Consider the following 45,459-nt stretch of genomic DNA (forward strand, 5'->3'; position numbering starts at 1 on the left):
GGGCGGCGAGCCCCGCCGGATGACGTACGCCGAGGTCGGGCGCATGTCCGCCCGGCTCGCCCACGCCCTGCGCGACGAGTGCGGTGTCACCGGCGACGAGCGGGTCGCCACCTTCATGTGGAACAACGCCGAGCACCTGGTGGCGTACTTCGCGGTGCCGAGCATGGGTGCCGTGCTGCACACGCTCAACATCCGGCTCTTCCCGGACCAGGTCGCCTACATCGCCAACCACGCCGAGGACCGGGTGGTGCTTGTCGACTCGACGCTCGTCCCGCTGCTGGCCCGGGTGATCGGCGAGATGACCACGGTGCGGCACGTGGTGGTGGTCGGCGGCGGTGACGCGGGCCCGCTGACGGCGGCGGCCGGTGACCGGATCGCCGTGCACCACTGGGACGCCCTGCTGGCCGACCGCCCCGACGCCTTCGACTGGCCGGAGGTGGACGAGCGCGACGCCGCGGCCCTCTGCTACACCTCGGGGACCACGGGCAACCCGAAGGGCGTGGCCTACTCGCACCGCTCGATCTACCTGCACTCGCTCCAGGTCTGCATGCCGGAGGGGTTCGGCCTCGGGCCGACCGACCGGGAGCTGGCCATCGTGCCGATGTTCCACGCGATGTCGTGGGGGCTGCCGTACGCGGCCTTCCTCTCCGGGGCGTCGCTGATCATGCCGGACCGGTTCCTCCAGGCCGGGCCGATCGCAGAGATGATCGCCGCCGAGCGGCCCACCCTGGCCGGCGCGGTGCCGACCATCTGGACCGACCTGCTGGCCCACCTGGACGCCCACGACGTGGACAGCTCCTCGCTCCGGGAGGTGATCGTCGGCGGGTCGGCCTGCCCGCCGGCGCTGATGCACGCGTTCGCCGACCGGCACGGCATCGACGTCATCCACGCCTGGGGGATGACCGAGATGTCCCCGCTGGGCTCGGTCTCCCGGCCGCCGGCCGGCGCGACCGGCGAGGAGGCCTGGCGCTACCGCTACACGCAGGGTCGGGTGCCGGCGGGCGTCGAGGCCCGGATCGTCGGCCCGCTGGGCGAGCCGCTGCCCGCCGACGGCACGGCGGTCGGCGAGCTGGAGGTCCGTGGGCCGTGGGTGACCGCCCGGTACGTCGGCGACGAGGTGCCCGACGAGGAGAAGTTCCGCGACGGCTGGCTGCGTACCGGTGACGTCGGCACCCTCTCGCCGGACGGCTACATCGCCCTGACGGACCGCGCCAAGGACGTCATCAAGTCCGGCGGCGAGTGGATCTCCTCGGTCGAGCTGGAGAACGCCCTGATGGCCCACCCGGCGGTGCTGGAGGCGTGCGTGGTCGGGGTGCCCGACGAGCGCTGGGGCGAGCGGCCACTGGCCACCGTGGTGCTCCGCGAGGGGGCGTCGGCGACCGTCGAGGAGCTGCGGGAGTTCCTGGCCGGGTCGGTGGCCCGCTGGCAGCTGCCGGAACGCTGGGCCGTCATCGACGCGGTGCCGAAGACCAGCGTCGGCAAGTTCGACAAGAAGGTGGTGCGTTCCCGGTACGCCGGGGGCGAGCTGACTGTCCGGGAGCTGACGGCCCCGTAACGGTTTCAGGCGCACCGTCGCCTGTCGGGGTGGGGGCCAACTCCTGAGGTGTCCCTCCCCAGGGGCGGCCCCGGCGTTCGCACCGCGCCGGGGCCGCCCGTTCCATGCGGGTTGACCCGCACTGTCATTCTTGCGAAAGTTGTTCGCCTCTGTCCCGGTGACGGGGAAACTCGCCCAGCTCAACCGGGGTTCCGGGCGACCGTGGCCCGGCCCGCCGGGCGCGTCACCGACCCCCGCTGGTGGCGATCAGCACCTTTCCGACCACCGAGTTCTCCACCGCCCGGTGCGCCGCCACGGCCGCCGAGAGCGGGTGGTGGTGCAGCGGCAGGCCCGCGTCCTCGCCGACCCGGATCCCGCCCTGCGCCGCGGCGGCGGCCACGTCCACCACCGCCTGGGCCTTGGCCGCCTTCGGCTCGGTGTAGACGAGCACGAACTGCCAGCGCGCGTTCGGTGCCATCAACGGCCGGATCGGCAGGGTCACCTCGTCCCCGCCGTCGTCGGCGTACACGCAGACCGCGCCGCCGCGCCGGAGCAGCTGCACGTCGACGGCGGCGTTTCGGGCCGCGGAGACCTCGACGATGGTGTGCACCCCGTCGGGCGCGATCTTGCGGACCTCCTCGACCACGTCCTGCTCCCGGTAGTTGACCACGAAGGACGCGCCGGCCGCCGCCGCCAACTGCGCCTTCTCCGGGCTGCTGACCGTCGCGACCACGCATGCGTCCGCCCACCGGGCGAGCTGGACGGCCGCGTTGCCCACCGCGCCCGCCCCGCCCTGCACGAGCACCGTGTGGTCGCTGAGTGCGCCCGGGTGCAGCCGGTCCGGCGTGTACTCGCCGGCCGTCAGGCAGCGGTGCGCGGTGAGGAACGGGATGCCCAGGCAGGCCCCCAGCTCGAAGGAGGCGTCGCCGAGCGGCACCGCCTGCCGGACCGGCACCACCGTGTACTCGGCGGCGGTGCCCCAGGGCCGCTGCCACGCGGCCTCCCACAACCAGACCCGCTCGCCGATCAACTCCTGGTCGACGCCCTCGCCGACCGCCTCGATCACCCCCGCGCCGTCCTGCCCCGGGATCTGCCAGCCCGCCGGCAGCTTCCCCTGCGAGCGGGACTTCCAGTCCGTCGGGTTCACCCCGGAGAACGCCACCCGCACCAGGACCTCGCCGGGGCCGGGCTCCGGCACCGGCCGGTCGACCAGTTGCAGCACCGAGGCGTCACCGGTGCGCTCGTACACGATCGCCTTCATCCCCGTCTCCTCACCCGGCGGCCCCCGGCCGGGGCTTCGTCGGCTGCGGTACCCGGCGAACCCCCACCCATGCCGCCCGGAGCAGCCCGAGCGAGTGAGCACCCCCGGTGATCAGGACGTGATGGGCGCTACCGGGCGGTCTTGTGGTCCATGACGTCCTGATCGCCGCCTAGTCGAGCGCGGAGACCGTTTCCGGGGTCAGGCCGCCGATCGAGGCCAGCACCACGGCGGCGAGCCGCTCCGCGTCCGGATCCAGCGGGTACGCGCCGTGCGGCACCGCCACCACCGTCATCCCGGCGGCGGCCGCGGACCGTACGCCGTTGGACGAGTCCTCCACGGCGACGCAGCGGGCCGGGTCGACGCCCAGCCGCTCGGCGACCGCCAGGTAGACGTCCGGCGCCGGCTTGCCGCGCTTGGTCTCCTCGGTCGAGAGAGTGGCGCCGAACGCGTCGGTCAGCCCCGTCGCGGCCAAGGCCGCCGCGATCAGCCGCGTCGGCGACGAACTGGCCAGCCCCAGCGGCCACCGCCCGGCCAGCCGGCGCACCACCCCGTCGGCCCCGTCGATCAGCGGTACGCGGGCCGCGTACCGCCGGGTCATCTCCTCGACGACGTCGGCGGCGACCTGCTCGGCACTCCGGTCGACGCCCAGCTCCCCGCTCAGGTAGCGGGCCCACTCCGCGGTGCTCATGCCCATCAGCCGGCGCTGCGTGTCGGCCTGCCAGGTCCCGCCGTGCGCCGCCACGTACGCCCGCCGGACCTCCTCCCAGACCGGCTCGGAGTCCACGATCACGCCGTCCAGGTCGAAGACCACCGCATCCGCCACGTGCCCATCCTGCCCGAAGGGCCGTACGCGGATCCGGCCGGCGGTCAGGTCCGTAGCGCGGGCAGGCCGATCGGGTTGCTCGACGGGATGACGGTGTGCGCGGCGCGGGCGATCGGTTCGAGCAGCTCCCGCAGCCGGTCGGTGCGTTCCGGGCCCAGCGCCCGCCACGGGCGGGCGGCGGCGGCATCGGTGGCGTCCTCGATCGCCTGGAACCGGGCCCGGCCGTCCCCGGTGGGTTCGCCGTCGGGGGTCAGCCAGCCCCGCCCGACCAGGCGTGCGCGGGCGTCGGCCCACTGCTCCTCGGTCCATCCCCGCCCGAGCAGCTGCGCCGGGGAGATGTCGACCGCGATCCGCCAGGCCAGCGTCTCCACCGGGTCGAGATCGGCCGCGACCAGCGCCGCGATGTGCCCGTCACCGCGCTGCTCCCGCAGCGTCGTGGCGGCCTGCCAGAGCCGGGCCAGCGGGTATTCGCCGCGCGGCAGGGCGGCGTTGGCGGCGCCGAGCACCCGGCCGGCGGGCTCCGCCTCGGTGGCGGCGGCCTCCAGCAACTCGGCGGCCTCGACCAGGTGCGACTCGGGCAGCTCGTAGGTCAGCTCGGCCAGCGCCTGCACCGCGCCGGTGAGCCGCGCCCGCAGCGCCTCCTGCGGGGTGGCCAGCCGCCAGACGGCCGGCAGCGCCCGGGCCACCGTGTGTGGGGCGAAGTTGAAGAACGCCGCGACCACGGGCGCGGGCTCGGTGGGCCCGAGCGGCGCGGCCCGGCCGGCGAAGTAGCCGCGCCAGAAGCCCCGCAGCCCGGCCGCCTCGAAGGCGGCCCGGGCGCGGGGATGGAAGTAGGTGACCGCGTGGACCGGCTCGTAGTGCGTCCACATCACCCGGGCCGCCCGCCCCGCGTCGTCCAGCGCTGTCACGTGCACCTCCCCGTCCGGTATGGCACCCGGACGGCCGGGCCGTCCGGGTGACGCTGAACCTACTGCGGGTGGGTGACAGGCCGGAACCCCCGTGTGGGCTACCCCATCAACGGCGGACGACATCCCGGGCGAATCGCCCGGTAAACCGAGGTCACTGGGCCGCGAGCACGTCCACCACGAAGCGCAGCGGACCGGCCGGGCGACCGCCGGCGGCGTCGTTGCCGTACGCCAGCTCGGCCGGGAGGTCGAGCTGCACACGGCTGCCGACGGTCACCCCGACGAGGCCCTGGTCCCAACCCGGGATGACCTGGCCGACGCCGATCGCGAAGGACGCCGGCTGGCCGCTGTTCCACGACGAGTCGAACTCCTTGCCGTCCTTGTAGAACACGCCGACGTAGTTCGTGGTGATCGTCTGGCCCTTCTTCACCGCCGGGCCGGTGCCCTTGATCAGCGGGGTCACGACGAGCTTCTTCAGCTCGCCCTCGCCGGCGGCGACGGTCGGCTTGCTGCCCAGCGCCGGGTCCGCACCGGCCGGGAGCTGCGGAGCGGGCGGCGTCTGGGCGCCCGGGGCGCTGGCGGACGGGCCGGCCGAGGAGGCGGTGCTCGTCTGGTCCTCGTCGCCGTCGCTGTTGCGCCCGATCGTCACGAAGACGGTGATCAGCACCGCGACCACGGCGACACCGGCGAGCCCACCGGCCCAGGCCTGCCGGCGACGCTTCGCCTCGGCCGCCTTCTGGGCCGCCAACTGGGCGGCCAGCCGCCGCTCCGACTTCTGGGCTCGGTTCTGCGTACGCTCGCTCACGGCGTCGACTCCCTGCTGCGAAGGTGTGGCCGGCATCGGAGTGCCGGGGGGAAAGCCGACGCACACGGTACCCGCCCGGCCGCCCACCGCGCCCCCTCGACCACCGCCCCTGCGGTAAGGAAGGGCACCTTACTAACGTTTTCGGTAGCGGAAGGGCCCCCTGCCAACGCGGTAACGGAGTCGGAGAACACAGCCCGTGCGGGAGACGGGTACGCGTACGAATGGGGTTCAGGCGGTCTTGCGGGCCGTCTTCTTCGGGGCGGCCTTCCCGGCGGCCGGCTTCTTCTCACCCTCGGCGGCCTTCTTCGGCGCCGCCTTCTTCGCAGCCGTCTTCTTGGCCGGGGCCTTCTTCTCGGCGGCCTTCTTGGCCGGCGCCTTCGCCGGCTTCTTCTCGGCGGCCTTCTTCTGCGCCGAACGGGCCGAAGAGATAGGGGTGGGCTCCCCGCCCCCGCCGGCCGGCGCCTCACCACGGGCGGCCCGGGCCCGGTCCACGGACGCCCGCAGCGCCGCCATCAGGTCCACCGCCGCGGGCGGGGCCTCCTCGACCTCCTCCGGCTGGACCACCTCGCGGCCCTCCACCTTGGCGTCGATGACCTCCTGGAGCGCCGTCCGGTAGTCGTCGGTGAACGCGTCCGGCTCGAACTCGCCGGCCATCGAGTCGATCAGCGAACTGGCCATCGCCAGCTCCGGCGCGCGGACCTTCAGGTCCTCGTCGAGGAAACCGAAGTCGGGGGTACGGATCTCGTCCGGCCAGAGCATCGTGTTGAGCAGCAGCACGCCCTCACGGACCCGCAGCGTGGCGAGCTGTTCCCGCTGGCGCAGTGCCACCTTGACGATCGCCACCCGCTCCGAGTCGGCGAGCGCGTCGCGCAGCAGCACGTACGGCTTGGTGGCAGTGCCCTCGGGCTCCAGGAAGTACGCCTTGTTGTAGAGGATCGGGTCGACCTGCTCGGCCGGGACGAACTCCAGCACGTCGATCGCGCGCGAGCTGGACAGCGGCAGCTCGGCGAAGTCCTCGTCGGTGAGGATCACCATCTCGCCGCCGCCGATGTCGTAGCCCTTGGCGATGTCGTCGTAGCTGACCTCCTCGCCGCAGACCTGGCAGGTGCGCTTGTAGCGGATGCGGCCGCCGTCCTCCCGGTGCACCTGGTGGAAGCGGATGTCCTTCTCCTCGGTGGCCGAGTAGAGCTTGACCCCGATCGAGACGAGGCCGAACGAGACGGCTCCCTTCCAGATGGCCCGCATCCCCGTGCTCCTCTCGCCGGTGAAACCAGGATCGCAAATGATCGAAGGCCACGCGAGCGCTTCCGTGCGCAAGTACAGTCGGAAGGTGCCCGGCGCGCCGCTCAAGCCGATGCTCGCGATGACCGGGCCGCTCCCGGCGGGTGCCGGCTGGGCCTACGAGTTCAAGTGGGACGGTGTCCGCGCGCTCGCCGACATCTCCGGCGGCCGGCAGCACATGTACGCCCGCAGCGGCGTGGAGATCACCGTCGCGTACCCGGAACTGGCCCCCCTGTCCGGGCAGGTGGGCGACGCGCTGCTCGACGGCGAGGTGGTGCTGCTCGGCGAGACCGGGCAGCCCTCGTTCACCGCGCTGGCCGAGCGGATGCACGTCCGCGACCGGAACAAGGCGGCCCGGCTGGCCGCGGCCATGCCTGTGACGTACATGATCTTCGATCTGCTCCGGCTCGACGGCGAGGACCTGACCGGCTGGCCGTACGCCCGCCGACGGGAGACCCTCGACGGCCTGGCGCTCGGCGGCGCGCGGTGGGCGGTGCCGCCGGTCTTCGGCGACGGCCCGGCCACCTACGAGGCCGCCGGCGAGCACGGCCTGGAGGGGGTGATGGCCAAGCGGGTCGGGTCGGTCTACCGGCCGGGCGTGCGCTCGCCGGACTGGGTGAAGGTCAAGCTGGAGGTCACCGGCGACTTCGTGGTCGGCGGCTGGCGGCCCGGGGCGCGCAGGATCGGCGGCCTGCTGGTCGGGGTGCCGCGCCCGGACGGGCGGCTCACCTACCGGGGGCGGGTCGGCGGCGGCATCGGCGCGGCCATCGAGCGGGAACTGCTCCGCGAGCTGGAGCCGCTGCGGACCGGCGCGGCGCCGTTCGCCGGTGACGTGCCGCGCGAAGATGCCCGCGGTGCGATCTGGGTAACCCCCATGGTCGTGGTGGAGGTGAAGTACGGCCAGCGCACGCCGGACGGCCGGCTGCGGTTTCCCCGGGTGCTCCGGCTGCGCCCGGACAAGCCTGCCGAGGAGGTCGACGATGCCGGCTGAGCGTTTCCGGGTGGACGTCGAGGGACGCGCGCTGGACCTGTCCAACCTGGACAAGGTGCTCTATCCCGAGGCCGGCTTCACCAAGGGCGAGGTGATCGACTACTACACCCGGATCGCCCCGGTGCTCCTGCCGCACCTGGCCGACCGCCCGCTGACCCGGATCCGCTTCCCCAACGGGGTCACCGGCGGCTCCTTCTTCGAGAAGAACGCCCCCGCCGCCACCCCCGGCTGGGTACGCACCGAGACGCTGCCCGCGCCCGGGTCGAGCAAGGGCCGCGAGACCATCGACTACGTGGTGGCCGACGACCTGCCCACCCTCGTCTGGCTGGCCAACCTCGCCGCCCTGGAGTTGCACACGCCGCAGTGGAAGGTCGGCGGGCACCCGGACATGATGGTCGTCGACCTCGACCCCGGGTCACCGGCGACCCTGCGCCAGTGCTGCCAGGTGGCGCTGCTGCTGCGCGACCGGCTGGCCGACGACGGCATCTCCTCTTATCCCAAGACCTCGGGGAAGAAGGGCATGCAGCTCTGCTGCCCGGTCGCCGGCACCCAGTCCGCCGATCTCGTCTCCGACTACGCCAAGCGGATCGCGCAGGAACTGGAGCAGGCACACCCGAAGCTGGTCGTGTCGAAGATGGCGAAGAACCTGCGGCCGGGCAAGATCTTCATCGACTGGAGCCAGAACAACGCGGCCAAGACGACGGTGTCCCCGTACTCGCTGCGGGCCCAGTCCGTGCCGTCCGTCTCCACCCCGCTGACCTGGGACGAGGTCGAGGCGGGCGCGGCGGGGAAGCGGCCGGCGTCGAAGCCGTACACGGCCGGCGAGGTGCTGAAGCGGGTGGAGAAGCAGGGGGACCTGCTCGCCCCGCTGCTCGACGGCGGCCCTGAACTGCCAACCGGCTGAGACTGATTCTTGGACAGGTTCCGTTCGTACCTGACGAGACTTGTCCAAGATCTGCGCGGCAGCAGGCACAGGGCGGCGGTGGACAGCCGGCTTGTCGGCCGTTGAGTAGGGTGGCCGCAGCCTGCCGAGGAGTACGACATGAACCCGACCGAAGCCCTCGTCCGGGATCCACTGGCCGCAGAGGTGGACCGACCCCTGCTCACCTACCTCGACGACGCGACCGGCGAGCGGGTCGACCTGACCGCGACGGAGCTGGGTGGCTGGGCGGCGCGGGCCGCCGGGCTGCTGCGCGAGGGCTGCGGGCTCGGCGTCGGCGACCGGGCGGCGGTGCTGCTCCCGGCGCACTGGCAGACCGCCGCCGTGCTGCTGGGCGCCTGGTCGGCCGGGGTGGCCGTGTCCTTCCGCCCCCGGGCGACCGCCGGCCTGCCGTCGCTCGAACCGGGCGCCGACCGGCCGTACGACGCGCTCTTCGTCAGCGCGCAGCGGCTGGACGACTGGCTGGAGGACGTGCCCGAGGCGCGGCACCGCTACGTGCTCTCCCTCGGCGCCGCGCCGCGCGGGGAGCGGCCCCTGGGCTACCTGGACTGGCTCGCCGAGGTCGGCCGGCACGCCGACGCGCTGCCCGCGGCCACCCCGCTGACCAGCGCCGACGCGGCCAGCCCGGACGGCACGAGCTACCGCGAGTGGGGCAGCGTCGCGCTGGCCGTGGCGGAGCGGCTCGACCTGAAGGCCGGCGACCGGCTGCTGGTCGACGTCGCCGAGCACGAGCAGCCCGTGTACTGGCTGCTGGCGCCGCTGGCCGTCGGCGCGTCCGTGGTGCTCTGCGCCAACCTCGACCCGGCGACCCTGGACGCCCGGGTCGCCGCCGAGCAGGTCACCCGGGTGCTCTGACACCCTCGCCGGTGGCTGGGACGGCCCGACGCGGCCCCTGAACGGCCCGAGCGTCTTCCAACAGCGCTTCCCGGCCCCCTGCCGTTACACCGATGCCGGCCCCTTTACCCAGGTCTTTTGCCGGTGCGGCCGGCGTGGTCTCATACCGGGAAGACGACGCCATTGACCTTGTTCGTGGCAACCCCGCGTCGACTCCGCACCGTCTCCATTCCTCGAAAGGTGCACCGATGCACAGGAGACCGATCTTCCAACTGGCAGTCCTCACCGTCACCGCCGCGACCTTCCTGGCGTCCGGTGGCGCCCACGGCGCGGTGGCATCGCCCGCGACCGTCTCCCCGGGCGCCGCCGAGTGTGAGCCGGACGCCCACGAGCACAGCGTGGCCCGGGTCGCCGAGGGCGCCACCGCGCACGAGCCGGAGCTGTACTCCAAGAACGAGGCGAACGCCTACGGCGTCATCAAGGACGCCCCGCGCCTGCCCAACGGCAGCGTCACCGTGCCCACCGTGTTCCACATGATCTCCGACCACCCGCTCAGCGCGGCGGAGACGGCCCGGTGGAACACCATGATCGCGGCGCAGGTCGAGGTGCTCAACGACTCGTTCTCCGGCCGTACGGCCGCGGCCGCCTCCGACACGCCGTTCCGGTTCGACCACGTCGACACCACGTGGACGGTGAACAGCGACTGGTACACGGTCGTGCCCGGCAAGAACGAGCGGGACATGAAGAAGGCGCTGCACACCGGCGACTCGCGCACCCTCAACGTGTACGCGGCGAACATCGGCGACGGCCTGCTCGGCTGGGCGTACTTCCCGAAGGGCTACAACAACGGCCGGGACTACATCGACGGCGTGGTGCTGCTCGACGAGTCGATGCCGGGCGGCACGGCGGGCAAGTACGCCCTCGGTGACACGCTGACGCACGAGGTCGGGCACTGGCTGATGCTGGAGCACACCTTCGCGCACGGCTGCTCCGCGGCCGGCGACTTCGTCGCGGACACCCCGCGCGAGGCGGCGCCGCAGTTCAACTGCCCCGTGGGCGCGGACACCTGCACCGCACCCGGGCTGGACCCGATCCACAACTTCATGGACTACACGCAGGACTCCTGCATGAACATGTTCACCCCCGGGCAGGCCGACCGGATGAGTGACGCCTGGGTCGCGTTCCGGGCCGGCGGCGCCGGCTGAGAGTCAGATTTCCGGAGGGTCGACGGGCTGCTGCTGGCGGTCCGTCGACCCTTCCGTATCCGGGGCGGCCGGGACCCGGTCGAAGGTGACCGTCACCTGTCGGCGTAGTGGTAGCGGCAGGCGATGATCTCGACATCACCTTCCGTGATCCGGTAGACCAGCCGGTGTTCGCGATCGATCCGCCGCGACCAGAAGCCGGACAGCTCCCCTCGGAGGGGTTCCGGTTTTCCGATGCCCTCGTACCCGTTGCGGAGGACGTCCGCGATCAGATCGTTGATGCGTTTGACCAGCTTGCGGTCGGTGTGACTGAGGTACTGGTTCCATGCCGTCGGCGTGAAGACCAGCCTCACGCGACGTCCCGGACATCAGCGGGATCGATCAGCTTCCGTTCGACGGCAGCACCCTGATCGAGTTCCGCGATCGAACGGCGCAGCGCTGCGGCGTTGCTCGGGTTGCGCAGGAGATACTCGGTCTCCTTCATCGCCTCGTACTCCGCGAGCGGCACGATGACCACCGGCTCGTGACCCGACCGGGTCACCACCACCTCTTCGGCGTCGTTGATGACGCTGTCGAGTTCGGCGGCCAGGTTCTGGCGTAGCTGAGTGAAGTTCACGGTCCGCATGATCGCCCCCCATTGCAAGTACAGAAAATTGTACCTCTGCCGCAGCCGTGGTGGCCATCGTCGCTTCTTCAGCCTCGGGCGAGCCGCGGCGCGCGCCGCGAGCGCGGCCGGTGTGGTCGACCGCCAGCGCGCACCGCCGCCGCCGGGCAGGGGTCGGTCGCAGAAGACCCAGTGGCGTGCGCCCTGCTGATCTTTCTCGTTCAAGGCTTCGGGCACCCGGTGGCAGTCCTTGCTGCTCATCACCGCACGAAACACTCTTGAGATGCCGCGATTGATTGACTAGGTTCGATTGATAGTCGTGCTCAGGGACCGGCTTCGGAGCCAGGAGAGTGACCCCATCGCATACATAGATCTAGGCGTGGACGAGGCCGAGCTTCCCGGCATCCGTGGGCCGCTGCGCTTCCGGCCGGAGACCGGCCAACCGTTGCTTGAGCTGGTCGAGGTGCTGCTGCGCGGACCGCACCCGCTCGCCCCCGGGGAACGGGAACTGATCGCCGCGTACGTCTCCGGCCGCAACGAGTGCACCTACTGCTGCTCGGCGCACTCGGCGTACGCGGCGGCGCAACTCGACGAGGGGATGACCCTGGTCGACCAGGTGCGCGCCGACCCGGACAACGCCCCGATCTCCGCGAAGCTGCGCGCCCTGCTGCACATCGCCGGGGCCGTCCAGGTCAGCGGACGTGAGGTCACGCCCGAACTGGTCGCGACCGCCCGTGCCGAGGGCGCCACCGACCTGGAGATCCACGACACGGTGCTCATAGCGGCGGCCTTCTGCATGTTCAACCGGTACGTCGACGGCCTCGGCACCCAGCCGGCGACCGCCCCGGGGTGGTACGCGCAGGCGTCCGAGCGCATCGTCAGCGCCGGCTACCGCCGGGTCGTCTGACGAAGTTTCATCCGCTGGTCGAATGGGGGGCACGACGTCATGGCGCACATCGACCTGGGCGTGGACGAGAACGAGTTTCCCGGTGTCCGGGGCCTGATGAAGTACCGACCGGTGACCGGCAAGCCGATGATGGAACTGGCCGAGACCCTGCTGCGCGGGCCGCTCAGCCTGCCGATGGCGGACCGCGAGCTGATCGCCGCGTACGTCTCCGGACTGAACGAGTGCACCTTCTGCTGCTCGGCGCACTCGGCGTTCGCCGCCGCCCTGCTCGACGAGGGAATGAGCCTGGTCGACCAGGTGCGCGCCGACCTGGACAGCGCCCCGGTCAGCGCCAGGCTGCGCGCCCTGCTGCACATCGCCGGGGCCGTGCAGCGCAGTGGACGTGAGGTCACGCCCGAACTGGTCGCGACCGCCCGTGCCGAGGGCGCCACCGACGAGGAGATCCACGACACGGTGCTGATCGCGGCGGCCTTCTGCATGGTCAACCGGTATGTCGACGGCCTCGGCACGTTCGCCCCGAGTGATCCGAAGTACTACGACGAGGCGGCCCGGCGGGTCATCGACGCCGGCTACCGCAACATGGTCTGACCCTGATTCTCCGACGTGAGTCAGTCGACCGTCGGCAGCTTGGGGCCGAGGATGTCGTCCGCGTCGACGATCGTGTACGCGTACCCCTGCTCCGCCAGGAAGCGCTGCCGGTGCGCCGCGTACTCCGTGTCGATGGTGTCGCGGGAGACGACCGTGTAGAAGTGCGCCTGCCGGCCGTCGGCCTTGGGGCGCAGCACCCGGCCCAGCCGCTGTGCCTCCTCCTGCCGTGACCCGAACGTGCCGGAGACCTGGATCGCCACGGCCGCCTCGGGCAGGTCGATGGAGAAGTTGCCGACCTTCGAGATGACCAGGGTGCGTACCTCACCGGAGCGGAACGCGTCGAAGAGCCGCTCGCGTTCCTTGTTGGTGGTCGAGCCCTGCACGATGGGCGCGTCGAGGTATTCCCCGAGCTGGTGCAGCTGGTCGATGTAGCCGCCGATGACGAGGACCTGGTCGTCCGGGTGCCGGTCGACAAGCGCCTTCACCACGGGCAGCTTGGTGCGGGCGGTGGCCGCCATCCGGTAGCGCTCCTCGGCCTCCGCCGTCGCGTACGACATCCGCTCCGCGTCGGTGAGCGTCACGCGTACCTCGGTGCACTGGGCGGGGGCGATCCAGCCCTGCGACTCGATGTCCTTCCACGGCGCGTCGTACCGCTTCGGGCCGATCAGGCTGAACACGTCGCCCTCGCGGCCGTCCTCGCGTACCAGGGTCGCCGTGAGGCCCAGCCGGCGGCGGGCCTGGAGGTCCGCGGTGAAGCGGAAGATCGGCGCGGGCAGCAGGTGCACCTCGTCGTAGACGACCAGGCCCCAGTCGCGGGCCCCGAAGAGGTCCAGGTGGGTGAAGGCGCCCTTCTTGCGCGAGGTGAGCACCTGGTACGTGGCGATGGTGACCGGGCGGATCTCCTTGCGCTCGCCCGAGTACTCGCCGATCTCCTCCTCGGTCAGCGACGTGCGGGCGATCAGCTCGCGCTTCCACTGCCGGCCGGCGACCGTGTTCGTGACGAGGATCAGCGTGGTCGCCTTCGCCTCGGCCATCGCCGCCGCCCCGACGAGTGTCTTGCCGGCGCCGCAGGGCAGCACCACGACGCCCGACCCGCCGGCCCAGAACGCCTCCACGGCCTCCCGCTGGTACGACCGCAGCGTCCACGGCTTCCGGCCGTCCCTGCCGGCCTCGGCCAGCTCGATCGGGTGGGCCTCGCCGTCGACGTAGCCGGCCAGGTCCTCCGCCGGCCAACCCAGCTTGAGCAGCGCCTGCTTGAGCCGGCCGCGCTCGGAGGGGTGCACCGCGATCGTGTCGTCGTCGAGCTTCGCGCCGAGCATCCCGGCGAGCTTCTTGCTCTTGGCGACCTCGATCAGCACCAGCCGGTCCAGCGCCCGCAGCACCAGGCCGTGCGCCGGGTCGTTGGCGAGTTGGAGCCGGCCGTACCGGTCCATCGTCTCGGCCACGTCGACCAGCAGCGCGTGCGGCACCGGGTAGCGGGAGTACTTGATCAGCGCGTCCACCACGCTCTCGGCGTCGTGCCCGGCGGCGCGCGCGTTCCACAGCCCGAGCGGCGTCAGCCGGTAGGTGTGCACGTGCTCGGGGGAGCGCTCCAGCTCGGCGAACGGCGCGATGGCCATCCGGCATGCCTGCGCGTCGGGGTGGTCGATCTCCAGCAGCAGGGTCTTGTCCGACTGCACGATCAGGGGTCCACCGCTCACGCCAGTGCCTCTCCTCCGACTCGGGTCGCCGGCTGTTCGGGAGGCGACTGACCCGCCCCAGGCCGACCCACCAGTCTTGCACGCACGGGGAGGACGGCGGAAAAATCTGGACACGGGGCGCAACCGGAGCCGTACTCGCAACGTCTAGCAGAGTGACACGCGTCAGGGAGGCGTCATGAAACACGTCCGGACCACCACCCGGCTCGTAGCCCTGGCCGTGGTCACGCTGGTCGGCGCCGGTGCGTGCGCGTTCGATCCGCAGGCCGACGGCGGCGGGGGCGGGGGACCCGTCCCGGTCGGGGCTGCGGACAGGACAACGGGGGCGAGCGGTGCGCCCGGGCCCGACCAGCGGGCGCGGCCCAGCAGGGCACCGCAGAAGCCGAAGCCGAAGGCCAGTTCCACGCCGAAGCCGAGCACGCCGAAGCCGTCGCGCACCGCGGCGAAGCCCACCGGGTCGCCGTCCGCCGCCGGCTGCCCGCAGGGCGAGCACCAGCGCGAGGTGGAGACCCACCTCGCCCGGCTGGGCGGGTTCGGCTCGGTGACCGTGGACGGCCGGCAGTCCGCCGCCGACTGCGCCGCCATCAAGAAGTTCCAGAAGCGGTACGACATCCGCCCCGCCCACGGTCGGGCCGGGCCCACCACCTTCGACGTGGCGAAGCGACTGGCCACCACCGACACCCGGCGCTGCGGGGCCGGCTCGGGCACCACCTTCTGCATCGACCTGACCCGGCAGACCACCTGGGTCATGCGCAACGGCAAGGTGCTGGTGAAGCCGACCGTCACCCGGACGGGTATGCCCGGTTACCGCACCCCGGCCGGCACGTTCAAGATCAACTATCGCAACGTGAAGGAGTGGTCCGACCCGTACGAGGTCTGGCTGCCCTACTGGCAGCACTTCACCCAGGGGATGGGCTACCACCAGACCACCACCTACCTGCACAACAAGTCGATCGGCTCGCACGGCTGCATCAACCTGCTCCCCGGCGACGCCGTCCGCTTCTGGGAGTTGGGCAAGGTGGGCAGCAAGGTCGTGCTGTTCGGCCGCCGCCCCGGCACCTGAGCCGTCCGGCGTCCGGGTCGCCTGCGTGGCCTGCGTCGCACAAGTCGTCCGATCCGGGCCTTGTCCCCTGTCACTCCCGCCACGGGAGTGACACGCTGGACGTCAGACGTCGAACCGGACGGGGAGGCTCGGAGATGACGGTCGACCGTGAAGTGGCCCCGGAACACAGTCCCGAACGCGACCGGTCGCCCGCCGGGGAGGTCTCCACCGCCACCGTCGTCGCGTACGCGGCCGCCGCCGTGGTGCTCGTCGGTTGGTTCCTCTTCGGCTGGCTGGTGCTCCGACAGGGCTTCGTCGACTCGGTCGGCGAGTCGGCCGGCGCCGGGTTCGCGCTGCTGCTGGTCATCTCGGTCGTCGGGACGGTACGCCGCAGCCGGCGCTGACCCGGCCCGCTCAGTCCTTCAGCGCCGCCGCCGTGATCCGGTGCAGGGCGAAGGTGTGCAGCATCTCCGTCCGTTCGTCCTCGGCGCGCAGGTAACCGGCGCCGATCGAGACCGGCCGGACGAGCCGGGACGCGGTCGCCCCGTGCGCGTCGACGTAGCCGACCCAGACCAGCGCCTTGTCCCGGATCGCCTGCTGGAGCACGGCGAGGGCGTCGCTGTGGGTGTGCACCGGCGCCGGACCGCTGCGCCCGGCGCCACCCCGGACCACCGCCGGCGCGCGCCGGGCGGCCCGGGCCGCCGCGTCACCCCGCCGGATCTGCTCCACCACCCCGCGCAGGCGGGGCATGGACAGCCTCGGTGCGGCCAGCGGGTCGAGGGTCCGGGTGGTCACCGGCACCCGCGCCGGAGCCCGCCGGGTCTTCGACCGGGCGAGCACCGCCACCCCGCTCGCGTCCTCCGGCACCGGGGCGTACCCGGCGTCGCGCAGCGCCGTCAACATCCGGCCCACCTGGCACGGCGTCGACAGCACCGTCGGGGCCAGCCGGCGCAGCGCCAGCGACTCCAGCCGCCGGTCGGCGAGCACCTCGGTCAGCAGCGCCTCGTCGTCGCTGCGCACGTACGCCCCGGCGGAGCCGACCCGCAACCCACCGTGCTTACGGGCCACGTCGTCCACGAGGTAGGTCAGCCCCTGCGGGACGGGGGTACGGGACCGCCGCCGGAACAGGGCGTGCAGTTCGTCGGCGGAGAAACCGGCGTCCAGGGCCCGGCGCACGCTGGCCGTGGTGACCCGGTGGACGCTGGCCCCACCGGCCGACTCGGGCTCGGCCACCACCTCCAACTCGGCGGCGAGGGCCGGGTCGGCCGGTCCGGGCACCACGACGGTCAGGTCGGCCTGCACGAGGAAGTGGTCGACCGGGGCGGGCAGCAGGGCGTCCAGCGCGCGTACGGCACTTGTCGCGTCGTCGCTCTCGGCGTCGATCCGCAGGCCGAGCGGGTCGTCCCCGCCCCGCTCGTCGGCCGCCGTCACGTCGGCGAGCAGCAGCCGCCCGTACGAGGTGAGCGCCCCCAGCCCGGTGACGCCCAGCGCGGCCGCCTCGGTCAGCACGTCGCGGTGCGCGCTCTCCCGCCCCCGGGCCCGCCTCGGCGCCCGCCAGTCGAGCAGTTCCAGCACCTCCTCGGGGGTGGGCCCGGTGGCCGGCTCCAGGTCGGCGAGCACCCCGAGCACCGCCCGCCGGGCGGCCGGCGCGCCGGCCCGTTCCGCCTCGGCGGAGAGCACCGTGATCGGCCTGTCCCGGTCGTCGCGCTGCCCGACCAGCCCGACCTGCCGGGTCATCGTCAGCCAGGCCCGGGCGAACTGCTCCCAGCGCTGCGCCAGCGACCCGGCCCGCCACACCTCGTACCCGGCGGTGGGCAGGACCTGCTGGTCGGCCCCGTACCGGGTGGTGGTGGCCCCCGGCAGGTCCAGCTCGCCGATCAGCCCGGCCGCGTACGCCGCCTCCAGCAGCAGGGCGGCGGCCGGCTCGTCCACCCCGATCGACCGGGCCAGCCGGCGCAGGTCACGGACGCCGAGACCGCCGGAGCGGAGCACCGGCACGGGTTCGGCGGCGAGCTGCTCCAGCAGCGCCTCGGCGCGGCGTACCACCTCCATGGTCTGCCCGGCCCCGGCGGAGTCGGCGGCTTTCGGCTCACGCGGCGCGGTGGCCACCGGCGGCGGCCCGGCGCGCAGCGGGCCGAGCGGGCCGCTGTCCCGGCGCAGCAGCAGGCCGACCTCCCGGGGCAGCTCGACGGTGCCGGTGGCGCCGGCCTTGCTCGGGCCGGAGACGAGTACCAGCAGGCGGTGGTCGACCAGCCAGCGCACGGGCGAGCCGGTGGGCGCACCGCCGTTGGTCGGGTCGGGGGGAAGGTCGTCCTCCGCGCCGACCGGCGGTGCCTGCAACGCGCCCGCCGGCACGCTGCCGACGGGCGGGCCGGCCGCCAGCCGGTCCAGGATCGCCCGGGCCGAGGGCGGCGCGGCCAGCAGCGTCCGCCGCAGCTTCGCCGGGTCCGCGCAGAGCGCCGCCGCCCGCGGGTCCAGCTCCTCCGCCGGCCGGCCCAGCCCCGCGGGGTACGGGGACACCTCGTCGACGCCGGCCGCCACGTGCAGGTCGTGCTCGGGGCCGTGCAGCAGGAAGAGCGCGCGCAGCCGGTCCACCGCGGCGCGGACGGCGGTGGGGGCGGGTGGCTGCGGGCCGGCGGTGGCCATGGCGAGCACGGCCTCGGTGGAGGTGGTCCGCTCGACCGGGTGCCGGGTCAGCCGGGCGGCGTCCAGCACCAGCAGGGTGAACTGGTCCAGCCCGTCGAGCGCGCGGGCCACCGAGACCCGGGACTGGGCCCGGACGGCGAGCGCGGAGATGTCGGCGGGCACGGGTACGACGAGGTCCGGCCGCAGTTGGAGGAGGGCGGCGAGCGACTCGTCGGGCAGCGAGCGCAGGCGGTCGGCGAGTGAGGTGGTCATCGTCGTTCCACGCTAGCCCGGGCGGGGGGTCCTCCGCCCCTCGGACGTCCGGCTGGATCGGGGCGAGCGGGTACGTTCTCCGGATGGCAGTGCTCACGGTCGGCTTCGACCTCGACATGACCCTGGTCGACTCGCGTCCCGGCATCGCCGACACCTTCCGGGCGTTGACCGCGCGGACGGGGGTGCACGTCGACGCCGAGGCCGCCGTGTCGCGGCTCGGCCCGCCGCTGCGTACCGAGATCGCCCACTGGTTCCCGTCCGAGCAGGTCGACGCGGCCGTGCGGACGTACCGCGAGCTGTACCCGGCGTACGCGATCACGCCCAGCCTCCCGCTCCCCGGCGCCGCCGCCGCGATCGACGCGGTACGCGAACGCGGCGGGCGGGTGCTGGTGGTCACCGCCAAGCTGGGCCGCCTGGCCCGGCTGCACCTCGACCACCTCGGGCTGACGGTCGACGAGGTGGCCGGCGACCTGTTCGCGGAGGGGAAGGCGACCGCGCTGCGGAGGCACGGCGCGACCCACTACGTCGGCGACCACGTGGCCGACATGGTGGCCGCCGGGGCGGCGGGGGTGCCCGGCATCGGGGTCGCCACGGGCCCCTGTCAGGCCGACGAACTGCGGGCCGCCGGGGCGGAACTGGTGCTGGACGATCTCACCGGATTCCCGGCGGCGCTGGACGGCATGATCCGGCTAGCCTTGGAGCAGTAGTCGTCTCAAGCGAAGCAGGGGTTCTCAGGTGCCGACGGGTCGAGTGAAGTGGTATGACGCGGCCAAGGGATACGGTTTCGTCACCAGTGACGAGGGTGGCGACGTGTTCCTGCCCAAGGGCGCGCTACCGGCGGGTGTCACCGACCTCAAGGGTGGCCAGCGGGTCGACTTCAGCGTGGTCGACAGCCGCCGGGGCGCGCAGGCGATGGGGGTCAAGCTGCTCGACGCCCCGCCCTCGATGTCGGAGCTGCGCCGCCGGCCGGCGGAGGAGCTGCACGGCCTCGTCGAGGACATGATCAAGGTGCTGGAGGCGAAGGTCCAGCCGGACCTGCGCCGGGGCCGCTTCCCGGACCGCAAGACCGCCCAGAAGATCGCTCAGCTGGTCCACGCGGTCGCCAACGAGCTGGAGGTCTGAGGCACCAGCCCGGCGTCGGCGGCCCGGCCGAGCAGCGCCTCCACGGCGGCGAACCCCGCGTCCCCCAGATCCGCGGTGAACTCGTTGACGTAGAGGCCGATGTGCCGGTCCACGACGTCGGGCTCCATCTCCTGGGCGTGCGCCAGCACGTACTCCCGGCTGGCGGCCGGGTCGGCCCAGGCCCGGCGGACCGACTCGCGGACCCACCCGGCTGCGGCCTCCGGGTCGACCGCGCCGCGTCGGGCCAGGATGGCGCCGAGGGGGATGGGCAGGCCGGTGTCGGCCTCCCACCACTCGCCGAGGTCGACCAGGGCGGCCAGGCCGTGGCGCGGGTAGGTGAACCGGGCCTCGTGGATGACCAGGCCGGCGTCGTACCGGCCGGCGGCGACCCCCGGCATGATCTCGTGGAACGGCACGACCTCGATCCGCGCCGGGGGCCGCTCGGCCGCCCAGAGCCGGAAGAGCAGGTACGCCGTGGTCCGGTCACCGGGCACCGCCACCGTGGCGCCGGTCAGGTCGGGGCGGTCGGTGTGGCCGGGCCGGTCGGTGCCGTCGTGACTGTTTCCGCGGGTCAGCACCAGCGGGCCGCAGCCACGGCCGAGGGCGCCCCCGCAGGGCAGCAGGTGGTAGTCCTCCAGCAGCCAGGGCAGCGCCGCGTAGCTCACCTTGACCAGGTCGAACGCCCCGCGCTCGGCAGCCGTGTTGGTGACGTCCACGTCGGCGTACGTGACGTCGACCGGCGGGGCGCCGGGCACGAGACCGTGCACCAGGGCGTGGAAGACGAACGTGTCGTTGGGGCAGGGCGAGATCGCCAGCGAGAGCGCCACGCTCCCACGGTATCCCCGCCCCCGGCGGCACGTCGTGGCCCGGCCCCGCGATGTGACCTGTTCCGGTGGCACAGGGGTGTCGGGCCGGTCAGCGGCCCCCACGGCTGGCAGGCAGGTGGGGGTGTCGGGCCGGACAACGGCCTCCGCGGCTGGCTGGCAGGCAGGCGGTAAGTGTCACCGCGCGCTGTCGAGCTGCCCGCATGGATGGGGCAGGCGCCGGCGTCGGGCCAGAGCGAGGAGCCCTCGTCCATCCATGCCGGCACGTCGCACGCCTGACAGAGGACCTGGCCTCAGCCACGCCCCGTCGAACCAAATGAGCCGGGCCGGGCCGAGCCGAGCCGAGCCGAGCCGAGCTGGGCCGGGCCGGGCCGAGCCGAATCGAACCGTGCCGGGCCGGGCCGAGCTGGGCTGGGCTGGGCCGAGCTGGGCCGAGCTGGGCCGAGCTGGGCCAGGCCGGGCCGAGCCGAGCCGGGCCGAGCCGAGCCGAGCCGAACAGGGCCGAGCCGAACAGGGCCGAGCCGGGCCGCTCCGTCCAGTCGCTCCGTCGAGCCGAGTCGGTGCGGCCGACGAGCGGATCGCGTGGGCGGACTGCTATGCGCTGACCGGGCCGGGCATGTCCCTGCGGCCGGTGCTCGACGTGCTGGGCCGGTGGTGGTCGCACAGATGGGGCAGCTCGACAGTGCCGTGGCGGTGACCGCCCACCCCGCCGGAGGCCGGTTATCCACAGGTTTTTCCACAGGGCTGGATGCCGGTGTTGAAGGTCGCGTGGTCGAGCGGAACCATCGGGGAATGAGCGAGCGGACCGGCCCGGGCGGGCCGATCGGGCCGACTGGGCCGACCAGGCCGGTAGCGGCGGTGGGAGCGGTGGGGCCGATCGATGTGGGGACGGTGCTGCGGGCGTTGCGGCGTGCGGCGGACCTGAGCCAGCGGGAGCTGGCGCAGCGTGCGGGTGTGCCCAAGAGCACCGTGGCGCGGATCGAATCCGACCCACGGGCCGATCCACGGTGGCGGACGGTGGAGCGACTGGTCCTCGCCGCCGGTGGCGAGTTGGGGGTGGGGATCCGGGGTGGCGCTGACCAGGGCGGGTGGCCGGAGGCCTCGGGCGGTCCGGGGATCGTCGCGGTGCCGCCGGTTCCGCACGAGGGGCGGCGCGATGAGGGCGGCCGTCGCTACCCGGCGCATCTCGACGCCCGCGAGGTCCGGACGCTGAAGGACTGGCCGGGTGCGTGGTGGGGGCACTGGTACGTTCCTGCGGAGCAGTGGCCGGCACGGGTCCCGGCGATGACGTACGACGTCGATCGCCGCCGTCGCGACGAACGGCGGGTGCGGGAGCGGGTCCGTGCCGCCGTGCGATGCCGGCGGGCGGGCGAGGGAGTGCCGGACGGGTGCTGGCGGCTCGTGGCCGAGCTGCCCGGTGGCGAACTGGTCGGTGAACTGCGCGCGCACGAACGGAGCGAGGACCTGCTACTCGGCGACGACCTGGGCGACCGGCGGGAGATGGTGCTGGACGGCGTCGTCGTCGCGCCCCAGTTGCGCTTCCTGGGCATCGGCCGCCGGCTGCTTCGGCTCCTCGGTGACGAGATGGACCGGGTGGGCATCCGGACGGCGCACGCGGTCGCGGGGATCGGCGGTGTCGGGTTCCTCCTCGCCTGCGGTTATCGCCTGGAGGCGAGCCGCCCGGCCGCGCTGCGCCTGGACCGGCCGGCTGGCGGTCGGGCGGCCGGCTGATCGTGGCGGGCTGATCGTGGCGGGCTGAGCGGGGTCGGTCAGGTCAGGGCGGCAGCGGCGGCGGTCAGGGCGACGAACGCCTCGCGCATGCGCCAGGCACCGCGGTCGCGGGGGCCGATGGGGTTGGAGACGGTCCGCAGTTCGACGAACGGGACGCCGGCCTGCGCGGCGGCGACGGCGACGGCGTACCCCTCCATGGCCTCGGCGACCGCGTCCGGGTGGCGCCGGCGCAGGGCGGCGGTGCTGGCGGCGGTGCCGGTCACCGTGCTGACGGTCAGCACCGGGCCGACCGTGGCCGCCGGTAGCCCGGCCCGCAACGCGGCCAGCAGCCCCGGGTCGGCGGGGAGGACGATGCCGCCGCCGAGCCACTCCGGGGGCATGCCCAGCTCGTCCACCGGGAGGAAACCCGCCGGTGACTCGGCGCCCAGGTCGGCGGCGACCGCCACGGTGCCCAGCACCGTGGCACCCACCTCCACCCGGCCGGCGAATCCGCCCGCCACGCCCGCGCTGACCACGCCGCGGTAGGGCCGGCCGGCCGCCTCGGCGAGCACCAACAGCCGGGCGGTGGTGGCGGCGGCCGCCGCCGGCCCGACCCCCACTGGAAGCACCGTCGTCGACGGGTCCGAGATGCCGGCGCGGACCGCCTCGGCCTCGGCGGGCACCGCCGTGACCACCAGCAGACCGGTCACGACAGGGGCCCCTGCGGTTCCCGCCGCGTCTCGTCGTCGCTCCCGCCGGGTCTTCCGACGGCCGACGACGGGCGGTAGATGTGGTATCCCGGCGGGGCCAGAGCGGGATCGTCCAGCGGTGCGCCGCCCTGCGCCGGCGCGGGCGACGTGGGCGCGACGTCGGTCTCCGGGCCGTCTCCGGCCGCGTCGGCCGCGCCCGCCTTGTCGGGCTCGTCGGGCTCGTCGGTCAGCGCGTCGTCGGCCAGTTCGTCGTCGGCCAGCGGGCGGCCGACCAGCCGCTCGGCGCGCAGGCGGCCGGCCACCACCACGCCGCGGGCGGCGGCCAACACGCCGACCCCGGCGGCGACGGCGATCCCGATCCGGCCGTCGAAGGGTACGAGGCCCAGCCCGCCGCCGGCGACGAACGCGAGCATCAGCACCGTCTCGGAGTGGGCGAACGAGCTGGCCCGCAGCCGCTCCGGGATGCGTTCCTGGATCGACGCGTCCACGGCGAGCTTGGCGATGCCGCTGGCCAGCGCGGCCACCAGGCAGAGCAGGGCGACCATCGGCAGCGAGAACATCACCGTGGTGAGAATCCCCACCCCGCCCACGATGATCATGCCGCTGGACTGGAGCGCAGCGGGCCGGTGGATGCGCAGCCGGGTGCCGATGGCGGTGGCGAGGAAGGTGCCCACGGCCAGCGCCGCGCCGACGAGGCCCAGTGCCCCCTCGTCGCCAAGGTCCCGGCCGAAGACGACGGTGGTCAGGTCGCCGGCCTTGATCGCGAAGGCCAGGAAGAGCAGCAGGAACCCGTACACCCCGCGTAGCGTCGCGGCGCCGATCAGGGTGGCGATCACGAGCCGGCCGGCGGGCCGTCCCCGGCCCAGCGGGCGTTCGCCGTTGCGTCGCCCCAGCGCCCGCAGCGGCCGGGGCACCCGCTCCGGTGGCTCGGAGTCGGCCTTGGGCGGCAACCGCAGGGAGATCACCATGCCGACGATGAAGATGATCGAGGCCACCCGGAGCGGCCACTGCGGCCCGAACCAGAAGGCGGCCAGGCCGATCGGGGCGACCAGGGCGCCGGCCACGGTGCCGTAGACGCTGGCCCGGGCACCGACCTGGGAGAGCCCGAGCCCCTCCGGCAGCAGCCGTGGAACGGCCGCGGAGCGGGCCACCCCGTACGCGCGGGAGAGCGCCAGCACGCCGAAGGCCGCCGGATAGAGGCCGAAGCCGTGGATGTAGTCGGAGATCAGCCAGGCCAGGAAGGCGCGGCCGAGCATGGTGGCGGCCAGGGCGTAGCGGCGGCCGTGGCGGAAGTGGTCGAGCAGCGGCCCCACCACCGGGGCGAGCATGGCGAACGGCACCATGGTCACCAGCAGGTAGAGGGCGACCTTGCTGCGGGCCTCGCCGAGCGGCACGTTGAAGAAGATCGTCCCGGCCAGGCCGATGGCGATCAGCGTGTCCCCGGCGCAGGAGAGCGCGTGCAGGTCGAAGAGGCGGATCATGCCGACCTCGCCCCCGGCGCCCCGGGAACGGGCCCGGCCCGCCCGGCGGGTCATCCAGCGCCCGCTGCTGACCGAGCCGCGGAACAACAGACGGGTGGCCCGGATGCCGGTGCCGACGGTCCGCCCGAGGACGGACCGCCCGGAGCGGGAGAACAGCGGCATGTCCACCATCCTCACCCATCAGATCCGTCCGTGCCGTACCACTGTCCCAGAACGTCGTCGGCGGGTGCCTGTCGATCAGCCGTACGCATGGGGAACAATGGTCTGGTGACCAGGCCCGCCTCCGCCCGTGCCGCTCGTCTCGACCAGGTCTGCGCCGCCGCCGTCGAGGTGGCGCGTGACGCCATCACCGAGGTCGACGCCTCGGACATCGGTGACCACCTCCAGGCTGTCGCGGAGGGTGACCGACTCGTCACGCACTACTTCGAGTGCCGGCTCGCCGGCTACCGGGGTTGGCGCTGGGCGGTCACGGTCACCCGGGTGCCGCGCAGCCGGCACGTCACCATCTGCGAGACGGTGCTGCTGCCCGGCTCGGACGCGCTGCTCGCGCCCGGCTGGCTGCCGTGGCAGGAGCGGCTCAAGCCGGGCGACCTCGGCCCCGGCGACCTGCTGCCCACCCCGCCGGACGACGACCGGCTCCAGCCCGGCTATCTGCTCTCCGACGACCCGGCGGTCGAGGACACCGCCTGGGAACTCGGCCTCGGCCGGGCCCGGGTGCTCTCCCGGGAGGGCCGCAGCGAGGCCGCCCAGCGCTGGTACGACGGCGACCACGGCCCGTCCGCCGCGATCTCGGTTGCCGCCCCCGCCGCCGCTCGCTGCGGGACGTGCGGCTTCTACCTGCCGCTCGCCGGTGCCCTGCGGCAGTCCTTCGGGGCCTGCGGCAACTTCTACGCCCCCGACGACGGCCGGGTGGTCAGCACCGACCACGGCTGCGGAGCGCACTCGGAGACCCTGATCGAGTCGCCGGAGACCCCGGTCGACGAGATGCCGACGGTCTACGACGACAGCGCGGTGGAGCCGATGGCGGTCAGCCGGGCTCCCGGTTCCGTTGAGGCCACCGAGCCGCCGGAGCCGTACGGCCACCCCTGACAGATGTAAGGAAGGGCACCTTCCTATCGCGTACGCGATAGGAAGGTGCCCTTCCTTACATCCCAGCGCGGCGGCGGCGTCGGTTGGCGTCGTGTCGCATCATCACGGCGAGACCGGGGAAACCCCACAGGAAACCGGCCAGGCAGGTCCACAGCCAGTCCTGGTGATCGTGTGCGGTCAGCCAGTCACGGAAGAAGATCAGCAGCACCAGCCCGGCGAGTGCCCAGGCCGCCATCCCGGCGAGGGCGAACGGCACCATCGGCGGGTCGAGCGGCTCGGGCCGCGGGGGCTGCTCCTTCGGCACGCGGCAAGCGTACGCGATCAACTTTTCCTGCTGGCCGGTGATCTGCGACGATGCGCGCGACCAACGGAAGATCACCTGCGAGGAACTGATGGCAGTAGCGCCGCCCGAGAACGGCACACCACCCGATCCGGCTCATCCGAAGAACGGTTTCGACCGGTTCTTCGAGGTCTCCGCCCGTGGCTCGACGATGAGCCGCGAGGTACGTGGTGGCCTGGCGACCTTCTTCACGATGGCGTACATCGTGGTGCTCAACCCGCTCATCATCGGTGGTGCCGTCGACGGCGACGGCCAGAAGCTCCCCATTCCCGCCCTCGCGGCGGCGACCGCCCTGGTCGCCGGCCTGATGACCATCCTGATGGGTGTCGTCGGCCGGTTCCCGCTGGCGCTCGCCGCCGGCCTCGGCGTCAACGCGCTGGTCGCGTACGAGATCGCCCCGGAGATGACCTGGGCGGACGCGATGGGCCTCGTGGTGATCGAGGGTGTGATCATCGCGGTGCTGGTGCTGACCGGCCTGCGTACGGCGGTGTTCCGCTCGGTGCCGACGCAGATGAAGACGGCGATCGGCGTCGGCATCGGCCTCTTCCTGACCATCATCGGGCTGGTCGACGCCGGCTTTGTCCGCCGGGTGCCGGACTCGGCGAACACCACGGTCCCCGTCGGGCTGGGCTTCGACGGCACCCTCGGCAGCTGGCCGATGCTGGTCTTCGTGGTCGGTCTGCTGTTGACCGTGGTGCTGCTGGTGCGCCGGGTCAAGGGCGCGATCCTGATCGGCATCCTCGGCTCCACCGCGCTGGCGATCGTCGTCGAGGCGGTGGCGAACGTCGGGCCGTCCTTCGTCAACGGCCAGTCGAACCCGAAGGGGTGGTCCCTCAACGTCCCCGAGCTGCCGAAGACCTGGGTCGACGTGCCGGACCTGTCGCTGCTCGGCAACTTCAACGTGTTCGACTCGTGGAGCAAGGCCGGCTGGCTCGTCGTCCTGATGTTCGTCTTCACCCTGCTGATCACGGACTTCTTCGACACCATGGGCACGATGGTCGCGGTCGGCCAGGAGGGGAACATGCTCGACGAGCGGGGCACCCCGCCGCGGGCGAAGGAGATCCTGCTGGTCGACTCGATCGCGGCGGCGGCCGGCGGTGCGGCGAGCACGTCGAGCAACACCTCGTACATCGAGAGCGCCGCCGGTGTGGCGGAGGGCGCCCGGACCGGCGTGGCCAACCTGGTCACCGGCGCGCTGTTCCTGCTGGCGATGTTCCTGGCGCCGCTGGTCGTGGTGGTGCCGTTCGAGGCGGCCTCGACCGCGCTGGTGGTGGTCGGCTTCCTGATGATGACCGCGGTGCGGACGATCGACTGGACCGACTACGAGATCGCCATCCCGGCGTTCCTGACGATCGCGCTGATGCCCTTCACCTACTCGATCTCCAACGGCATCGGCGCCGGCCTGATCTCGTACGTGGTGGTGAAGCTCGCCAAGGGCAAGGCCCGGGAGATCCACCCGCTGCTGTACGGCGTGGCCGCCCTCTTCGTGCTCTACTTCCTGCGTGGGCCGATCGAGTCCGTGTTGCACTGAACACCCTCCGCTCCGGGCCGTTGACCGAATCGGACACCGGCCCGGAGCAGGGCGAATCTCCTCGTGAGCCTGGTCATATCGCAGCTCATTCGCCAGGCTAATTAGTTAGGCTAACTATCGTGACGGAGCGGACGGTGACGGCGGAACGCGTGCCACCGGCGCAGCTCGCACCACAGCTGCGTGATGCGATCACCCGGCTCAACCGGCGGGTCCGACAGGCCCGGCCGGTGGGCGACCTTACGGTCACCCAGCTCTCCGCGCTCACCAGCCTCCGGCTGGCGGGTGCGCTGACGCCTCGGGAACTGGCCGACGTGGAACGGGTGCAGCCACCCACGATGACCAAGATCGTCGCGAAGCTGGAGGAGCGCGGCCTCGTGCAGCGCACCCCCCATCCGACCGACGGCCGGCAGGTCATCCTGGCGGCGACCGAGGGGGGACGGGCGGTGCTCGAACAGTTCGAGCGCGTCCGTGACGAGTGGCTGGCCCACCGGCTGGCGGAGCTGACCGAAGACCAACGGGACACTCTCCGGCAGGCGGCCGAGATCCTGCAGCAGCTCGCCCGCGCCTGACCCGCGCCTTGTGCCACCGCGCCGTCCGCTGTCGATGACGCGTACGACCGCGAGGAGGCGCACCAAGAGTGCAGGCGAAGCTGAGCACGATGTTCCAGTCCCTACAGGTCCGCAACTACCGGCTCTTCGCGTCCGGGCAGCTGATCAAGCTGATCGGCGTCTGGATGATGTTCATCGCCCAGGACTGGCTCGTCCTCGAACTCTCCGACAACTCCGCCACCGCGCTCGGCGTGGTCACCGCGCTCCAGTTCACCCCGGTGCTGCTGCTCACCCTCATCTCCGGGCGGCTCGCCGACCGCTACGACAAGCGGATGCTGCTCTTCGTCGCGAACGCCTTCTGGACCGTGCTGGCGCTCGGCATGAGCCTGCTGGTGACGACCGGTGTCGTGCAGTTGTGGCACGTCTTCGCGTTCGCGGCGCTGCTCGGTGTCGCCAACGCCGTGGAGACACCGGTCCGGCAGGCGTTCGTCTCCGAGCTGATCGAGACGCGGCTGCTGCCGAACGCGCTCTCGTTGAACGCCGCCGTGTTCAACTCCGCCCGGATCGTCGGGCCGGCCATCGCCGGTCTCGCCATCGCCGCCTTCGACGTCGGGCCGGTCTTCCTGTTCACCGCGCTCAGCTCGATCGCCCCGCTGGTCACCGTGGTGAAGATGCGTACCGCCGAGCTGTACCGGGAGGCGCTGCCGCCGCGTGACGAGCGGGCGTCGGCCAAGGTGGTCGACGGTCTGCGCTACGTCTGGCGCCGGCCCGACCTGCTGCTGCCCATGGTGGTGACGTCGGTGATCGCCATGGGGCTGTTCAACTTCCAGCTCACCCTCGCCGCGCTGGCCAAGACCGTGTTCCACACCGGCGCGGCCTCGTTCGGGCTGTTCAGCACCGCGCTGGCGGTCGGCGCGCTGGTCGGGGCCCTCGCCGGCACCGGGCGGCGCAGCCGCCCGTCGGTCTGGCTGGTACTCGGCGCGGCCGTCGCCTGCGCCAGCTTCGGCACGCTGGTCGGGCTCGCCCCGGCGTACTGGATGGTGGTCGCGCTGCTGCTGCCGACCGGGTTCTTCATGGTGTTCTTCGCGCAGGCGGCCAACCAGCGGGTCCAGCTCGGCACCGACGCCGCCTTCCGCGGCCGGGTGATGGCCCTGTGGGTGCTGGTCTTCCTCGGCACCAACCCGGTCGGGGCGCCCCTCATCGGCTGGGTCGCCGAGACCTACGGCGCCGGCGCCAGCATCTGGATCGGCGGGCTGATCTCGCTGGCCACCGCCCTGATCGCGCTCACCTGGCAGCTCCGCCGCGCCGGCGCCCGGCTGCGCTTCCGCGTCCTGCCGATGCCGCGCTTCTACGTCACCTCCGCCGACTGCTGAACGCCCCCGCCATCCGGGATGGGCCGGTCTGTCCCATCCCGGATGGCGGAGATGGCACGAAATCGGTAGCGATCACGGGCGCAGGCCCTTAGCGTCGATATGTGGAGCTCGGGCGCGCGGTGCTGCTGGTCCTGGCCTTCGTCGCCGTAGCCAGCCTGCCGGCGGCCATCGCCGCGTTGTTCTGCGCCGACGAGATCATCGACCGGGTCGCCTGCGGTTATGCCGAGTGGCGTGAGCGCCGGCAGGAGCGCCGCACGATCGTCCAACTGGACCGGGCGGTCGAGGCCGACACGTTGACCCGCGACATCGACCTCTCCGCCCTCGACCGGCCCGACCGGCGACCGCTGGAAGAGCTTGCCGCCGACCTGCGTCGCCTGCGCGTCCAGCGGGTCGGCTTCGACGGCCGCCAGCCCGTCTGGCACGGCACGGTCCTCCAGGCGTACGACGACCGGCTCCGGCGCGCCTGCCAGGCGCTCGGGATCACCGAGCACCTGACCGAGCTGGAGGGCATCGACCGGGAGCTGGAACGGGTCCGCGTGGAGGGTGTGCTGCACGCCGCCGGGCTGACCCTGCCCGCCGCCCGGGCGAGTCACCGGCAGCGCCACCGCTGAGGGTGGGGCAGCGTGCGGCTCTTCGTCGCGGTCTACCCGCCGCCCGAGGCGGTCGGCCACCTCGGTGAGCAGGTCGCCCGGCTGCGGGTCGGCGCGGCGGCCGCCGCCGGGATCAACGTCCGGCTCGCCGACCCGGCCAACGCGCACGTCACCCTGGCCTTCCTCGGCGACGTCGAGGCGGACCGGCTGGTCGACGTGGAGAGCGCGCTGGGCCTCGCCGCCGAGTGGTCGCGGGACGGCCGCCAGGCGGCGCCACGACTGCGGCTCGCCGGTGGCGGGAGCTTCGGCCAGGGCCGGTTCACCGTGCTCTGGGTCGACCTGCGGGGCGAGGTGGAGCCTGTCCTGGTGCTCGCCCGGTTGATCCGTTCCCGGCTGCGACACGCCCGTCTGCCGTACGACGAGAAACCGTTCCGCGCGCACCTGACCGTCGCCCGGCCCGGTGACCGCGTGTCACCGGTCGACGTGGCGGCCGACGTGGCGGCCCTCGACGGATACGAGGGACCGGAGTGGCCGGCGGCCGAGCTGGTCCTCGTCCGCAGCCACCCCGGTCCCCGTCCCAGCTACGACCGGCTGGCCGCCTGGCCGCTCTGACCCTCGCCGGTCACCAGGCCCATGCCTCGGGGCCGGGACCCCCGGCGCCGATGGGCGGGAAGAGCTCGTCGAGGCGGGCGAGAGTGTCCGCGTCGAGGGTGACCGTCAGCGCGCCCAGGGACCGGTCGAGCTGCTCGGCGGTGCGCGGACCGATGATCGGGGCGGTCACGCCCGGCCGGGACAACAGCCAGCCGAGCGCCACGTCAGCGGGGTCGTGACCCAGGTCGGCGCAGAGCTTCTCGTACGCCTCGATGGTCGGCCGGTGCGCGGCGAGCGCGTCGGCGGAGCGGCCGCTGGCGCCGCGCGCGGCCCCGCCCTCGGCCATCTTCCGCAGCACCCCGGCCAGCAGCCCGCCGTGCAGCGGCGACCAGGGGATGATGCCCAGGCCGTGGTGCTGCGCGGCCGGCACCACCTCCAGTTCGACGTGTCGGGTCATCAGGTTGTAGATGCACTGCTCGGAGACGAGGCCGAGGAAGTGGCGCCTGGCCGCCGCCTCCTGCGCCACGGAGATGTGCCAACCGGCGAAGTTGGACGATCCGACGTAGAGCACCTTGCCCTGGGCGACCAGGGTCTCCATGGCCTGCCAGATCTCCTCCCACGGGGTGGCCCGGGAGACGTGGTGCATCTGGTAGAGGTCGATGGTGTCGGTCTGGAGCCGGCGCAGCGAATCCTCGCAGGCCCGGACGATGTGCCGGGCGGAGAGGCCCTGCTCGTTGGGCCACTCGCCCATCTTGCCGTAGACCTTGGTGGCCAGGACGACCTTCTCCCGCCGGCCGCCGCCCTGGGCGAACCACCGGCCGATGATCTGCTCGGTGATCCCCTCGCCGGTCTGCCAACCGTAGACGTTTGCGGTGTCGAAGAAGTTGATCCCGTGTTCGAGGGCCCGGTCCATGATCGCGAAGCTGTCCGGCTCGGTGGTCTGCGGGCCGAAGTTCATCGTGCCGAGGCAGAGGCGGCTGACCGACAGGCCGGTGCGGCCAAGGTTCGTGTACTCCATCAGGCCACCCTGCCACGGTCGCGCCTCGCGTGCCGCGCCTCGCCAACGGTGCCGGCCGTGGCTGGCTATGGCTGGCTGTCGTGGCGAGCCGCGGCTCGGGTGCAATGCGGTGGCCGACCGTGGCTCAGGTGGGGTGCCGTGGTCGGCTCCGGCGACGATCGATCGTCGCCGGAGCCGGGGCGGTCAGGAGGACTCGCGGGCCGCCGGGCCGCTGCCGAAGAGCACGTCGTCCCAGCTCGGCAGGCGCTTGCGCGGCTTGCCGCCGGCCTCGGTCGAGTCGGTGGCCGCAGCCGCCGGAGCACCCGTGCGCCGGGGCCGCAGCACCGCCAGCGACGGCACGGCCGGCACTTCCTTGGGCGCGTCGGAGTCGTCGTCGAACGCGGAACCCTGACCGCCGCCGAGCAACGCGGCCGCCCCGCCGGCGACCGGCCGCTGCCGGGGCGCGTCCTGCCCGGCCAGGGCAGCCGGGGAACGCGGCTCGAGCCCACGGCCCGACGTCGAGCCGAGCGGACGGTCGAGGGAGGCGAGCAGGGCGTCCCGCCCGGCCCGGATCGGGTCACGCCCGGGACGGCTGTGCTCGGCCGGCGCCGGCAGACCGTGCCCGCCCCGACTCGGCTCACCGCGCGACGGGCCGGGCAGCGCGTGCCCGCCCCGCTCCGGCGCCGGCTCCTGGCCGAGGATCGGCGTGGGGCGCTCGGCGCAGAGGTACTGCGCCATGTCGTCGTGCGGGGCGACAGTCTGCCGGGTCTTGTCGAGATCCCAGATCGCCTGCGCGGTCGCCTTGCCCGACGGCCAGGTCGCCACGATCCGCCAGGTGCCGTCGTCGCGCCGCCATGCGTCCCAGGAGATCTTCTCGGTGTCGATCCCGTGCTGGGCCAGCCGGCCGTTGACCACCTCGGCGAGGGGGGTCGGCTTCTCGGCGCCCTTGAGCCGGGTGCGCCGGGCGTGCTGGGCGAGCATGGCCCGTTCCTGGAGCACCGGGCCGGCGTAGCGCAGCACCCGGTCGACCGGCACCCCGGCGATCCGGGCGACGTCCTCGGCGGACTCACCGGAGCGGATCCGGGCCTGGATGTCCCGCGGAGAGAGGGAGGGGATCGGGTCGGCGGTGGTCTGGGCCACCGCGAGCGGCGGGGCACCGGGCTCGGCGTGCAGCGCCCCGGTGATGCGCTCGTCGATGGGCAGGGCGAGCAGCCGACCGACCTCGTCGGCGAGCACCATGGCCTGGCCGTCCTCGGAGAGGGCGACGAAGCGTACTGGGCGCATAGCGTTGCCTCCGTCCCGCTTCGCTGGCCGTCACGCCACGAGCCGGCCACCCGGGCGTCTCGCACCACCGTACGCGCATCTTGCCGCAGGTGGGGGACGCGACACCCGCATGTCGCGACTGAGCTGCGACGATGATCACGGTCGGTGGCCGTCGGGCGTGCCGGCGGCCACCGACCGTGATCGACGATCAGAGCCGCTCGACGACGTAGTCGATCGACGCGGTGAGCGCCTCGACGTCGGCCGGCTCGATGGCGGGGAAGAGCGCCACCCGCAACTGGTTGCGGCCCAGCTTCCGGTAGGGCTCGGTGTCCAGGATCCCGTTGGCGCGCAGCGCCTTGGCGATCGCGGTGGCGTCGACCCCGTCGGCGAAGTCGATCGTGGCGACCACGTTGGAGCGCAGCGCCGGGTCGGTCACGAACGGCGTCGCCACCTCGGAGCGCTCCGCCCAGCCGTAGACCGCGGCGGCGCTCTCGGCCGTGCGCTTGGCCGCCCAGGCCAGCCCGCCCTGGGAGTTCATCCAGTCGGTCTGCTCCGCGGCCAGGAAGATCGTGGCCAGGGCCGGGGTGTTGTAGGTCTGTTCCAGCCGCGAGTTGTCGATCGCGGTGACCAGGTCGAGGAAGGCCGGAATGTAGCGGCCGGACGCCTTGATCTCGCCGGCCCGGTCGAGCGCGGCCGGGGACATCAGGGCCAGCCAGAGGCCGCCGTCGGAGCCGAAGCACTTCTGCGGGGCGAAGTAGTAGACGTCGGTCTCGCCGACGTTGACGTCCAGGCCGCCCGCGCCGGAGGTGGCGTCGACCAGCAGCAGCGAGCCGGGGTCGGCGCCGGTCACCCGGCTGATCGGCACCGCGACGCCCGTCGAGGTCTCGTTGTGCGGGGTGGCGTAGACGTCCACCCCGGCCTCGGCGGTCAGGGTCGGGGCGGTGCCGGCCTCCGACTTGCGGATGGTGGGCTCACCGAGGAACGGGGCGTCCTTGACGGACTTGGCGAACTTCGCGCCGAACTCGCCGAAGCTGGCGAACTGCGCCCGATCACGGACCAGGCCGAACGTCGCGACCTCCCAGAAGGCGGTGGTGCCGCCGTTGCCCAGCACCACCTCGTAGCCCTCGGGCAGGGAGAAGAAGTCGGCGATGCCACGGCGCAGCCGGGCCACCTCGTCGCGGACGGTCTTCTGCCGGTGCGAGGTGCCCAGGTAGCTGGTCGCCACGTCGGCGAGGGCGGAGACCGCCGCCGGACGGACCTTGGACGGCCCGCAGCCGAACCTCCCGTCGGCGGGCTTGAGGTCGTCGGGAATCCGGATGGTCGGTGCGTCAGCCACGGTTTTCGAGATCCTTCCGCATGGGCGAGGGCGGGCCCGGTAGTTCAGGAGGGCGCGGATCGACGGCGGACGCGCGCTCGGGCGCACGGCGCGGCCGGGACCCGGGCCCGGTCCGGCGACACTGCCGGCCCCCATCCTCCCACCCGCCGTGGCCGGCCCGACCCCCGGTCCCACCAGCGACATTGAGGTGTGCACCACAACCCGGGGCGGGGTGCCGGAACCCGGGCCGGGGTGCCGGCCATACGTCGTGCGGGTGTCGCGGCCGGCTGACCGCGCGGCCGTGCCGACCGTGCCGGCCTGTCCCGGCCTGTCCCGGCCTGTCCTGGCGGTGGCGCTGCCATGACGGGTCTGCCTGCCGCTGGCGAGCCGGTTGCCCGTGCGGCCGCCGGGCGTGGTGGGGGTGTCGCGCGCGGCCGTCGGGGGCGGGCGGTGGGGTGTCGCGGGCGCTGTCGAGCTGCCCCGTTCATAGGACCGGTAGGACCCGTCCAGCGGATGGGGTGGTAGCTGCCGCGCTGGGGCGGTCGGAGTCGGGGTGTCGGTGGCGCGGTGGTCATGGCAGGGCTGTCGACGGGCGGCGGTGCGGTGGCGCGGTGGTCGTGGCGGGGCCGTCGGGGCGGTGGGGCGCGGTGGTCATAGCAGGGCTGTCGACGGGCGGTGGCGCGGTGGTCGTGGCAGGGGCCCTCGGCGAGGCGGTGGGGCGCGGTGGTCGTGGCAGGGCTTGGCGGTGGGGCGTGGTGCGTGGTGCCCCATCTGTGCGGGCAGTTCGACAGCGAGTCACGACCAAACCGGCAAGCGGCCACCGGTAAGCCCATTAGTGAACGCGCCGACCAGCCGACCAACCAGCAAGCCGACAGCCGACGAGCCGACAGCCGACGAGCCGACAGCCGACGAGCCGACAGCCGACGAGCCGACAGCCGACGAGCCGGCCAGCCGGGTCGTCTCGCGCGGTCGCATCGCACGCGATCGCACCGCCGCGCTGTAGCCGGGAAAGCCGGGGAAAGCCGGAAAAACCGGGGAAAGCCGACCGGCGTGCCGATAAGGGCGCCGCGCGGAGAGGAGAGGCCCCCTTCCGGTACGCGAAGCGTCAGGAGAGGGCCTCTCCGTACCTCTCAGACGCCGTGCGGGATGGCGTCCCAGCCCTCGACGTCGCTGGGCTTGCGGGTGCCCGGGCCGACGTAGCGGGCCGACGGGCGGACCAGCCGCTGGAGCTTCTTCTGCTCCAGGATGTGCGCGCTCCAGCCGCCCATCCGGGCGCAGGTGAACATGGAGGTGAACATGTGTGCCGGCACCTCGGCGAAGTCCAGCACCACGGCCGACCAGAACTCGACGTTGGTGGCGAGCACCCGGTCCGGCCGGCGGGCCTGGAGCTCGGCCAGGGCTGCCTTCTCCAGCGCCTCGGCGATCTCGAAGCGCGGCGCGCCCAGCTCCTTGGCGGTGCGGCGGAGCACCCGGGCGCGCGGATCCTCGGCCCGGTAGACCCGGTGGCCGAAGCCCATCAGCCGCTCGCCCCGGTCGAGGACGCCCTTGACGTAGCCCTCGGCGTCGCCGCTGCGCTCGACTGCTTCCAGCATGCTGAGTACGCGGGACGGGGCGCCGCCGTGCAGCGGGCCGGAGAGGGCGCCGATGCCGGAGGAGATGCAGGCGGCGGCGTCAGCGCCGGTGGAGGCGACGATCCGGGCGGTGAAGGTGGAGGCGTTCAGGCCGTGCTCGGCGGCCGAGATGAAGTAGGCGTCGACCGCCTTGACGTGCCGCGGGTCCGGTTCGCCCCGCCAACGCTTCATGAAGCGCTCGACGATGGTGGACGCCTTGTCGATCTCCTTCTGGGGCACCGCCGGCAGGCCCAGACCGCGCGCCGACTGGGCGACGAAGGAGAGCGCGGTGACCGACACCCGGGCGAGGTCCTCGCGGGCCTGCTCGTCGGAGATGTCGAGCAGCTGGTTGAGACCCCAGTACGGCGCCAGCATCGCGACCGCGGACTGCACGTCCACCCGGATGTCGCCGGAGTGCACGGGCACGGGGAACGGCTCCGCCGGCGGCAGGCCCGGGCCGAACCGCCCGTCGACCAGCAGCGCCCACACGTTGCCGAAGGAGACCTGGCCGATCAGATCCTCGATGTCGACCCCGCGATAGCGCAGCGATCCGCCCGCACGGTCGGGTTCGGCGATCTCGGTCTCGAAGGCGACGACGCCTTCCAGCCCCGGTTTGAAATCGGCCATGTCGCTTCTCCTGGGTCTGCTCGGCGCCCGGTCGGGCCCTCATCCGGCGCAGCCGGCCGAGCGACTCAGGCGACCCTCGTCAGGGACGTGTTCGTGACATCTTGCCTGCTGGGTAACCGGATTCGCGACCCGCTGCGACTGTGCCGCACGCGACATCCCCCGCCGGAGGAGGCCCAGCGGGGTCGGAGACACTGGGCGGTACGGGCTGGCCTGCGCCGCAGGGGGTGATCCGGGCCGACGGCGAGGAGGAAGAACGTGACCGGGGACACAGACGGTCCGGCGGGGATGCGTAACGAGTACGCCACCGACCTGGGCCTTTCCGAGGCGGACCTGGCCGCTGACTGGTGCCACCAGTTCGACCGTTGGTTCGCGGACGCGGTCGCCGCCGGGCTGCCCGAACCGAACGCGATGGTGGTCGGCACCGCCGACGCCGCCGGCCGGCCGAGCGCGCGGACCGTGCTGCTGAAGGGGTACGACCCCGAGGGCTTCGTCTTCTTCACCAACTACGGGTCACGCAAGGGCGCCGAGGCGACCGCCAACCCGTACGCGAGCCTCGTCTTCCCCTGGTTCCCCATGCACCGGCAGGTGGTGGTCGCCGGCCGGGTGGAACGGGTCGACCGGGCGGAGACGGAGGCGTACTTCGCCAGCCGGCCCCGGGGCTCCCAGCTCGGCGCCTGGGCGAGCGACCAGTCCCGGGTGGTCCCCGACCGCGTCGTGCTCGACGCGGCGTACCGGACGACGGCCGAGCGGTTCGCCGACGTCGAGCCGATACCCGCCCCGCCGCACTGGGGCGGGCTGCGGGTGCGACCCGAGTCGGTGGAGTTCTGGCAGGGCCGGGCGAGCCGGCTGCACGACCGGCTGCGGTTCCGGCTCGCCGGCCCCGGGCGGTGGATCGTCGAGCGGCTGGCGCCGTGACCCAGCTCGAGGAGGCCGGCCCCCGCGGGCTGCGCCGCTTCGCGATCGACGTGCGCCCACTGGCCGTGCCGGCGTACCGGCGGATGTGGCTCGGCAACGGCATCGCGATGTTCGGCATCCAGCTGACCGCGGTCGCCGTGCCCGTGGAGATGTACGCGCTGACCGAGAACTCCCTCTGGGTCGGCCTGATCGGGATCGCGGCGTTCGTACCGCTGCTCGTCTTCGGGCTCTGGGGCGGCGCGGTGGCCGACGCGCACGACCGGCGCAAGGTGCTGCTGGTGACCTCGGCGGTGCTCTGGGCGGCCACGTTCGGCCTGGTGGTGCAGGCGGTGCTCGGGATCGGCAGCCCGCTGCTGCTGCTCGTCCTGGTGGCGGTGCAGTCGATCGCCTTCGCGGTCAGCTCGCCCACCCGCAACGCGGTCCTGCCCCGGCTGGTGCCCGCGGAGCTGGTGTCGGCGGCGACCACGCTGAACTTCACCACCTACACGGCCGCCTCGGTGTTCGGTCCGCTGGCCGCCGGCCTGATCTTCGCCCGGTGGGGCACCGACCTCGGCCTGCCGATCGCCTACGCGGTCGACGCGGTGCTCTACCTGGTCGCCGTCTGGGCGACCGTGAAGCTGCCGGCCATGCCGCCGGAGCCGGACCCGGACGCGGCCCCGGACGCCGCCCCACGGCGGGCCGGGCTGGCCAGCATCGTCGACGGGCTGCGCTACCTGGCCACCACGCCCGTGCTGTTGCTCTCCTTCGTCATCGACCTGATCGCGATGGTGCTGGCGATGCCCAGGGCGCTCTTCCCGGAGATCGCCGAGTCCCGGTTCGGCGGTGGCGCGGCGGTCGGTTGGCTCTACAGCGCGATCGCGGCGGGCGCGATGCTCGGCGGGCTGACCTCCGGCTGGATCGGGCGGCTGCGCCGGCAAGGGCTGGTGCTGGTGGCGGCGGTGGTCGGCTGGGGGCTGGCGATCGCGGCGGCCGGGCTCGCCGGCCAGCTCTGGCTGATGGTGGTGCTGCTCGCGGTGGCCGGCGCGGCCGACCTGGTCAGCGCGGTGCTGCGGCAGTCGATGCTGCTGGTCTACGCGCCGGACCGGATGCGCGGGCGGCTGATGGGCGTCAACACCGTGGTCATCGCCGGTGGGCCGCGCCTGGGCGACCTGCGGGCCGGCGCGGTCGCGGCCGGGTTCGGCGGCGGTGTCGCCTGGATCAGCGGCGGACTGCTGTCCGCGGCGCTCGCGGTGCTGCTCGCGGTGGCGTTTCCGGTGCTGCTGCGGTACCGGGCGGCGGCCCCCGCCGGCGACCGTCCGTGACGACGACGGTCGGGGCGCGCGACGGCGGAGCCGGAAACCGTTAGGGTCCCCGCATGGACACCCCCGACCAGCGTCCGCCCTCGGGCGCACAGTGGACGATCGCTGCCGCCGGCCACGAGGCCGTCATCGTGGAGGTGGGCGGTGGGGTCCGGACATACCGTCACGACGGGACCGACCAGCTCGACGGGTACGCGACCGACGAGCTCTGCCCCGGCTGCGCGGGGCAGGTGCTGACCCCCTGGCCGAACCGGATCCGCGACGGGCGCTACACGTTCGGCGAGCGGTCGTTTCAGCTTCCGCTCAGCGAGCCGGCCAAGGGCGTGGCCATCCACGGGCTGGTCAACTGGGTGCCGTGGCGGCTGGTGGAGCAGTTGCCGGACGCCGTGACGGTCGGCTACGACCTGCCGCCGCAGCCGGGCTACCCGTGGCCGCTGCGGTTGCGTACCCGGTGGAGCGTCGGCCCGGACGGGCTGCGCGCGGAACACGAGGCGACGAACCTCGGTGCCGATGCCGCGCCGTTCGGGTTCGCCGCGCACCCGTACCTGCGGGTGCCCGGGGTGGCGGTGGACGACCTGTCGCTGCGGTTGCCGGCGCGGACGCGGTTGCAGGTGGACGGGCGGCTGCTGCCGTTGGGGATCACCCCGGTGGCCGGCACCGAGTACGACTGGACCAGCCTCCGCCGGATTGGCGCCGCCCGGCTCGACCTCACCTTCGGCGACGTGATCCGCGACGACGACGGCGGCTCGACGGTCAGCCTGGTCGCCCCGGACGGCACGACGGGCGTGCGAATCTGGGCGGACCAGGAGTTCGGCTGGTGGCAGGTGTTCACCGGCGACGCGCTCCCCGGCGAGCGGCAGCGTCGCGCGGTGGCGTTGGAGCCGATGACCTGCCCGCCGGACGCCTTCCGCTCCGGCCGGGACGTGATCACCCTGAAGCCGGGCGCGACCTGGCGGGGTGTCTGGGGCGTACGGCCCGGGGCCTGAGCGAGGGAAGCGCATGGAGTTCAGCGAGGTGGTCCGGCGGCGTCGCATGGTGCGCAACTACGACCCGGACCGGCCCGTCCCGCCCGACGTGGTGCAGCGCCTGCTCGACCACGCGGTCCGCGCGCCGTCGGCCGGCTTCGCTCAGGGCTGGGGGTTCCTGGTGCTGGAGACGCCGGAGGACCGGGAGCGGTTCTGGACGGCGGCCACCCCGGGCGGCGGCGGCCGGGAGCGGTGGCTGGCCGGAATGCGGCGGGCCCCGCTGATCGTCGTCCCGCACGCGAACCGGTCGGCCTACCTGGAGCGGTACGCGGAACCGGACAAGGGGTGGGCGGACCGCGCGGAGGAGCGCTGGCCGGTGCCCTACTGGGACGTCGACACCGGCTTCGCCGCCCTGCTGATGCTGCTGACCGCCGTGGACGAAGGGCTGGGGGCCTGCTTCTTCGGCATCCCGCCGCAGCGCATGGCCGCGTACCGGGAGGCGTTCGGGGTGCCGGAGGAGTACCGGCCCATCGGTGCCGTCACGGTGGGTTATCGTGCCCCCGACCACAGGTCACCATCCTTGCGTCGGGGGCGCCGCCCGGTGGAAGAGGTGGTCCGGCGGGGGCGGTGGAGCTGACCGGATCGGGCGTTTTCGACGCTGGTGAACCGGACGGTCGGTAGTGAAACCGACATCAGGGAGCAGAACGCGGTGTGGTGCAGGCGGCTACGCTGGCACGGTCAACGGTGCCGCGGGTCGCGGCGCCGCGCCGTGACCCGACCGGGTGTCGCGGATCGGCCCGGCCAGGGGGAGGGGAGCATACCGCCGTGATCTTCAGAGCGGTTCGGGACGGGCGTCCCTACCCGGAGCACAACCTGACGCTCAAGCAGTGGGCGGAGATCCCGCCGAGGCCGCTGCGCCTGGACCAGTTGATCACTACCAAGCGCGAGCTGGCGCTGGACAAGCTCCTCGCCGAGGACTCCACGTTCTACGGCGACCTCTTTCCGCACGTCGTGCAGTGGAACGGCGGGCTCTACCTGGAGGACGGGTTGCACCGCGCCCTGCGGGCGGCGCTCCAGCAGCGCAACCAGATCCACGCCCGGGTGCTCGTCCTGTCCGGGCCGATCGAGTAGCCACCGCCGCTTTGCGCACCCCCCTGACCTGCGATTACGCGCGGTCGACGCGGCGGCTCCGTTCGGTGGAGCCGCTCGGCGAGCGGCTGTCGTACAGGAGCCGTACCGTCATGTGCAGACGACGTGTCTGACAAGGACGGTGAGGGCCATGGCCCGCGACGGTGAGATCAACGAGCCCACCAGGGATTTTCCCGGCTACCCGACCAGCGAGGCGCTCAAGGAACGGTCGGACGCCACACCGGAGCCGGTGCCGGGTGCGCCGCAGCCGGCCGGCGGCCCCGCCCGCGGCCTGCTGTGGTTGCTCGGCGCGGCGGCGATGGCGGTCGTCGTGCTGCTCGGCGTGCAGGCCTCCGGCCTCCTGCCGGACTTCCGCAACCCGTTCGCCAAGGAGCAGACCGACCGCAGCCAGCCCCCGCTGCTGAAGTCGATCCAGGATCTCAGCCGCTACGTCGCCGCCGAGGGCAACTTCCAGGTGGTCGTGGATCTCCAGAACGATCGGCGCAACGTTCCCGACTGGCTGCTCAACCAGCGCACCCTCTTCGTGGGGGCGGGCAGCGTCGAGGCGTACGTGGACTTCGCCAAGATCTCCGAGGGGGCCGTGGTGCAGTCGGCCGACGGCAAGTCGGTGGAGATCAAGCTGCCGGCGCCTCAGCTCGGCAAGACCAACCTCGACCTGGAGAAGAGCTACGTTTTCGCCGAGGAGCGCGGGCTGCTCAACCGGGTCGGTGAGCTGGTGCGGGGCGACCCCAACCGTCAGCAGCAGGTCTACCAGCTCGCCGAGGACCGGATCACCACCGCCGCTCGGGACAGCGGCCTGACCCAGCGGGCCGAGGAGAACACCCGCAAGATGCTCGAAGGGTTGCTCCGCTCCCTCGGCTACGAGCAGGTGACCGTCACCTACACGGCTCCCTGACCCGGCTCGGTCGCCCGGCCTCCCGGTCGCCTGGCCGCGCCGGGACCGCCCTGGCCGCGCCGGGACCGCCCCGGCCGCGCCGGGAGGGCGCCCGGCAGTTTCCTGGAAATAGTCCCCTCCGCGACGCCGGAGGGGACTATTTCCGCGATTTAGTCGCTGAGCGCCGGGCGGGCGCCGGGCGCTGAGCGTCGGGCGTCGGGGCGAGGGGCGGAGGCCCGGGGCGGGTCAGTAGCGGACGGCGTGGCGGTCCTCGTTGGGCATCAGGACCCAGAGGACGAGGTAGACGACCACCTGGGTGCCGGGCAGCAGCAGCGACAGCAGGAACAGCAGCCGGACGAAGCCGGCCGACCTGCCGAAACGCTGAGCCAGGCCGGCGCAGACGCCGGCGAGCATGCGCCCCTGGCGGGGCCGGACCAGTTTGCGACTCATCGTCGTACTCCCACTCTGCGGCGTTCGCCGCGTCTGTCTCAACGGTAGGAAGGGGTGGGCACCGCGCCCTCGGTCGCGAGGAGGATCGGCGCGCGCCCCACCCGTAGGTGGTTACCCGGGCGTCGGCTCCGCGACTCCCCCGGACCTGCCGGTCCGACCCGCGGGCATGCGCTGAGCTGGGCGGGTAGGCTCGCCGGTCGGGCACCCACACCCCCGGGTGCTCCGACGGCCGACCCGCACCGGGTCGGCCACGACCGGGCCGGACCCCCACAAGGGGTACGACGGCGAGGAAGTGCAGCCATGATCAGCGTTTTCGACCTCTTCAGCGTCGGCATCGGGCCGTCCAGCTCACACACGGTGGGGCCGATGCGGGCCGCCCGCACCTTCGTCGCCGGGCTGAAGGCCGACGGGTTGCTGACCGGCACGGCACGGGTGCAGGCGGAACTCTTCGGCTCGCTGGGTGCCACCGGGCACGGCCACGGCAGCGACCGGGCGGTGCTGCTCGGGCTGGCTGGCGAGGCGCCGGAGACGGTGGACACCGACACGGTCGACGCGCGGATCGTCCGGATCAGGGCGGAGCGCCGGCTGAGCCTGCTCGACGCGCACGAGATCGACTTCGAACCGGACCGGGACCTGCTGCTGCACCGTCGCCGGTCGTTGCCGTACCACCCCAACGGGATGACCTTCGCCGCGTACGACGACAGGGGCGTGGAGCTGCGCGTACGGACGTACTACTCGGTCGGCGGCGGGTTCGTCGTCGACGAGGCGGCGGCGGGGGCGGACCGGATCAAGCCGGACAGCACCCGCGTACGCCACCCCTTCCTCACGGGCGCGCAACTGCTCGACGTCACCGCGACGACCGGGCTGTCGATCAGCGAGGTGATGCTCGCCAACGAACTGTCCTGGCGGAGCGAGGGTGAGGTGCGCGCCGGCCTGCTGGAGATCTGGCGGGTGATGCGGGAGTGCGTCGAGCGGGGCTGCTCACGGGACGGGGTGCTGCCCGGCGGGTTGAAGGTCCGCCGCCGCGCCGCCGAGCTGCGCCGCAGCCTGGCGACGGAGTCGGACCGGCTCGGCGCACAGGGACCGGACGACGTCCCCGCCGACCCGCTGCGGGTGATGGACTGGGTCACGCTCTTCGCCCTCGCCGTCAACGAGGAGAACGCGGCCGGCGGCCGGGTCGTCACCGCGCCCACCAACGGTGCGGCCGGGATCATCCCGGCGGTGCTGCACTACTACACCCGGTTCTCCCCGGGCGCCTCCGACGAGGGCGTGGTCCGGTTCCTGCTGGCGGCGGGCGCGATCGGCGTGCTGTTCAAGGAGAACGCGTCGATCTCCGGCGCCGAGGTGGGCTGCCAGGGCGAGGTCGGCTCGGCCTGCTCGATGGCCGCGGCCGGGCTGGCCGAGGCGTTGGGCGGCACCCCCGAGCAGGTGGAGAACGCCGCCGAGATCGGCATGGAGCACAACCTCGGGCTGACCTGCGATCCGGTCGGTGGCCTGGTGCAGATCCCCTGCATCGAGCGGAACGCGGTGGCTAGCATCAAGGCGATCACGGCCGCCCGTCTGGCGTTGCGCGGTGACGGGGTCCACCACGTCTCGTTGGACAAGGTCATCAAGACCATGCGCGAGACCGGTGCGGACATGAAGGTCAAATACAAGGAGACGGCGCGCGGCGGCCTGGCCGTCAACGTGATCGAGTGCTGAGGGGCCCGGTCACCGACTGCTAACCTGTCGTCCGTCCGGTGAGGCGGGAGGCGGCGGTGACCTCTGGCGTCGCGGCGTTGTGGTCGCATCGCAACTCCCTGCGCATCCTCGTCCGGCGCGACCTCGCGGTGAAGTACCAGCAGTCCGTGCTCGGATATTTCTGGTCGCTGATCGAACCGCTCGGCATGGGGGCGATCTACTGGTTCGTCTTCGGTGTCCTCTACTCCCGGGACACCAGCCGTCACCTGGGGGACGCGGCCGACTCGTACCCGTTGTTCCTGATCACCGGGATCTTCGCCTGGATGTGGACCAGCTCGGCGCTGAGCGAGGCGACCAACGCGCTGACCGGCCAGTCCCGGTTGATCACGACGATGAACCTGCCCCGTCAGGTGTTCCCGATCGGCCGGGTCACCGGCCGCTTCGCCGAGTACGCCGCCGGCCTGCCGATCCTGGTCGCCGCCGCCGCCGGGTACGCGGTGTCCGACCGGATCGAGCCGGGCTGGTCGCTGCTGGCCCTGCCGCTGGCGGTGACGGTGCAGGCCGTCCTGCTGGTCGGGCTGGCGCTGCTGCTCTCGGCGGTCAACGTGCTGATGCGCGACGTCGAGCGCTTCATGCGGCTGGTCATCCGGGTGCTCTTCTACGCCACGCCGATCATCTATCCGCTGAGCCTCGTGCGGGAGGCCGACCTGCCGGGCTGGCTGAAGCTCGGCTACGAGCTGAACCCGCTGGTCGGGATCTTCCAGCTGCACCACGCGGTCTGGTATCCGGACGAGTTCCCGGACGCCCGGCTGCTCGCCACCACCGTCGGCGTCAGCCTGCTGGTGCTGGTGGCCGGCTGGTGGTCGTTCCGCCGGCTCGAACCCGCCGTGCTCAAGGAACTGTAGCGATGGCCGATCCGATCATCGAGGCGGACGGGCTGGGCATCCGGTTCGTCCGCAACCGGCGGCGGCAGCTGCGACTGCGGGAGCTGTTCATCCACCGGGGCAGGCGCAACGCCGAGGACGGCCGGTTCTGGCCGCTGCGTGACGTGTCGTTCTCGGTCGAGGCCGGGGAGACCGTGGGCGTGATCGGCCGCAACGGCACCGGCAAGAGCACGCTGCTGCGGTTGATCGCCGGCGTGCTCATCCCCGACGAGGGCCGGATCAGGGTGCGCGGGGACGTCGCGCCGCTGCTGGAACTCTCCGCCGGCTTCTCCAACGACCTGACCGGGCGGGAGAACCTCTACCTGGTCGGCGGCCTGCACGGGCTCTCGTCGGGCTACCTGCGGCGGCACTTCGACGGCATCGTCTCGTTCGCCGGCGAGCAGGTGGAACGTGCCATCGACACGTCGGCGCGGCACTACTCGTCGGGCATGAAGGTCCGGCTCGGCTTCGCGATCATCTCGCACCTGCCACACCCGATCCTGCTCATGGACGAGGTGACCGCGGTCGGGGACGCGGAGTTCCGCAAGAAGTGTTATGCGACGATCGACCGTCTGCTCGGGGAGGGGCGCACTCTGGTGCTGGTGTCACACAACGAAAAGGACCTGACCCGGTTCTGCCGTCGGGGGTTGTACCTCGACGGGGGCCGGCTGACCGTCGACGGGACGATCGCCGAGGCGCTCGACGCGTACCACGCCGCGGTTCCGCGGTGACGCTCGCGATCGTGCTCGCCGCCGACGCCCCGGCCGCGAGCCTGCCCACCCGCTCGGGCGAGCCGCTCGCCGACCGGCTGACCGGCCAGCTCCGCCGCGCCGGGGCGGCCGAGGTGCGGCACGCCGCCGATCTGGACGAGCTGGCCGCGCTGGTCGACGCGGCCACCGGCCCGGTGCTCGTCACCGGCGCCGACCTGGTCGCGCACACCGCCGTGCTGCGGCACCTGGCCACCAGCCCGGTCGGGCCGACGGTGGCGCTGGTGCTCACCGACCCGCCGGGCCACGGGCGCACGGCCGTGCGCGAGGAGCGCGGCCAGGTGGTCGGGGCCGGGCCGCCGGAGGCGCTCGACGGGGCCACCGGCGTCTTCGGCGGCGCGCTGCGGGTCGGCGTGAACGACCGGCCGTCGCTCGCCGCCGGTCTTCGCCGCGGTGGCCGTCGTC

The 45,459-nt window shown here is 73.0% G+C and carries 46 protein-coding genes and 1 pseudogene (1 of these 47 cut by a window edge); 28 read left to right on the top strand and 19 right to left on the bottom strand.

Annotation, left to right across the window (positions count from 1 at the left end; genetic code table 11):
* Positions 1–1,555, top strand: the 3' portion of a protein-coding gene (locus tag ABZ809_RS19190) for a fatty acid--CoA ligase (protein WP_357563920.1). The gene continues 80 nt to the left of window position 1, outside the view; 1,555 of the gene's 1,635 nt are visible here — the last part of the coding sequence; the start codon falls outside the window, past its left edge; its stop codon occupies positions 1,553–1,555.
* Positions 1,556–1,778: 223 nt separating this feature from the next.
* Here ABZ809_RS19190 and ABZ809_RS19195 read toward each other — a convergent pair whose 3' ends face one another.
* The 5 genes from ABZ809_RS19195 to ABZ809_RS19215 form a co-directional block, all read right to left on the bottom strand.
* A complete protein-coding gene (locus ABZ809_RS19195) occupies positions 1,779–2,795 on the bottom strand; it encodes an NADPH:quinone reductase (protein WP_357563861.1) in 1,017 nt (338 codons plus the stop codon).
* A gap of 169 nt (positions 2,796–2,964) precedes the next feature.
* Positions 2,965–3,618: an HAD family phosphatase gene (locus ABZ809_RS19200; RefSeq protein WP_357563862.1), complete on the bottom strand. Its 654-nt coding sequence runs from the start codon at positions 3,616–3,618 to the stop codon at positions 2,965–2,967.
* Between the two features lie 44 nt (positions 3,619–3,662).
* A complete protein-coding gene (locus ABZ809_RS19205; protein ID WP_357563921.1) occupies positions 3,663–4,487 on the bottom strand; it encodes a hypothetical protein in 825 nt (274 codons plus the stop codon).
* Between the two features lie 190 nt (positions 4,488–4,677).
* A complete protein-coding gene (locus tag ABZ809_RS19210; RefSeq protein WP_357563863.1) occupies positions 4,678–5,364 on the bottom strand; it encodes an FKBP-type peptidyl-prolyl cis-trans isomerase in 687 nt (228 codons plus the stop codon).
* Between the two features lie 192 nt (positions 5,365–5,556).
* Entirely contained in the window at positions 5,557–6,573 is a 1,017-nt protein-coding gene (locus ABZ809_RS19215; protein ID WP_357563864.1) for a Ku protein, read from the bottom strand.
* A gap of 85 nt (positions 6,574–6,658) precedes the next feature.
* Here ABZ809_RS19215 and ligD (ABZ809_RS19220) point away from each other — a divergent pair, with 85 nt between their 5' ends.
* The 4 genes from ligD (ABZ809_RS19220) to ABZ809_RS19235 all read left to right on the top strand — a co-directional run bounded on the left by ligD (ABZ809_RS19220) (position 6,659) and on the right by ABZ809_RS19235 (position 10,579).
* Positions 6,659–7,600 (top strand): non-homologous end-joining DNA ligase, encoded by a 942-nt coding sequence (gene ligD, locus ABZ809_RS19220; protein ID WP_357563865.1) that lies wholly within the window; start codon positions 6,659–6,661, stop codon positions 7,598–7,600.
* Positions 7,590–8,504 (top strand): non-homologous end-joining DNA ligase, encoded by a 915-nt coding sequence (gene ligD, locus ABZ809_RS19225; protein WP_357563866.1) that lies wholly within the window; start codon positions 7,590–7,592, stop codon positions 8,502–8,504. Before ligD (ABZ809_RS19220) ends, ligD (ABZ809_RS19225) begins: the two co-directional genes overlap by 11 nt.
* 138 nt (positions 8,505–8,642) lie before the next feature.
* Entirely contained in the window at positions 8,643–9,395 is a 753-nt protein-coding gene (locus ABZ809_RS19230; protein WP_357563867.1) for a TIGR03089 family protein, read from the top strand.
* A gap of 227 nt (positions 9,396–9,622) precedes the next feature.
* Positions 9,623–10,579, top strand: coding sequence for a zinc metalloprotease (locus ABZ809_RS19235; protein ID WP_357563868.1), 957 nt, complete (start codon positions 9,623–9,625; stop codon positions 10,577–10,579).
* A 92-nt stretch (positions 10,580–10,671) separates the two neighbouring features.
* Here ABZ809_RS19235 and ABZ809_RS19240 read toward each other — a convergent pair whose 3' ends face one another.
* Both ABZ809_RS19240 and ABZ809_RS19245 read right to left on the bottom strand, forming a co-directional pair.
* Positions 10,672–10,929 (bottom strand): Txe/YoeB family addiction module toxin, encoded by a 258-nt coding sequence (locus ABZ809_RS19240; protein ID WP_357563869.1) that lies wholly within the window; start codon positions 10,927–10,929, stop codon positions 10,672–10,674.
* Positions 10,926–11,441: a type II toxin-antitoxin system prevent-host-death family antitoxin gene (locus tag ABZ809_RS19245; protein WP_357563870.1), complete on the bottom strand. Its 516-nt coding sequence runs from the start codon at positions 11,439–11,441 to the stop codon at positions 10,926–10,928. Before ABZ809_RS19245 ends, ABZ809_RS19240 begins: the two co-directional genes overlap by 4 nt.
* Positions 11,442–11,538: 97 nt before the next feature.
* Between ABZ809_RS19245 and ABZ809_RS19250 the strand changes: the two genes are divergently transcribed.
* Together ABZ809_RS19250 and ABZ809_RS19255 are read left to right on the top strand one after the other, a co-directional pair.
* The gene (locus ABZ809_RS19250; RefSeq protein ID WP_357563922.1) at positions 11,539–12,087 is read left to right on the top strand and encodes a carboxymuconolactone decarboxylase family protein; all 549 of its coding nucleotides are present in this window, start codon (positions 11,539–11,541) and stop codon (positions 12,085–12,087) included.
* 39 nt (positions 12,088–12,126) lie between these two features.
* On the top strand, positions 12,127–12,675 hold the full coding sequence (locus ABZ809_RS19255; protein WP_357563871.1) for a carboxymuconolactone decarboxylase family protein: 549 nt from the start codon (positions 12,127–12,129) through the stop codon (positions 12,673–12,675).
* Between the two features lie 20 nt (positions 12,676–12,695).
* On the opposite strand, the gene ABZ809_RS19260 is transcribed toward ABZ809_RS19255, so the two are convergent.
* Positions 12,696–14,375, bottom strand: coding sequence for a DNA repair helicase XPB (locus ABZ809_RS19260; RefSeq protein WP_357563872.1), 1,680 nt, complete (start codon positions 14,373–14,375; stop codon positions 12,696–12,698).
* A gap of 175 nt (positions 14,376–14,550) precedes the next feature.
* On the opposite strand from ABZ809_RS19260, the gene ABZ809_RS19265 reads away from it, so the two are divergent.
* Entirely contained in the window at positions 14,551–15,435 is an 885-nt protein-coding gene (locus ABZ809_RS19265) for a L,D-transpeptidase family protein (protein WP_357563875.1), read from the top strand.
* Between the two features lie 134 nt (positions 15,436–15,569).
* Positions 15,570–15,818 carry a hypothetical protein gene (locus ABZ809_RS19270; protein ID WP_357563876.1) on the top strand — a complete coding sequence of 83 codons (249 nt, stop codon included), beginning with the start codon at positions 15,570–15,572 and terminating at the stop codon, positions 15,816–15,818.
* 10 nt (positions 15,819–15,828) lie between these two features.
* Here the strand turns inward: ABZ809_RS19270 and ABZ809_RS19275 are convergent, their stop codons facing one another.
* Positions 15,829–18,312 (bottom strand): helicase-associated domain-containing protein, encoded by a 2,484-nt coding sequence (locus ABZ809_RS19275; protein ID WP_357563878.1) that lies wholly within the window; start codon positions 18,310–18,312, stop codon positions 15,829–15,831.
* Positions 18,313–18,395: 83 nt separating this feature from the next.
* Between ABZ809_RS19275 and ABZ809_RS19280 the strand changes: the two genes are divergently transcribed.
* Both ABZ809_RS19280 and ABZ809_RS19285 read left to right on the top strand, forming a co-directional pair.
* The gene (locus tag ABZ809_RS19280) at positions 18,396–19,019 is read left to right on the top strand and encodes an HAD family hydrolase (RefSeq protein ID WP_357563879.1); all 624 of its coding nucleotides are present in this window, start codon (positions 18,396–18,398) and stop codon (positions 19,017–19,019) included.
* Positions 19,020–19,047: 28 nt separating this feature from the next.
* Positions 19,048–19,434, top strand: a complete 387-nt coding sequence (locus ABZ809_RS19285; RefSeq protein WP_357563880.1) for a cold shock domain-containing protein — start codon at positions 19,048–19,050, stop codon at positions 19,432–19,434.
* On the opposite strand, the gene ABZ809_RS19290 is transcribed toward ABZ809_RS19285, so the two are convergent.
* Positions 19,395–20,261: a 1,4-dihydroxy-6-naphthoate synthase gene (locus ABZ809_RS19290; RefSeq protein WP_357563882.1), complete on the bottom strand. Its 867-nt coding sequence runs from the start codon at positions 20,259–20,261 to the stop codon at positions 19,395–19,397. The two genes, ABZ809_RS19285 and ABZ809_RS19290, sit on opposite strands and share 40 nt — an antisense overlap.
* 864 nt (positions 20,262–21,125) lie before the next feature.
* Between ABZ809_RS19290 and ABZ809_RS19295 the strand changes: the two genes are divergently transcribed.
* Entirely contained in the window at positions 21,126–21,989 is an 864-nt protein-coding gene (locus tag ABZ809_RS19295) for a helix-turn-helix transcriptional regulator (protein ID WP_357563883.1), read from the top strand.
* Between the two features lie 38 nt (positions 21,990–22,027).
* Here ABZ809_RS19295 and ABZ809_RS19300 read toward each other — a convergent pair whose 3' ends face one another.
* Both ABZ809_RS19300 and ABZ809_RS19305 read right to left on the bottom strand, forming a co-directional pair.
* Positions 22,028–22,678: a futalosine hydrolase gene (locus ABZ809_RS19300; RefSeq protein ID WP_357563884.1), complete on the bottom strand. Its 651-nt coding sequence runs from the start codon at positions 22,676–22,678 to the stop codon at positions 22,028–22,030.
* Positions 22,675–24,321, bottom strand: a complete 1,647-nt coding sequence (locus ABZ809_RS19305; protein WP_357563885.1) for an MFS transporter — start codon at positions 24,319–24,321, stop codon at positions 22,675–22,677. The genes ABZ809_RS19300 and ABZ809_RS19305 overlap by 4 nt, the downstream gene beginning before the upstream one ends.
* Before the next feature lie 87 nt (positions 24,322–24,408).
* Here ABZ809_RS19305 and ABZ809_RS19310 point away from each other — a divergent pair, with 87 nt between their 5' ends.
* Positions 24,409–25,248: a DUF3027 domain-containing protein gene (locus ABZ809_RS19310; protein ID WP_357563887.1), complete on the top strand. Its 840-nt coding sequence runs from the start codon at positions 24,409–24,411 to the stop codon at positions 25,246–25,248.
* A gap of 55 nt (positions 25,249–25,303) precedes the next feature.
* Here ABZ809_RS19310 and ABZ809_RS19315 read toward each other — a convergent pair whose 3' ends face one another.
* On the bottom strand, positions 25,304–25,552 hold the full coding sequence (locus ABZ809_RS19315) for a DUF2530 domain-containing protein (protein ID WP_357563888.1): 249 nt from the start codon (positions 25,550–25,552) through the stop codon (positions 25,304–25,306).
* A gap of 88 nt (positions 25,553–25,640) precedes the next feature.
* Here ABZ809_RS19315 and ABZ809_RS19320 point away from each other — a divergent pair, with 88 nt between their 5' ends.
* From ABZ809_RS19320 to thpR, 5 genes are all read left to right on the top strand, one after another.
* The gene (locus tag ABZ809_RS19320; RefSeq protein ID WP_357563889.1) at positions 25,641–27,119 is read left to right on the top strand and encodes an NCS2 family permease; all 1,479 of its coding nucleotides are present in this window, start codon (positions 25,641–25,643) and stop codon (positions 27,117–27,119) included.
* 119 nt (positions 27,120–27,238) lie between these two features.
* Positions 27,239–27,688 carry a MarR family transcriptional regulator gene (locus tag ABZ809_RS19325; RefSeq protein WP_357563890.1) on the top strand — a complete coding sequence of 150 codons (450 nt, stop codon included), beginning with the start codon at positions 27,239–27,241 and terminating at the stop codon, positions 27,686–27,688.
* A 68-nt stretch (positions 27,689–27,756) separates the two neighbouring features.
* Positions 27,757–29,040 (top strand): MFS transporter, encoded by a 1,284-nt coding sequence (locus tag ABZ809_RS19330; protein WP_357563891.1) that lies wholly within the window; start codon positions 27,757–27,759, stop codon positions 29,038–29,040.
* 101 nt (positions 29,041–29,141) lie between these two features.
* Positions 29,142–29,651, top strand: a complete 510-nt coding sequence (locus ABZ809_RS19335) for a hypothetical protein (RefSeq protein WP_357563892.1) — start codon at positions 29,142–29,144, stop codon at positions 29,649–29,651.
* Positions 29,652–29,663: 12 nt separating this feature from the next.
* Entirely contained in the window at positions 29,664–30,242 is a 579-nt protein-coding gene (gene thpR, locus ABZ809_RS19340) for an RNA 2',3'-cyclic phosphodiesterase (protein ID WP_357563893.1), read from the top strand.
* A gap of 10 nt (positions 30,243–30,252) precedes the next feature.
* On the opposite strand, the gene ABZ809_RS19345 is transcribed toward thpR, so the two are convergent.
* From ABZ809_RS19345 to ABZ809_RS19365, 5 genes are all read right to left on the bottom strand, one after another.
* On the bottom strand, positions 30,253–31,239 hold the full coding sequence (locus tag ABZ809_RS19345) for an aldo/keto reductase (RefSeq protein ID WP_357563894.1): 987 nt from the start codon (positions 31,237–31,239) through the stop codon (positions 30,253–30,255).
* A gap of 183 nt (positions 31,240–31,422) precedes the next feature.
* Positions 31,423–32,502: a septation protein SepH gene (gene sepH, locus ABZ809_RS19350; RefSeq protein WP_357563896.1), complete on the bottom strand. Its 1,080-nt coding sequence runs from the start codon at positions 32,500–32,502 to the stop codon at positions 31,423–31,425.
* Positions 32,503–32,689: 187 nt separating this feature from the next.
* The gene (gene serC / locus ABZ809_RS19355) at positions 32,690–33,817 is read right to left on the bottom strand and encodes a phosphoserine transaminase (protein ID WP_357563898.1); all 1,128 of its coding nucleotides are present in this window, start codon (positions 33,815–33,817) and stop codon (positions 32,690–32,692) included.
* Between the two features lie 811 nt (positions 33,818–34,628).
* The gene (locus ABZ809_RS19360; protein WP_357563923.1) at positions 34,629–34,781 is read right to left on the bottom strand and encodes a pentapeptide repeat-containing protein; all 153 of its coding nucleotides are present in this window, start codon (positions 34,779–34,781) and stop codon (positions 34,629–34,631) included.
* Between the two features lie 145 nt (positions 34,782–34,926).
* Positions 34,927–36,033 carry a citrate synthase 2 gene (locus tag ABZ809_RS19365; protein ID WP_357563900.1) on the bottom strand — a complete coding sequence of 369 codons (1,107 nt, stop codon included), beginning with the start codon at positions 36,031–36,033 and terminating at the stop codon, positions 34,927–34,929.
* A 285-nt stretch (positions 36,034–36,318) separates the two neighbouring features.
* On the opposite strand from ABZ809_RS19365, the gene pdxH reads away from it, so the two are divergent.
* The 6 genes from pdxH (at position 36,319) to ABZ809_RS19395 (ending at position 41,255) form a co-directional block, all read left to right on the top strand.
* Complete coding sequence (gene pdxH / locus ABZ809_RS19370; RefSeq protein ID WP_357563925.1) at positions 36,319–36,948, top strand: pyridoxamine 5'-phosphate oxidase; 630 nt, start codon at positions 36,319–36,321, stop codon at positions 36,946–36,948.
* A complete protein-coding gene (locus ABZ809_RS19375; protein WP_357563901.1) occupies positions 36,945–38,249 on the top strand; it encodes an MFS transporter in 1,305 nt (434 codons plus the stop codon). Before pdxH ends, ABZ809_RS19375 begins: the two co-directional genes overlap by 4 nt.
* Positions 38,250–38,302: 53 nt before the next feature.
* The gene (locus tag ABZ809_RS19380) at positions 38,303–39,232 is read left to right on the top strand and encodes an aldose 1-epimerase family protein (RefSeq protein ID WP_357563903.1); all 930 of its coding nucleotides are present in this window, start codon (positions 38,303–38,305) and stop codon (positions 39,230–39,232) included.
* 13 nt (positions 39,233–39,245) lie between these two features.
* Positions 39,246–39,848 carry a nitroreductase family protein gene (locus ABZ809_RS19385; RefSeq protein WP_357563904.1) on the top strand — a complete coding sequence of 201 codons (603 nt, stop codon included), beginning with the start codon at positions 39,246–39,248 and terminating at the stop codon, positions 39,846–39,848.
* A gap of 188 nt (positions 39,849–40,036) precedes the next feature.
* Positions 40,037–40,342 carry a type II toxin-antitoxin system VapB family antitoxin gene (locus ABZ809_RS19390; RefSeq protein WP_089002310.1) on the top strand — a complete coding sequence of 102 codons (306 nt, stop codon included), beginning with the start codon at positions 40,037–40,039 and terminating at the stop codon, positions 40,340–40,342.
* Between the two features lie 148 nt (positions 40,343–40,490).
* Positions 40,491–41,255 (top strand): DUF4230 domain-containing protein, encoded by a 765-nt coding sequence (locus ABZ809_RS19395; protein ID WP_357563906.1) that lies wholly within the window; start codon positions 40,491–40,493, stop codon positions 41,253–41,255.
* Positions 41,256–41,480: 225 nt separating this feature from the next.
* On the opposite strand, the gene ABZ809_RS19400 is transcribed toward ABZ809_RS19395, so the two are convergent.
* Positions 41,481–41,684 carry a PspC domain-containing protein gene (locus tag ABZ809_RS19400; RefSeq protein ID WP_357563907.1) on the bottom strand — a complete coding sequence of 68 codons (204 nt, stop codon included), beginning with the start codon at positions 41,682–41,684 and terminating at the stop codon, positions 41,481–41,483.
* Between the two features lie 300 nt (positions 41,685–41,984).
* Between ABZ809_RS19400 and ABZ809_RS19405 the strand changes: the two genes are divergently transcribed.
* The 4 genes and pseudogenes from ABZ809_RS19405 to ABZ809_RS19420 all read left to right on the top strand — a co-directional run.
* On the top strand, positions 41,985–43,385 hold the full coding sequence (locus tag ABZ809_RS19405) for an L-serine ammonia-lyase (RefSeq protein WP_357563908.1): 1,401 nt from the start codon (positions 41,985–41,987) through the stop codon (positions 43,383–43,385).
* Positions 43,386–43,441: 56 nt separating this feature from the next.
* On the top strand, positions 43,442–44,269 hold the full coding sequence (locus ABZ809_RS19410; RefSeq protein ID WP_357563910.1) for an ABC transporter permease: 828 nt from the start codon (positions 43,442–43,444) through the stop codon (positions 44,267–44,269).
* A 2-nt stretch (positions 44,270–44,271) separates the two neighbouring features.
* Positions 44,272–45,018 (top strand): ABC transporter ATP-binding protein, encoded by a 747-nt coding sequence (locus ABZ809_RS19415; protein WP_357563911.1) that lies wholly within the window; start codon positions 44,272–44,274, stop codon positions 45,016–45,018.
* A 41-nt stretch (positions 45,019–45,059) separates the two neighbouring features.
* Positions 45,060–45,459 (top strand): annotated as a pseudogene (locus ABZ809_RS19420) (CDP-alcohol phosphatidyltransferase family protein); the annotation flags it as partial.

The organism is Micromonospora sp. NPDC047074 (assembly GCF_040643815.1).
GTDB lineage: Bacteria > Actinomycetota > Actinomycetes > Mycobacteriales > Micromonosporaceae > Micromonospora.

Coding starts and splice junctions, on each gene's coding strand:
- ABZ809_RS19195 (WP_357563861.1), bottom strand. CDS start 2,795: ATGAAGGCGATCGTGTACGAGCGCACCGGTGACGCCTCGGTGCTGCAA.
- ABZ809_RS19205 (WP_357563921.1), bottom strand. CDS start 4,487: ATGTGGACGCACTACGAGCCGGTCCACGCGGTCACCTACTTCCATCCC.
- ABZ809_RS19210 (WP_357563863.1), bottom strand. CDS start 5,364: ATGCCGGCCACACCTTCGCAGCAGGGAGTCGACGCCGTGAGCGAGCGT.
- ABZ809_RS19215 (WP_357563864.1), bottom strand. CDS start 6,573: ATGCGGGCCATCTGGAAGGGAGCCGTCTCGTTCGGCCTCGTCTCGATC.
- ligD (WP_357563866.1), top strand. CDS start 7,590: ATGCCGGCTGAGCGTTTCCGGGTGGACGTCGAGGGACGCGCGCTGGAC.
- ABZ809_RS19230 (WP_357563867.1), top strand. CDS start 8,643: ATGAACCCGACCGAAGCCCTCGTCCGGGATCCACTGGCCGCAGAGGTG.
- ABZ809_RS19235 (WP_357563868.1), top strand. CDS start 9,623: ATGCACAGGAGACCGATCTTCCAACTGGCAGTCCTCACCGTCACCGCC.
- ABZ809_RS19245 (WP_357563870.1), bottom strand. CDS start 11,441: ATGAGCAGCAAGGACTGCCACCGGGTGCCCGAAGCCTTGAACGAGAAA.
- ABZ809_RS19255 (WP_357563871.1), top strand. CDS start 12,127: ATGGCGCACATCGACCTGGGCGTGGACGAGAACGAGTTTCCCGGTGTC.
- ABZ809_RS19265 (WP_357563875.1), top strand. CDS start 14,551: ATGAAACACGTCCGGACCACCACCCGGCTCGTAGCCCTGGCCGTGGTC.
- ABZ809_RS19270 (WP_357563876.1), top strand. CDS start 15,570: ATGACGGTCGACCGTGAAGTGGCCCCGGAACACAGTCCCGAACGCGAC.
- ABZ809_RS19275 (WP_357563878.1), bottom strand. CDS start 18,312: ATGACCACCTCACTCGCCGACCGCCTGCGCTCGCTGCCCGACGAGTCG.
- ABZ809_RS19280 (WP_357563879.1), top strand. CDS start 18,396: ATGGCAGTGCTCACGGTCGGCTTCGACCTCGACATGACCCTGGTCGAC.
- ABZ809_RS19305 (WP_357563885.1), bottom strand. CDS start 24,321: ATGCCGCTGTTCTCCCGCTCCGGGCGGTCCGTCCTCGGGCGGACCGTC.
- ABZ809_RS19310 (WP_357563887.1), top strand. CDS start 24,409: ATGGGGAACAATGGTCTGGTGACCAGGCCCGCCTCCGCCCGTGCCGCT.
- ABZ809_RS19320 (WP_357563889.1), top strand. CDS start 25,641: ATGGCAGTAGCGCCGCCCGAGAACGGCACACCACCCGATCCGGCTCAT.
- ABZ809_RS19345 (WP_357563894.1), bottom strand. CDS start 31,239: ATGGAGTACACGAACCTTGGCCGCACCGGCCTGTCGGTCAGCCGCCTC.
- sepH (WP_357563896.1), bottom strand. CDS start 32,502: ATGCGCCCAGTACGCTTCGTCGCCCTCTCCGAGGACGGCCAGGCCATG.
- ABZ809_RS19365 (WP_357563900.1), bottom strand. CDS start 36,033: ATGGCCGATTTCAAACCGGGGCTGGAAGGCGTCGTCGCCTTCGAGACC.
- pdxH (WP_357563925.1), top strand. CDS start 36,319: ATGCGTAACGAGTACGCCACCGACCTGGGCCTTTCCGAGGCGGACCTG.
- ABZ809_RS19380 (WP_357563903.1), top strand. CDS start 38,303: ATGGACACCCCCGACCAGCGTCCGCCCTCGGGCGCACAGTGGACGATC.
- ABZ809_RS19385 (WP_357563904.1), top strand. CDS start 39,246: ATGGAGTTCAGCGAGGTGGTCCGGCGGCGTCGCATGGTGCGCAACTAC.
- ABZ809_RS19395 (WP_357563906.1), top strand. CDS start 40,491: ATGGCCCGCGACGGTGAGATCAACGAGCCCACCAGGGATTTTCCCGGC.
- ABZ809_RS19400 (WP_357563907.1), bottom strand. CDS start 41,684: ATGAGTCGCAAACTGGTCCGGCCCCGCCAGGGGCGCATGCTCGCCGGC.
- ABZ809_RS19405 (WP_357563908.1), top strand. CDS start 41,985: ATGATCAGCGTTTTCGACCTCTTCAGCGTCGGCATCGGGCCGTCCAGC.
- ABZ809_RS19415 (WP_357563911.1), top strand. CDS start 44,272: ATGGCCGATCCGATCATCGAGGCGGACGGGCTGGGCATCCGGTTCGTC.